Source organism: Stenotrophomonas sp. CFBP8980, from assembly GCF_034046095.1.
Taxonomy (GTDB): Bacteria; Pseudomonadota; Gammaproteobacteria; order Xanthomonadales; family Xanthomonadaceae; genus Stenotrophomonas; species Stenotrophomonas lacuserhaii.
In genome coordinates this window covers 7,501-65,171 of record NZ_JAXCXF010000007.1, presented here as the reverse complement: position 1 = coordinate 65,171, position 57,671 = coordinate 7,501, and the positions used below count along the sequence as shown (strand labels likewise).

At 67.5% G+C, this 57,671-nt stretch carries 46 protein-coding genes (1 of these 46 running past the window's edge); 22 read left to right on the top strand and 24 right to left on the bottom strand.

Translation table 11 applies throughout. The annotated features are described in order from the left end of the window. The 5 genes from SOM47_RS14270 to dnaA form a co-directional block, all read right to left on the bottom strand. Positions 1–478, bottom strand: partial view of a CPBP family intramembrane glutamic endopeptidase gene (locus SOM47_RS14270; RefSeq protein WP_192084918.1) — the 5' portion only. Its footprint begins 371 nt before the window's first position; the window shows 478 of its 849 coding nt (coding positions 1–478); its start codon is at positions 476–478; its stop codon lies off the left edge, out of view. A gap of 69 nt (positions 479–547) precedes the next feature. Further along, positions 548–3,007 carry a DNA topoisomerase (ATP-hydrolyzing) subunit B gene (gyrB, locus tag SOM47_RS14265; RefSeq protein WP_182656596.1) on the bottom strand — a complete coding sequence of 820 codons (2,460 nt, stop codon included), beginning with the start codon at positions 3,005–3,007 and terminating at the stop codon, positions 548–550. Between the two features lie 109 nt (positions 3,008–3,116). Beyond that, complete coding sequence (gene recF, locus SOM47_RS14260; protein WP_320505952.1) at positions 3,117–4,211, bottom strand: DNA replication/repair protein RecF; 1,095 nt, start codon at positions 4,209–4,211, stop codon at positions 3,117–3,119. A gap of 792 nt (positions 4,212–5,003) precedes the next feature. Next, positions 5,004–6,104: a DNA polymerase III subunit beta gene (dnaN, locus tag SOM47_RS14255; protein ID WP_042612143.1), complete on the bottom strand. Its 1,101-nt coding sequence runs from the start codon at positions 6,102–6,104 to the stop codon at positions 5,004–5,006. 275 nt (positions 6,105–6,379) lie between these two features. Next, positions 6,380–7,735: a chromosomal replication initiator protein DnaA gene (gene dnaA / locus SOM47_RS14250; RefSeq protein ID WP_192084921.1), complete on the bottom strand. Its 1,356-nt coding sequence runs from the start codon at positions 7,733–7,735 to the stop codon at positions 6,380–6,382. 254 nt (positions 7,736–7,989) lie between these two features. Between dnaA and rpmH the strand changes: the two genes are divergently transcribed. The 5 genes from rpmH (at position 7,990) to SOM47_RS14225 (ending at position 13,036) form a co-directional block, all read left to right on the top strand. Beyond that, positions 7,990–8,130, top strand: a complete 141-nt coding sequence (gene rpmH, locus SOM47_RS14245; RefSeq protein WP_006404565.1) for a 50S ribosomal protein L34 — start codon at positions 7,990–7,992, stop codon at positions 8,128–8,130. 5 nt (positions 8,131–8,135) lie between these two features. After that, a complete protein-coding gene (rnpA, locus tag SOM47_RS14240; protein WP_083492029.1) occupies positions 8,136–8,630 on the top strand; it encodes a ribonuclease P protein component in 495 nt (164 codons plus the stop codon). Next, complete coding sequence (gene yidC / locus SOM47_RS14235) at positions 8,630–10,327, top strand: membrane protein insertase YidC (protein WP_320505951.1); 1,698 nt, start codon at positions 8,630–8,632, stop codon at positions 10,325–10,327. The genes rnpA and yidC overlap by 1 nt, the downstream gene beginning before the upstream one ends. A gap of 66 nt (positions 10,328–10,393) precedes the next feature. Then, positions 10,394–11,755 carry a tRNA uridine-5-carboxymethylaminomethyl(34) synthesis GTPase MnmE gene (gene mnmE / locus SOM47_RS14230; RefSeq protein ID WP_414715814.1) on the top strand — a complete coding sequence of 454 codons (1,362 nt, stop codon included), beginning with the start codon at positions 10,394–10,396 and terminating at the stop codon, positions 11,753–11,755. Between the two features lie 189 nt (positions 11,756–11,944). Then, positions 11,945–13,036: a glycerophosphodiester phosphodiesterase gene (locus tag SOM47_RS14225; protein WP_320505949.1), complete on the top strand. Its 1,092-nt coding sequence runs from the start codon at positions 11,945–11,947 to the stop codon at positions 13,034–13,036. A 4-nt stretch (positions 13,037–13,040) separates the two neighbouring features. Here the strand turns inward: SOM47_RS14225 and SOM47_RS14220 are convergent, their stop codons facing one another. The 3 genes from SOM47_RS14220 to SOM47_RS14210 all read right to left on the bottom strand — a co-directional run bounded on the left by SOM47_RS14220 (position 13,041) and on the right by SOM47_RS14210 (position 15,357). Then, positions 13,041–13,223 (bottom strand): hypothetical protein, encoded by a 183-nt coding sequence (locus SOM47_RS14220; protein ID WP_042612149.1) that lies wholly within the window; start codon positions 13,221–13,223, stop codon positions 13,041–13,043. A 264-nt stretch (positions 13,224–13,487) separates the two neighbouring features. Continuing rightward, the gene (locus SOM47_RS14215; protein WP_042612150.1) at positions 13,488–14,264 is read right to left on the bottom strand and encodes a rhomboid family intramembrane serine protease; all 777 of its coding nucleotides are present in this window, start codon (positions 14,262–14,264) and stop codon (positions 13,488–13,490) included. A gap of 136 nt (positions 14,265–14,400) precedes the next feature. Continuing rightward, the gene (locus SOM47_RS14210; RefSeq protein WP_042612151.1) at positions 14,401–15,357 is read right to left on the bottom strand and encodes a TerC family protein; all 957 of its coding nucleotides are present in this window, start codon (positions 15,355–15,357) and stop codon (positions 14,401–14,403) included. Positions 15,358–15,709: 352 nt separating this feature from the next. Here SOM47_RS14210 and SOM47_RS14205 point away from each other — a divergent pair, with 352 nt between their 5' ends. Both SOM47_RS14205 and SOM47_RS14200 read left to right on the top strand, forming a co-directional pair. Further along, complete coding sequence (locus SOM47_RS14205; protein WP_320505948.1) at positions 15,710–16,876, top strand: class I SAM-dependent rRNA methyltransferase; 1,167 nt, start codon at positions 15,710–15,712, stop codon at positions 16,874–16,876. 133 nt (positions 16,877–17,009) lie between these two features. Then, positions 17,010–18,239, top strand: a complete 1,230-nt coding sequence (locus tag SOM47_RS14200) for a dipeptidase (protein WP_320505947.1) — start codon at positions 17,010–17,012, stop codon at positions 18,237–18,239. A 69-nt stretch (positions 18,240–18,308) separates the two neighbouring features. Here SOM47_RS14200 and SOM47_RS14195 read toward each other — a convergent pair whose 3' ends face one another. From SOM47_RS14195 to SOM47_RS14185, 3 genes are all read right to left on the bottom strand, one after another. After that, the gene (locus SOM47_RS14195; RefSeq protein WP_192084928.1) at positions 18,309–19,736 is read right to left on the bottom strand and encodes an amino acid permease; all 1,428 of its coding nucleotides are present in this window, start codon (positions 19,734–19,736) and stop codon (positions 18,309–18,311) included. 137 nt (positions 19,737–19,873) lie between these two features. Continuing rightward, the gene (gene leuE, locus SOM47_RS14190; protein WP_042612155.1) at positions 19,874–20,506 is read right to left on the bottom strand and encodes a leucine efflux protein LeuE; all 633 of its coding nucleotides are present in this window, start codon (positions 20,504–20,506) and stop codon (positions 19,874–19,876) included. Between the two features lie 174 nt (positions 20,507–20,680). Then, a complete protein-coding gene (locus SOM47_RS14185; protein ID WP_042612156.1) occupies positions 20,681–21,595 on the bottom strand; it encodes a LysR family transcriptional regulator in 915 nt (304 codons plus the stop codon). A gap of 99 nt (positions 21,596–21,694) precedes the next feature. Between SOM47_RS14185 and SOM47_RS14180 the strand changes: the two genes are divergently transcribed. The 4 genes from SOM47_RS14180 (at position 21,695) to SOM47_RS14165 (ending at position 25,626) form a co-directional block, all read left to right on the top strand. Continuing rightward, entirely contained in the window at positions 21,695–22,702 is a 1,008-nt protein-coding gene (locus tag SOM47_RS14180) for a zinc-binding alcohol dehydrogenase family protein (RefSeq protein WP_320505946.1), read from the top strand. Positions 22,703–23,019: 317 nt separating this feature from the next. Next, entirely contained in the window at positions 23,020–24,582 is a 1,563-nt protein-coding gene (locus SOM47_RS14175; RefSeq protein WP_320505945.1) for a DNA recombination protein RmuC, read from the top strand. Positions 24,583–24,636: 54 nt separating this feature from the next. Next, positions 24,637–25,020 carry a hypothetical protein gene (locus tag SOM47_RS14170; RefSeq protein WP_320505944.1) on the top strand — a complete coding sequence of 128 codons (384 nt, stop codon included), beginning with the start codon at positions 24,637–24,639 and terminating at the stop codon, positions 25,018–25,020. A 63-nt stretch (positions 25,021–25,083) separates the two neighbouring features. After that, a complete protein-coding gene (locus SOM47_RS14165; RefSeq protein WP_320505943.1) occupies positions 25,084–25,626 on the top strand; it encodes a glutathione peroxidase in 543 nt (180 codons plus the stop codon). 459 nt (positions 25,627–26,085) lie between these two features. On the opposite strand, the gene SOM47_RS14160 is transcribed toward SOM47_RS14165, so the two are convergent. The 6 genes from SOM47_RS14160 to SOM47_RS14135 all read right to left on the bottom strand — a co-directional run bounded on the left by SOM47_RS14160 (position 26,086) and on the right by SOM47_RS14135 (position 30,219). Beyond that, the gene (locus tag SOM47_RS14160) at positions 26,086–27,087 is read right to left on the bottom strand and encodes an MlaA family lipoprotein (RefSeq protein ID WP_042612161.1); all 1,002 of its coding nucleotides are present in this window, start codon (positions 27,085–27,087) and stop codon (positions 26,086–26,088) included. 1 nt (position 27,088) lies between these two features. Further along, a complete protein-coding gene (locus tag SOM47_RS14155) occupies positions 27,089–27,403 on the bottom strand; it encodes an STAS domain-containing protein (RefSeq protein WP_042612162.1) in 315 nt (104 codons plus the stop codon). Next, positions 27,393–28,052, bottom strand: coding sequence for an MlaC/ttg2D family ABC transporter substrate-binding protein (locus SOM47_RS14150; protein WP_320505942.1), 660 nt, complete (start codon positions 28,050–28,052; stop codon positions 27,393–27,395). Before SOM47_RS14150 ends, SOM47_RS14155 begins: the two co-directional genes overlap by 11 nt. Continuing rightward, positions 28,049–28,582 (bottom strand): outer membrane lipid asymmetry maintenance protein MlaD, encoded by a 534-nt coding sequence (mlaD, locus tag SOM47_RS14145; RefSeq protein ID WP_320506022.1) that lies wholly within the window; start codon positions 28,580–28,582, stop codon positions 28,049–28,051. The genes SOM47_RS14150 and mlaD overlap by 4 nt, the downstream gene beginning before the upstream one ends. 99 nt (positions 28,583–28,681) lie before the next feature. Continuing rightward, the gene (locus SOM47_RS14140; protein WP_042612164.1) at positions 28,682–29,431 is read right to left on the bottom strand and encodes an MlaE family lipid ABC transporter permease subunit; all 750 of its coding nucleotides are present in this window, start codon (positions 29,429–29,431) and stop codon (positions 28,682–28,684) included. Further along, positions 29,431–30,219: an ABC transporter ATP-binding protein gene (locus SOM47_RS14135; protein WP_320505941.1), complete on the bottom strand. Its 789-nt coding sequence runs from the start codon at positions 30,217–30,219 to the stop codon at positions 29,431–29,433. The genes SOM47_RS14140 and SOM47_RS14135 overlap by 1 nt, the downstream gene beginning before the upstream one ends. A gap of 217 nt (positions 30,220–30,436) precedes the next feature. Between SOM47_RS14135 and recC the strand changes: the two genes are divergently transcribed. Genes recC through recD form a run of 3 tightly spaced genes read left to right on the top strand, consistent with a single transcriptional unit; the run spans position 30,437 to position 39,275 of the window. Beyond that, positions 30,437–33,784 carry an exodeoxyribonuclease V subunit gamma gene (recC, locus tag SOM47_RS14130; RefSeq protein WP_320505940.1) on the top strand — a complete coding sequence of 1,116 codons (3,348 nt, stop codon included), beginning with the start codon at positions 30,437–30,439 and terminating at the stop codon, positions 33,782–33,784. Continuing rightward, complete coding sequence (locus SOM47_RS14125; RefSeq protein ID WP_320505939.1) at positions 33,781–37,431, top strand: UvrD-helicase domain-containing protein; 3,651 nt, start codon at positions 33,781–33,783, stop codon at positions 37,429–37,431. The genes recC and SOM47_RS14125 overlap by 4 nt, the downstream gene beginning before the upstream one ends. Further along, positions 37,428–39,275: an exodeoxyribonuclease V subunit alpha gene (recD, locus tag SOM47_RS14120; protein ID WP_320505938.1), complete on the top strand. Its 1,848-nt coding sequence runs from the start codon at positions 37,428–37,430 to the stop codon at positions 39,273–39,275. The genes SOM47_RS14125 and recD overlap by 4 nt, the downstream gene beginning before the upstream one ends. Positions 39,276–39,322: 47 nt before the next feature. Here the strand turns inward: recD and SOM47_RS14115 are convergent, their stop codons facing one another. The 6 genes from SOM47_RS14115 to SOM47_RS14090 form a co-directional block, all read right to left on the bottom strand. After that, the gene (locus tag SOM47_RS14115; protein WP_042612168.1) at positions 39,323–39,721 is read right to left on the bottom strand and encodes a hypothetical protein; all 399 of its coding nucleotides are present in this window, start codon (positions 39,719–39,721) and stop codon (positions 39,323–39,325) included. A gap of 330 nt (positions 39,722–40,051) precedes the next feature. After that, positions 40,052–42,067 carry an FUSC family protein gene (locus SOM47_RS14110; RefSeq protein WP_320505937.1) on the bottom strand — a complete coding sequence of 672 codons (2,016 nt, stop codon included), beginning with the start codon at positions 42,065–42,067 and terminating at the stop codon, positions 40,052–40,054. Positions 42,068–42,073: 6 nt separating this feature from the next. Then, positions 42,074–43,504 (bottom strand): efflux transporter outer membrane subunit, encoded by a 1,431-nt coding sequence (locus SOM47_RS14105; protein WP_192084938.1) that lies wholly within the window; start codon positions 43,502–43,504, stop codon positions 42,074–42,076. Between the two features lie 41 nt (positions 43,505–43,545). Then, positions 43,546–44,460 (bottom strand): efflux RND transporter periplasmic adaptor subunit, encoded by a 915-nt coding sequence (locus SOM47_RS14100; protein WP_320505936.1) that lies wholly within the window; start codon positions 44,458–44,460, stop codon positions 43,546–43,548. After that, on the bottom strand, positions 44,457–44,666 hold the full coding sequence (locus SOM47_RS14095) for a DUF1656 domain-containing protein (protein ID WP_042612171.1): 210 nt from the start codon (positions 44,664–44,666) through the stop codon (positions 44,457–44,459). The genes SOM47_RS14100 and SOM47_RS14095 overlap by 4 nt, the downstream gene beginning before the upstream one ends. A 97-nt stretch (positions 44,667–44,763) precedes the next feature. Beyond that, positions 44,764–45,219, bottom strand: a complete 456-nt coding sequence (locus SOM47_RS14090) for a MarR family winged helix-turn-helix transcriptional regulator (protein WP_320505935.1) — start codon at positions 45,217–45,219, stop codon at positions 44,764–44,766. 158 nt (positions 45,220–45,377) lie between these two features. On the opposite strand from SOM47_RS14090, the gene folE reads away from it, so the two are divergent. From folE to SOM47_RS14070, 4 genes are all read left to right on the top strand, one after another. Continuing rightward, on the top strand, positions 45,378–45,989 hold the full coding sequence (gene folE / locus SOM47_RS14085; protein WP_101098626.1) for a GTP cyclohydrolase I FolE: 612 nt from the start codon (positions 45,378–45,380) through the stop codon (positions 45,987–45,989). 94 nt (positions 45,990–46,083) lie between these two features. Continuing rightward, a complete protein-coding gene (locus SOM47_RS14080) occupies positions 46,084–47,553 on the top strand; it encodes a DUF3375 domain-containing protein (RefSeq protein ID WP_101098624.1) in 1,470 nt (489 codons plus the stop codon). Continuing rightward, entirely contained in the window at positions 47,540–48,241 is a 702-nt protein-coding gene (locus SOM47_RS14075) for a DUF4194 domain-containing protein (protein WP_414715813.1), read from the top strand. The genes SOM47_RS14080 and SOM47_RS14075 overlap by 14 nt, the downstream gene beginning before the upstream one ends. 16 nt (positions 48,242–48,257) lie before the next feature. Then, the gene (locus tag SOM47_RS14070) at positions 48,258–51,638 is read left to right on the top strand and encodes an ATP-binding protein (RefSeq protein ID WP_320505934.1); all 3,381 of its coding nucleotides are present in this window, start codon (positions 48,258–48,260) and stop codon (positions 51,636–51,638) included. A 166-nt stretch (positions 51,639–51,804) separates the two neighbouring features. Here the strand turns inward: SOM47_RS14070 and SOM47_RS14065 are convergent, their stop codons facing one another. Further along, positions 51,805–52,578, bottom strand: a complete 774-nt coding sequence (locus SOM47_RS14065; RefSeq protein WP_320505933.1) for a sulfite exporter TauE/SafE family protein — start codon at positions 52,576–52,578, stop codon at positions 51,805–51,807. Positions 52,579–52,668: 90 nt separating this feature from the next. Here SOM47_RS14065 and SOM47_RS14060 point away from each other — a divergent pair, with 90 nt between their 5' ends. The 4 genes from SOM47_RS14060 (at position 52,669) to SOM47_RS14045 (ending at position 57,612) form a co-directional block, all read left to right on the top strand. Next, the gene (locus SOM47_RS14060) at positions 52,669–53,058 is read left to right on the top strand and encodes a YchJ family metal-binding protein (RefSeq protein WP_320505932.1); all 390 of its coding nucleotides are present in this window, start codon (positions 52,669–52,671) and stop codon (positions 53,056–53,058) included. Positions 53,059–53,145: 87 nt separating this feature from the next. After that, positions 53,146–54,399 carry an ergothioneine biosynthesis protein EgtB gene (gene egtB / locus SOM47_RS14055; protein WP_320506021.1) on the top strand — a complete coding sequence of 418 codons (1,254 nt, stop codon included), beginning with the start codon at positions 53,146–53,148 and terminating at the stop codon, positions 54,397–54,399. 13 nt (positions 54,400–54,412) lie between these two features. After that, positions 54,413–55,393: an L-histidine N(alpha)-methyltransferase gene (egtD, locus tag SOM47_RS14050; RefSeq protein ID WP_320505931.1), complete on the top strand. Its 981-nt coding sequence runs from the start codon at positions 54,413–54,415 to the stop codon at positions 55,391–55,393. Positions 55,394–55,437: 44 nt separating this feature from the next. Beyond that, the gene (locus SOM47_RS14045; RefSeq protein ID WP_320505930.1) at positions 55,438–57,612 is read left to right on the top strand and encodes a lytic murein transglycosylase; all 2,175 of its coding nucleotides are present in this window, start codon (positions 55,438–55,440) and stop codon (positions 57,610–57,612) included. Positions 57,613–57,671 lie beyond the last annotated feature (59 nt).

The following is a 57,671-nucleotide window of genomic DNA, read 5'->3' as shown; positions in this document are numbered from 1 at the left end:
TGGGGACCGGCTCGATACCGGCCCGCTTGGCCAGAAAGCCGATGCCGTTGCTGCCGATGATGACCAGTGCCGCCACCCACAGGGTCCAACCCCAGGTGGACGGTCGGCCCAGAGCGCGCTTGGAGGTTTCACGTTCGGCAGGCGTGGCGCGACGACGCCAGAAGTACAGGATCAGCGCTGCGCCGCCGGTGGCGAACAAGGCCATCAGGATCTGTGCCAGCGCGCCGGGCTGGCCCAACTGCGTGGCGATCGAATCCGGACTCGGCGCTGGCGCACCGTTGGCGGCCAGTTCTGCACCGACCCGCATGCCCTGCACCGCGCCCCACAGCAGTCCAGCAAGCAGGCTCAGGCCGAACAGGATGAGCGCCGCCAGTCCCAGATCGATCAGGAAACCGGCCACCGGTGAGCCGGCGGCACGCGGTTGGGGCGCGGAGGCGCCGGGAAGCGGTGGCGGTGGTACCGGGGTGACTGTCGACATGCGCATCCTGCAGCAGAAGGAGAAACGCCGGCGCCACGTTGATCCGGGCACCGGCAACCTTCGATTGTGTCAGATATCCAGATTGGCGACTTTCAGCGCGTTGTCTTCGATGAAGTCACGACGCGGTTCAACCACGTCACCCATCAGGGTGCTGAAGATCTGGTCCGCAGCAACCGCATCTTCGATGCGTACCTGCAGCAGGCGACGGGTATCCGGGTTGACCGTGGTGTCCCACAGCTGCTCGGGATTCATTTCGCCCAGGCCCTTGAAGCGCTGGATCTGGCGGCCGCGCTTGGCTTCCTCGAGCAACCACGCCTGTGCCTGGGCAAAGCTGGTCACTTCGATCGATTTGGCACCGCGATTGATGGTGGCGCCTTCGCGGACCAGGCCATGCAGCAGGTTGGCCGCCTGGTAAAGCGCGCGCAGTTCGCCGCCGTCGAACGCGGCAAGCGGCAGCACCTGGATGTGCTCTTCGCCCATGTGGCGACGGGTCACCAGCACGGCTGCCGGACGCTGGTCGTTCGGTTCCTGCAGTTCCAGGCTGAAGCGCGCCGAACCCAGGCTGCCCTGGTTGAGGCGGGCAGCCAGTGCATCCAGGCCTTCACCGGCCGGTGCGTTGCGCAGGTGCTCCAGGTCCATCGGGATGAAATCGACGAGCGATTCCAGCAGCTGGCGATCGTAGCGGTGCGCGTTGCGCGAAATCGCTTCGAGTGCGCCGGCATAGCTCAGCAGCAGTTTTTCCAGATGGACGCCGTCAATCGGCGGTTCGCCGGCAGCCGGCACCAGCGCGGCATTTTCCACCGCGCTGCTGGCCAGGTAACTGTCCAGTGCCGGGTCGTCTTTCAGGTACAGCTCGGTCTTGCCCTGCTTGATCTTGTACAGCGGCGGCAAGCCGATATAGACATAGCCGCGTTCGATCAACTCAGGCATCTGACGATAGAAGAACGTCAACAACAGCGTACGGATGTGCGCGCCGTCGACGTCGGCGTCGGTCATGATGATGATCTTGTGGTAACGGAGCTTGTCCGGGTTGTACTCGTCCCGGCCGATACCCGTGCCCAGCGCAGTGATCAGCGTGCCGACCTGGTCGGAGGCCAGCATGCGGTCGAAGCGCGCGCGTTCCACGTTGAGGATCTTGCCGCGCAGCGGCAGCACGGCCTGGTTCTTGCGGTTGCGACCCTGCTTGGCCGAGCCACCTGCCGAGTCACCCTCGACGATGAACAGTTCGGACAGTGCCGGATCCTTTTCCTGGCAGTCGGCGAGCTTGCCCGGCAGGCCGGCGATGTCCAGCGCGCCCTTGCGGCGGGTCAGGTCGCGGGCCTTGCGGGCGGCTTCGCGCGCACGCGCGGCGTCGACGATCTTGCCGGCGATGGCCTTGGCTTCGTTCGGGTTTTCCTGCAGGAACGCTTCCAGACGCTGGCCGAACGCGTTTTCCACCGCCGGACGGACATCCGAGCTGACCAGCTTTTCCTTGGTCTGGCTGGAGAAGCTGGGATCAGGCACCTTGACCGACAGCACCGCGATCATGCCTTCGCGCATGTCATCGCCGGTCAGGTTGATCTTGGCCTGCTTGGCGATGCCGTTCTGTTCGATGTAGTTGTTGAGCACGCGCGTCAGCGCGCCGCGGAAGCCGGCCAGATGGGTGCCGCCATCCTTCTGCGGAATGTTGTTGGTGAAGCAGTACATCGTTTCCTGGTAGGAATCGGTCCACTGCAGCGCCACTTCCACGGTGATGCCGCTGTGTTCGCCCACGACCGAGATCACGTGCGGATGCAGGGGGGTCTTCAGCTGGGCCAGATGCTCCACGAAGCTGGCGATGCCGCCTTCGTAGTGGAAATCGTCGCGACGACCTTCTCCGCGCTGGTCGATCAGCACGATCTTGACGCCGGAGTTGAGGAACGAGAGCTCGCGCAGGCGACGGGCCAGGATGTCGTAGTGGAACTCGACGTTGTCGTGGAATGCCTTGGTCGACGGCCAGAATCGCAGCGTGGTACCGCGCTTGGTGCTGGCTTCAACCTGCTGCAGCGGCATCACGGCGGCGCCGTCGGCATATTCCTGATGGTAGTGGAAACCACCCTGGTAGATATCCAGGGTCAGCTTCTGCGACAGCGCGTTGACCACGCTGACACCCACGCCGTGCAGGCCGCCGGACACTTTGTAGCTGTTGTCGTCGAACTTGCCGCCGGCGTGCAGGACCGTCATCACGACCTCGGCTGCCGAGACTTCGCGATCCAGCTTCCTGCTCATCTGCTCATGCTTGCCGGTCGGGATACCACGCCCGTTATCCGACACGCCGACCGAGCCGTCTGCATGGATCGTCACCGAAACGTGGTCGGCATGGCCCGCGAGCGCCTCATCGATCGAGTTGTCGACGACTTCGAACACCATGTGGTGCAGGCCGGTGCCGTCGTGGACATCGCCGATGTACATGCCGGGGCGCTTGCGGACGGCCTCCAGGCCTTCCAGCGCCGTAATGCTGTTGGCGTCGTAGGTGCCGCTGTTTGCAGGGGTGTTCTGTTCGTCAGTCATTGCGCTCGCCGTAGGCTCCGCAGGTCGGGCGCCAACGAATGGCGCGCCGAGAAAGAGGGGGTGTTCCAACCTGAATTATACCAGCCGGGCAGGTGTACCCCGGGGACCACTATGGCACACCCGTGACCTGGCCATGTTCCACGTGGAACCGCGCGATATCGGTGCGGTCCAGCAGCGGCACGGGGGTCTCGGTGGCGGTGATGAATATCTGCGCCGGACCTGCCAGCAGGCGATCCAGGACCCGGCCTTGGTGGTTGCGATCCAGCTCCGACCCCAGATCATCCAGCGCTATGACTGGCCAATGCCCGCGCTCCACCGCATAGTCTTCGGCCTGCGCCAACAGGCAGGTGAGGGCGGTAAGCTTTGCTTGCCCCCGAGACAGCGCATCTCGTCCGGGGATACTCCCGAAACCGACGCTCCAGTCCGCGCGGTGCGGCCCAACCGAGGTATAGCCGGCCTGTCGGTCACGTTCGCGTGCGAGCAGCAGCGCATCGGCCAGCGAAAGCTCGTGCCGACGCCACCCGGGGCTGAGCGTCATCGACTGGACGTCCAGCTGGGGGGCGAGCGCGGCGGCAAGTTCCAAGGCCCGCACCTGTAGCCGCTCCAGATAATGGAGACGGCGGCTGGTCAACGGTTCGCCGGCCTCGGCGAGCTCGTGGTCCCAAGTGTCCAGCATCCGCGGCGAGCCGCCTTGCTTGAGCAGGGCATTGCGTTGCTTCAGGGCCCGCGAATAGCGTCGCCACAGGGAAAGGAAGTCCGGTTCCACGTGGAACAAGCCCCAATCCAGGAATCGGCGACGGGGTTCGCCGCCGCCGCTGACCAAGGCGTGGCTGCCGGGTTCAAAGGTCACCACCGCCAAGGCCGCGCACAGATTTCCCAGCTGCGCGACGTCTTCACCGTCCAGACGGCCTTTCCAGTCCTGCCCGGAATGACGAAGACCGGCACGGCGGCGTATTTCGCTGCCCTCGGCGTTCGATTCGTCCCATTCCACGAAGATTTCCAGCGAGTCCTGTCCCTGGCGGATCAAACCGTCGCGAACCCTGCCACGGAAGCTGCGCCCGTAGGCCATCAGGTGCAGTGCTTCCAGGACGCTGGTCTTTCCGGCGCCGTTCTCGCCGGTCAGCAGGTTGATGCCAGGCTGCGGCAACAGTTCTGCCGCGTCGAATCGACGGACCTGGTGGAGGGAAAGACGGCGGATCTGCATGGAGGGACGCGGCCGGAACCGACGGTGCGGGAAGTTGAGCGATCTACCAGCTTACTGCATCGGTCAAGTGCTCCCCTCAGGCGGCGGCGTGAAGCCACGGCGCGCCCTGTGGGGGGCCGGAATCGGCTGCGTTCTACGGCTCTGAGCCCGCGACGCCCACCAGATATCAAAAAATCCAAGGCCGTCCGCCGAGACGGTTCCACGTGGCGGGGCTGAAATCCTTGAATTCTGCCGGACCCCAGCCCACGGCCCGTCTCAGGTTTCAAAGAATCAACACCATCCCTAAGCCGGTCGGGAAAACCTCTGGATGACTTAGACACAACCACTGGGCAATCTGTGGATAAAAAACGTACTTCAAGTCGGCCTGAATTCTATCCACAGGTATTCCCCCAGCCCGACCCCCTATTTGAGGGGGGGTTTCGATGCCAACAAACACTTTTAAATCAATTACATAACCTAGTTATACATGAAATCTGGCCCTACCATCACCACCATGCTTTAGATTTATACCCAGATTTAAAAGCTTGGCATACCCTCCGAAGAAGCCCGGGAGGGGTGTGGATAGCCGTCTACAGTGCAGGGCAACGCAAGCGGCGGCGACGGCGCAGATTCATTGAACATCCCGGATCTTGCCGGCGGCCGATCGGCGTTCAATGACAGCTGCCTTGAACCTGACGGCAGCTATTGAACGTCTAATCCCAGCAACCCGTTCCAACGACGATGCTCCACGTGGAACAACAAAAAAAACGCCCGAACCAGTCGGGCGTTTCCTGTTCCACGTGGAACCGAGCGTCAGAGACGTAGCGGCATCACCACGTGACGCGACTTTTCGCTGCTCGCTTCACGCACCAGCGCAGAGGAGTTCGAATCGCGCAGCTGCACGATAACGTACTCATCGCGCAGTGCCGAAAGCGCATCCAGCACGTAGTTCACGTTGAAGCCGATAGCGAGGTCGCTGACGGTGGTCTCGGCCTCGATCTCTTCCTGGGCTTCTTCCTGCTCCGGGTTGTGCGCGCTGATCTTCAGGTTGCCCGGCGAGACTTCCACGCGGATGCCGCGGTACTTCTCGTTGGACAGGATCGCGGCACGCTGCAGCGAGGCACGCAGGGCTTCACGATCCACCTTGACCTCACGGTCGGCACCGATCGGAATCACGGCCTCGTAGTCCGGGAAACGACCGTCGATCAGCTTAGAGGTGAAGGTCACATCATCGCGCTTGACCCGCACGTGGCTGCGGCCGACTTCCAACTCGATCTCGCGATCTCCGCTTTCCAGCAGACGCTGCAGCTCGGTGACGCCCTTGCGCGGCACGATGATCTGCCGCTTGGAACCGCTGGGCTTGGCCAGATCGGTTTCGCACAGCGCCAGGCGGTGCCCGTCAGTGGCAACGGTGCGCAGCGTATCGCCGCGCAGGTCGAACAGCAGGCCGTTGAGGTAGTAGCGCACGTCCTGCTGGGCCATCGCGAACGCGGTGCGCTCGATCAGTTCCTTCAGGGTGGCTTCGCCGATCGCAACGCGCTCGGTGGCTTCCACTTCGTCCACCGACGGGAAATCGTTGGCGGGCAGGGTTGCCAGGGTGAAACGGCTGCGCCCGGCCTGCACGGTGATCTTGTCACCGGTCTGCGAGACGGTGATCCGGCTGCCATCGGGCAGGGCGCGGATGATCTCGAAGAGCTTGCGGGCGGGAATGGTGGTTTCGCCGTTCTCGGCGTCTTCAACTGCGATCCGCGACACCATTTCCACTTCCAGGTCGGTACCGGTCAGCGAAAGCTGCCCGTCCTGCACCTGTACGAGGAAGTTGGCCAGAACCGGCAAGGTCTGGCGGCGTTCGACCACATTGACGACTTGCGCCAACGGCTTGAGAAAGGCTTCGCGCTGCAGTGTGAAACGCATGTGGTTCCGTGCCCCTATGCTTTAAAAAATATGGGATAAATCAAAAGCTTGGTGGTGATGGTAGAGCCAGAATTCAGGGAAAACACACTCAAGTATTTGAATGCAAAGGGTTTTAATGCCTCGAAACCCTATGGAGTACCGCCCTTCAACAGGGGGGGAAAGCTGTGGATGGAATTCCTTGGATCTGGAACGCCTTTTTTATCCACAACATGCCCCGTGCTTGCCCCCGGATTCTGCACCGTTTTGTGCGATGACGCCTCAACGGCGTACGTGCATCATTCGCTCAGCTTGCGAATGAGCTTGTCCCAGTCTTCCCGCAGCTTGCCGTCGGTTTCCATCAACGTCCGGATCTGGCGGCAGCCGTGCAGCACCGTGGTGTGGTCCCGCCCTGCGAAGGCGTCGCCGATCTCGGGCAGGCTGTGCTCGGTCAGTTCCTTGGTCAGGGCCATCGCGACCTGGCGCGGGCGGGCCAGCGACCGGGTCCGACGCTTGGACAGCAGATCCTTGATCTGCAGGCCGTAATAGTCGGCAACGGTTTTCTGGATGTTGGGAATGCTGATGGCCTGCTGCTGGGCCCGAAGCAGATCGCGCAGAGTTTCCTGGGCGAACTCCGTGGTGATCGCACGGCCAGTGAAATTGGCCCGCGCGGTCAGGGTATTCAGCGCGCCCTCGAGGTCGCGCACGTTGGAGCGCATCTTCTTGGCAATCAGGAACGCCACATCGTCGGGAATCTCAGCGCCACGTTCACGTGCCTTGGCCAGCACGATGGCAGCGCGGGTCTCGAAGTCCGGTGGCTCGATGGCCACCGACAGGCCCCAGGCAAGTCGCGACTTCAGGCGCGCTTCCAGGCCTTCGACTTCGCGCGGATACCGATCACAGGTCAGGATGATCTGCTGCTTGCCGTCGAACAGCGCATTGAAAGTGTGGAAAAACTCTTCCTGGGTGCGGTCCTTGCCGGCGAAGAACTGGATGTCATCGATCAACAGCGCGTCCACCTGCTGGAACTGGCGCTTGAACTGATCCATGGTCTTTTCCTGCAGGGCCCGGATCATCGCGCTGAAGAACTGTTCCGAACGCAGGTAGAGCACCTTGGCGTGCGGGTTGGCTTCGCGCATCGCGTTGCCGGCCGCGAACATCAGGTGGGTCTTGCCCAGCCCGGTGCCGCCGTACAGCAGCAGCGGATTGTGCGCCCGGTCACCCGGACGCTGCGCGGCCTGGAACGCCGCCGCCAGGCCCAGCTGGTTGCTGCGCCCTTCGACGAAGTTGGCGAAGGTGTAGTGCGAATCCATGTTGCCGGCGAACGGCACCACCGGCGCACTGGCTGCCGGCGACAGCGCCGGCGAGGCACCCCCGCTGAACAGGCCCGGATTCGACGCGATCTGCGTCTCCATGGGGCGCGGACGTGAGCCGATTTCAAGAAAAACGTCGCCAAAACCAGCGAAGTGGGTCAGCAGTTCGCGGATCCTCGGCAGGTACAGCGAGCGCACCTGGTCGACGATGAAGGCATTGGGGGCGAAGAGGATCAAGGCGTCAGCGCGCAGATCAGCCTGCAGCGGCTTCAGCCAGGTGTGAACGTCTTCAGGCGGGAACTCCGCTTCAAGGCGTTCCAGACAACGGGACCAGGCATCCATCGGCAATAATCATCTTGGGCCGGTGGTCAGGCGCTTGAAAGCACCGTCCCGACAGGCCGGAAAGGGGGAAAAGGATGACTCAGACTACCATCGCCGGGCGGCCTCTGGAATGGTTGTCCCACAGTTATTCACAAAATCATCCACAGCTATTGCACAGCCCCATGAAATCGCGTAGTCACAAGGACTTGACGCGAGGGGGTATGTACCTCTAGAATTTCCGGTTCTTTCCGTCCATTTCATACGAGAGGCCCAACATGGCCACCAAGCGCACTTTCCAGCCCAGCAACCTCAAGCGTAAGCGCGACCACGGTTTCCGTGCCCGTATGAAGACCGCTGACGGCCGCAAGATCCTGTCGCGTCGCCGCGCCAAGGGCCGCAAAGTCCTGAGCGCCTGATTGCCATGCCGCTCTCCGCGGCAGACGCAATCCTTCCGATAGTGAGTACTGCTGACCCGCGCAAGCGATTCCCTCGCTCTGCGCGGGTTCGCACGCGTGCCGAATATTCTACGGTCTTCAACGGCGCCCGCCGGGTGTCCGAACCGCTGATGACCCTTCACTGGCTGCCAGAAGACCGGCCGGCCAGGATGGGTCTGGCCGTTTCACGCAAGGTGGATCCGCACGCCGTAGGGCGTAACCGGATCAAGCGCGTCCTGCGCGACGCCTTGCGACATTGCCGCGCTGACCTGCTGCCGGGCGACATTGTCGTCGTGGCACGTAGTGCTGCGCGTGCTGCCAGCAACGATGAGATCCGCCAGGCCTTCCTGCGCCTGTTGCGACGCCTTGGAGCATTGCCCGCCCCGGTCGTGGACGGCACAATGCCGCCTTCCGACGGCGTCGCATCGCCTTCTTCGAACGAGCCGGCACCACGCCCCGGCACCGCAGAGCCTGTCCGCTGATGAACCAGACCCGTATTTTCCTTGTTTTTGCCTGGCTGATGGTGGCCGTGCTGTTGTGGATGGAGTGGGGCCGCGAAAAGGCTGCACCGCCGGTCACACAGACCACCACCGCCGTGGCCGCTGCCACCCAGGCCGTCCCTGGCGCCACGCCCGGCGGCGTGCCCGGTGCACAGGTGCCCGGGGCCACTGCCGCGGCGACCACCGCCCAGGCGGCCGCCACCCCGGCCACCCAGCGCGTGACCGTCACCACCGACGTGCTGCGCCTGGTGCTCGATGGCGGCCGTGTGCTGGACGCCGAGTTGCTGCAGTTCCCGCAGACCAAGGCCGACAACAGCCCGCCGGTGCGCCTGCTGACCGAAGACCCCGCGCATCCGTACAGCGCGATCAGCGGCTGGGCCAGCGAAGACAAGAGCGTGCCGGTCCCGGGCGCCGATGGCTTCAAGCTGGTCGGTGACCAGCGCGAGTTCGTACTGGCCGATGGCCAGAAGGAACTGCAGATCCCGTTCGTCTGGAACGGTCCGAACGGCGTGGTGATCGACCGCACCCTGACCCTGTCGCGCAACGAGTACGCGATCAAGGTCAAGGACGTGGTCCGCAACCAGGGCACGGCGCCGTGGAACGGCTTCGTCTACCGCACGCTGGACCGCAGCCCGACCATCCTGTCGCGCAGCATGACCAACCCGGATTCCTTCAGCTTCAACGGCGCCACCTGGTTCAGCACCGAAGGCGGCTACGAGCGTCGTGCCTTCGCTGATTACATGGACGACGGCGCGCTGAACAAGAACATCACCGGCGGCTGGCTGGCGATGCTGCAGCACCACTTCTTCACCGCGTGGATCCCACAGTCCGACCAGGTCGCGCACTACGTGCTGTCGCAGAACAACGGCCGTGACCAGATCGAAGCGCGTGGCCCGGCCTTCAACGTCGCGCCCGGCCAGCAGGTCAGCAGCGAAGCCCGCCTGTGGGTGGGTCCGAAGCTGGTCAACCTGATCGCCAAGGAAGACGTGAAGGGGCTGGACCGCGTGGTCGACTACAGCCGCTTCTCGCTGATGGCGGTGATCGGCCAGGGTCTGTTCTGGGTGTTGAACCAAGTGCACAAGCTGGTCAACAACTGGGGCTGGGCGATCGTCGGCCTGGTGGTGCTGCTGAAGATGGTGCTGTATCCGCTGTCGGCGGTGCAGTACAAGAGCGGGGCGAAGATGCGCCGCTTCCAGCCGCGCATCGCGCAGCTGAAGGAGCGCTACGGCGATGACCGCCAGAAGTTCCAGACCGCGATGATGGAGCTGTACAAGAAGGAAAAGATCAATCCGATGGGCGGCTGCCTGCCGATCCTCATCCAGATGCCGATCTTCTTCGCCCTGTACTGGGTGCTGGTGGAGTCGGTCGAACTGCGCCAGGCGCCGTGGCTGGGCTGGATCCAGGACCTGACCGCGCGTGATCCGTACTTCATCCTGCCGGTGATCAACGTGGCGGTGATGTGGGCCACGCAGAAGCTGACCCCGGCTCCGGGCATGGACCCGATGCAGCAGAAGATGATGCAGATGATGCCGATCGTGTTCGGCGTCATGATGGCCTTCATGCCGTCCGGCCTGGTCCTGTACTGGGTGGTCAACGGCGGCCTGGGCCTGCTGCAGCAGTGGTGGATGACCAAGCGCCATGGCGGCGATCCGGTCCCGGCCATCGCCACCAAGAAGTAAGCCACACAGGAACCCGCCGCAAGGCGGGTTTCCTGCTTCTGGCCGTCTGCAGACCAACGCCGCACAATGATCGCCATGGATACCACCGCTACCGACACCATCGTTGCCATCGCCACTGCCGCCGGCGCCGGCGGGGTGGGCATGCTGCGCCTTTCCGGACCGCGCGCAGCGACCATCGCCCACCTGCTCGGGGCGCCCGTACTGCGCCCGCGCCACGCGCATTACGCGCGGCTGCGCGATGCCGACAACGAGGTGATCGACGACGGCATCGTGCTGTGGTTCCCGGCGCCGAACAGTTTCACCGGCGAAGAAGTGGTGGAACTGCAGGGCCACGGCAGCCCGGTTGTGTTGCAGCAGCTGGTGGCGCGCTGCATCGCGCTCGGCGCGCGCCAGGCGCGGCCGGGTGAGTTCAGCGAGCGCGCATTCCTCAATGGAAAACTGGATCTTGCCCAGGCCGAGGCAATCGCCGACGTGATCGCGGCCGGTGACCATCGCGCCGCACGCGCCGCGCGCCGTTCATTGGACGGGGTGTTCTCGCGCCGCGTGGACGAGGTGGCCGAACAACTGGTCAGGTTGCGCATCCACGTCGAGGCCGCCATCGATTTCGCCGACGAACCGTTGGATACGCTGGGCGGTGATCAGGTGCGGCGTGGCCTGCTGCAGGCACGTGAAACCTTGGCGCTGCTGCGCCGCGATGCCGAACGCGGGCGCCGCCTGCGCGATGGCCTGCATGCGGTGTTGATCGGCCCGCCGAATGCCGGCAAGAGTTCGCTGCTCAACGCGCTGGCCGGCAGCGAGCGGGCGATCGTCACCGACATCGCCGGCACCACCCGCGACACCCTGCGCGAGACCATCCGGCTGGACGGCCTGGAGCTGACCCTGGTGGATACCGCCGGCCTGCGCGATGGCGGCGATGCGATTGAACGCGAAGGCATGCGTCGCGCGCGGGTGGAGATCGAGCGCACGGATCTCGCGCTGATCGTGCTGGATGCGCGCGATCCCGCCGCCGGTGAAGCGGCGATCGGCGCATCGGTGCTGGACGTGCCGCACAAGGTCTACATCCACAACAAATCCGACCTGCTGCCGGCCGGCACGGGGCAGGGCAGCGATGACCCCGACCGGGTGTTCGTATCCGCCGCCACCGGTGCAGGCCTGGACGACCTGCATGCGCGCCTGCGCTCGATCGCCAGCGCCGGTGCCGGCGAACAGGTGGACGGCGAGTTCTCCGCGCGCACCCGCCATGTCGACGCCATCGAGCGCGCGCAGGAACATGCACTGCACGCCGATGGCGAGCTGGCACACGAGCACCTGGAACTGGCCGCCGAAGAGCTGCGGCTGGCGCACGAGGCGCTGGGCGAAATCACCGGCGCGATGAGCGCCGATGACCTGCTCGGCCGGATCTTCTCCAGCTTCTGCATCGGCAAGTAGGGCTGGAGCCGTCTGGTAGAGCCGACTTCAGTCGGCTGCTCTGTTCAATCGCCGCCCACTCCCGCCTCCCGGACATTTGTGCAAGAAGTGCTTGCACAAATGTCCAGGCGCCGCTTACAGACGCGCCTACCTCCCCCTGTCATATTGCGGACGCATACTCGCCGCATTCGTCATCCAAGGGGATAGTCCGTGAAGTCGTGGGGTTGTGCAGTGCTGTTGTCGCTGGCCGTGGCACCATCGTTGGCCATGAGCGCCGAATCTTCATCAGCTGCACCGGGCAAGGCCTCGGTCTATGCCCACCGCGGGGCCAGTGCGCTGCTGCCCGAACACACCCTGGCGGCCTATGCACAGGCCATCACCGACGGCGCCGACTACATCGAGCCGGACCTGGTGATGACCAAGGACGGGCAGCTGGTGGCCCGCCACGAGAACGAGATCAGCGGAACCACCGATGTGGCATCGCGCGAGGAGTTCGCCGATCGCCGCACCACCAGGACCATTGACGGTGAACAGGTCGAGGGCTGGTTCACCGAAGACTTCACCCTGGCCGAACTAAAGACGCTCTACGCGCGCGAGCGCCTGCCGCAGCAGCGCAGCACCGCCTTCGACGGGCAGTTCCGCATTGCCAGCTTCGATGAAATCCTGGCCTTCCTCGTGCAGCAGGCCGGCCGTGCCAACCGGGGCATCGGATTGGTGCCGGAGATCAAGCACCCCAGTTACTTCCAGTCCATCGGACTGCCGATGGAAGACAAGGTGCTGGCAGCGCTGCAGGCCAATCCGTATACCAAGGTGGGCCCGGTGACGCTGCAGTCGTTCGAGACCGCCAACCTGCGCTACCTGCGCGGCAAGATCGGCCGCGGCAGCAACATCCGCCTGCTGCAGCTGACCTGGAAGGGTGACGCCAAGCCGGCCGATGTGGCCAGGGCGGGCGGTGCGCTGACCTATGCGCAGATGCTGACGCCTGCCGGGCTCAAGGAAATTGCGACCTATGCTGACGGCATCGGGCCGGAGCTGCGTTCGATCATTCCGCTGGACGCCAAGGGCGCGCTGGGTGTGCCGACCACGCTGGTGCGCGATGCGCATGCGGCGGGATTGATGGTGGTGCCGTACACCTTCCGCCCGGAGAATCTTTTCATCGCCGCCAACCTGCGCAGCGGTGAACCCAACGCACGCAACCCGGAGGGCTCCATCGCCGAGATGCGCGCCTACCTCGACACCGGTATCGATGCGTTCTTCACCGATGACCCCGCGCTGGGGCGCAAGGCGGTTGACGGTCGCTGAGCGGCTACTTGCCGGCAGACAGGCTGGAGCCGCGGCCGCGGCGCAATGGACAGCGGCCGGGGTCACCGCAGCGGCAGCAGCGACCGGCCGCGGGATCGCGCGAAGCGATATGAAAAACCAGCACGCCCACGACCAGCAGCAGGCCGCCGATCACCAGATACAGCACCATGTCGTTGAGCTGCTCCATTCAAGGCGCACTCGGGGGTGGGAAGGCTCCCATGCGTTTTCTCCTCGCAGCTGGCCACGTGCATGCAGCGCGATGGCGGACGGTGCGGGTTGGCGTGCCGGCGCTCCAGGTCAACAGAAACGGGACGCCAAACCCGGCGGGGCCTGTGGGCTCCAGCCGGTACATCTTGGGCAAGGCGGCCGAGCCGCGTCTATGACGGAAATTTGAAAGCGGAGCAGCGTGACGACCAACGGTCGTCACCCACCAACGGCAGGCACCAGGCGATCAGCGCGGTGCGTCATCCTGGCCTGGACGTCGGAACGGCAGCACTACGTAGTCGTGGCCTTCGCGTGGCTGCCACAGCACCGGCACCTGGCGCGGCGAGGGCGGCTCCAGCTCGTCGTCGGGCAGGGCTTCGATGGAATCCTCTTCGTCTTCCCAGCTGTAGCGCGGGCGGGCGGCCATCGGGTCGCTGTGGCGGAACAGCAGCGCGGCGATGATGCCGGCGAATGCGCCGCCCATGTGCGACTGCCAGGACACCCCCGGGGTATGCGGCAGCACGGTCATCAACATGCCGCCGTAGAACAGCATGCCGATCAGCCCGGTGGCGATGGCGGCACGGTCACGGCGCAGCAGGCCCAGGCTGGCCAGCAGGAACATCAGGCCGTGGGTGACGCCACTGGCGCCGAGGTGACGGCTGCCCGGGTCGCCCAGCAGCCAGGCGCCGATGCCTGAGCCGATCCACAGCAGCGGCAGCGCGCGCAGCGTTGCCTTCGGATAGACGCTGCCGGCGAGCGTGCCGAGGATCAGCAGGGCCACGCTGTTGGCGGCGATGTGTTCCACCGACCCATGCAGCAGCGGTGCGCCGAGCAGGCCCAGCAGCCCGGCCATTTCCAACGGCGCCACGGCCCACGGCCGCCAGTCGAAGTAGTCCTGCAGCGCGAACGCGGCCACCAGCAGCACTACGGCACCGAGGCTCAGGTTGAAGGCACGCAGGATGCGCAGGCGATCGGTAGGCGGGGCCGGGTTGCCGCCGGCGGGCACGGGTGCGTTGGCGTTCATATCCAAGCAATGGCGGTGGCCGGGGCGAAACCAACCCCGGTGGGGTGGGAAAATAAAACGGGCCGGCGGGACAATCCCGGCCGACCCGTTGCTGCAGCGCGCGCTGCCGGCCCCGCAGGGCCGGCGACGCGATCGATCAGGCCTTGTCGTGCTTCGGCGGGATCTTCAGGCTCAGCACCACGGTGATGGCGATGATCAGCGCGACCACGCCCAGCGAGATCGGGGTCGGGATCTTGAACAGGTCGATGATCATCATCTTGATGCCAATGAAGCCCAGCACCAGCGCCAGACCGTACGGCAGCAGGTGGAAGCGATCGGCCATGCCGGCCAGCAGGAAGAACATCGCCCGCAGGCCCAGCACCGCGAACACGTTCGAGGTCAGCACGATGAACGGATCGGTGGTGATGGCGAAGATGGCCGGGATGCTGTCCACCGCGAAGATCACGTCGGTCACCGCGATCAGGATCAGCACCGCGAACAGCGGGGTGTACCAGCGCTTGCCATCGCGCATGACGCTCATCGCATTACCGGCGTAGTCCGGCAACAGGCGCAGGTGCTTGCGCATCCAGCGCAGCGCCGGGTTGGTTTCCAGGTCCGGCTCCTGGCCGGCGGAGAACCACATCTTCCAGCCGGTGAACAGCAGGAAGGCACCGAACACGTAGAGCAGCCAATGGAACTTGGTGATCAGTACACTGCCGGCGAAGATCATGATCGTACGCAGCACGATTGCGCCCAGGATGCCGATGATCAGCACCTTCTGCCGCTGTTCCTCAGGCACTGCGAAGTAGCCCATGATCATCAGGAAGACAAAGATGTTGTCGACCGCCAGGGCCTTTTCGACCAGATAGCCGGTGAGGAACTCCAGGCCGACCTTGTTGGCCACCACCTGTCCGGCGGTCTCGTTCAGGTAGTACCAGAGGCCGCCATTGAAGGCCAGGGCAAGCAGCACCCAGCCGATCGACCACCACAGGGCCTCCTTGAAGGTGACCTTGTGCGGGCCGCCGTGGCGCATCAATACCAGGTCGACCAGCAGCGCGATGATCACCACCGCGCCGAAGCCGAGCCATAACCACAAATTACCGATCGTCTGCATGGGTTTGTCCGTTGGGAAAAAGAAAAAAGCCTCAAGCCGGACGGCGAGGATCTGCAACGGAGGATCGGGAGGGGGATCCAGGGACAGAGCTTCGCCGGTACGGCGAAGGTCTCGCTCGCAGCCCCGATGTGGTGGGACTGCCGTTGCACCGGAGCCTGCGGGCTCGAATTGACGGCGACAACGTTGGGAGCTACTCCCCTTCTGGCGCCGATTCTGCGGGCATCCCGGCGCCGCGTCAATCACCGGGTAGTGACGGCCGCTGGCCGTCAATCGCGCGATTTCCAGTTGACGGCAAGCGGCCCTCACTACCGGGGCCTGCGGCCCGCCCTACCGCAGCGCTTACAATAGGCCGATGAATACCTCTGCCCCCTCAGTCCGTCTCAAGAATGCCTGGCGTTCCAGCCACCCGTGGATCTTCCAGAAACTGGTCGAAAAACCCGCCGTCCGGCCCAAGCCCGGCACCATCGTGGATGTCTTCGGTGTGGAAGGGGACTTCATCGGGCGTGGCTTCTACAACGGGCATTCGCGCATTGCCGTGCGCATCCTGGAAACCGACGAGCGCGTGCCGGTCGACGCCGGCTGGTTCTCGCGCAAGATCGCCCAGGCGGTGGAACTGCGCCGCGACGTGCTGAAGCTGGATGCGGTCAGCGATGCGTGGCGCGTGGTGCACAGCGAAGGCGACGGCCTGTCCGGGCTGGTGGTGGACCGCTATGGCGACCTGGTAGTGGTGGAATTCTTCGCCGCCGGCATGTTCCGCCACCGCGAATGGATCTACGAGGCCCTGAGCGAACAGTTCCCGGGCTGCCGCTTCCACAGCTTCGCCGACGAACACGTGCAGAAGCAGGAAAGCTTCGATTTCCATGGCAACACCACCACCGAAGCTTCGGTGATCACCGAGTACGGCGTGAAGTTCCTCGCCGACCCGGCCGGCGCGCACAAGACCGGCTTCTTCGCCGACCAGCGCGACAACCGCGAGTGGCTGAGCCAGCAGGTCGAAGGCAAGACCGTGCTCGACCTGTGCTGCAACACCGGTGGCTTTGCGGTGTATGCCGCCGCGCGCGGTGCCAGTGAAGTAGTGGGCATCGACATCGACGAAGACGTGATCCAGATCGCCAAGGGCAACGCCAAGCTCAACAACGTGCGGCCGAAGTTCGTGCAGTCCGACATCTTCCCGTGGCTGCGCGATGCGGCCAACCGCGGCGAGCAGTACGACGTGGTGATCCTGGACCCGGCCAAGATGACCCGCGATCGCGACCAGGTGATCAGCGCGCTGAAGAAGTACCTGGACATGAACAAACTGGCCCTCGGCGTGGTCAAGCCGGGTGGCCTGTTCGCCACGTTCTCGTGCACCGGCCTGGTGGCCGAAGACCAGTTCCTGGACATGCTGCGGCGTGCGGCGTTCTACTCCGGCCGCACCATCCAGATCCTCAAGGTATCCGGTGCCGGCCCCGACCATCCGTTCATGGCCCACGTGCAGGAATCGCGCTATCTCAAGGCCGTGTTCTGCCGCGTGCTGTAACCGCAACCCCGGTGGGTGACGACCAAACCCGGTGGTGACGACCGTTGGTCGTCACCGCTTCCGCACCCGCGCACCTACCCAGCCCAGCGCGTCAGCGCTATCGTCAGGTCTCCCCGTCCCCGGTGAGACCTGCATGATCCTGCCTCGCCTGCCGCTGATGCTCGCCCTGGCGCTCAGCACGCCGCTGTCCGTCCATGCCATTGATTTCAGCGCCGCCGAACTGCAGCGCGCCAAGTCCCTGCAGCAGCGCCTGCTGACTCTGGACAGCCATCTGGATACGCCGGCCAACTTCGCCCGCGATGGCTTCGACATCGACAACCGCCACGACCACAACGCGCTGTCCCAGGTGGATTACCCGCGCATGGTGGAAGGGGCGCTGGACGGTGGTTTCTGGGCGATCTACACCGGCCAGGGTGACCGCAGTGCCGCGGCCCATCAGCGCGACCGCGATGCCGGCCTGCAGCGGTTGCTCGATATCCGCACCATGCTGGCCGCCAACGGCGACCGCTTCGCGCTGGCGCTGACCCCGGCCGATGCCGTGCGGATCAAGGCCGACGGCAAGCGCGTGGTGTTCATCAGCATGGAAAACGCCAGTCCGCTGGTGGCCGACCCCAGCCTGCTGGGCTTCTACCACCAGGCCGGGCTGCGCATGCTGAGCACCGTGCACTTCGCCACCAACGAGTTCGCCGATTCGGCCACCAACCCGAAGGGCCCTGAGTGGAACGGACTGAGCCCGGCCGGCCGTGCGTTGGTCAACGAGGCGGTGAAACGGGGCATCGTCATCGACCAGTCGCATGCCTCCGATGCAGTGTTCGACCAGCTCATTGCGATGATGCCGGTACCGTTCGTGCTGTCGCACAGTTCAGCCAAGGCGATCCACGACCACCCGCGAAATCTCGACGATGCGCGCCTGCGCCAGCTGGCCAAGGCCGGCGGGGTGATCCAGGTGAACGCCTATGGCGGCTATCTGGTGGATCCCGGCAAGAGCCCCGAGCGCAAGGACGCCGAAGACGCGCTGAGCAAGCGGCTGGGCGGCTGGGAAGGCATGAGCATGGCGCAGGGCGAGGAACTGCAGCGCGGGGAAGAGGCGCTGGACCGGCAGTACCCGGTGCGCCACGCCAGCCTGGATGACTTCTTCGCGCACATGGGCCACATCCTCGACGTGGTGGGCCCCGAACACGTTGGCATCGGCCTGGACTGGGATGGCGGTGGCGGGCTGACCGACCTGCGCGATGTCAGCCAGCTGCCCAAGATCACCGCCTGGCTGCTGCGCCGCGGTTACGACGAAAAGCAGATCGCCGGCATCTGGGGCGGCAACCTGCTGCGGGTGATGCAGCAGGCGCAGGACCACGCCCGCCCTTGACCACACGGTAGTGACGGCCGCTGGCCGTCACCCCGCATCGCCTGCTTGACGGCCGTCGGCCGTCGGTATTTACCTGCCCAACAGCGCCTTCCGTCGGCTGTACAGGAAGTACACCGCCAGGCCGATCACGTTCCAGATCAGGAAGTACAGCTGGGTGCTCTGCGGCAGGCTGAAGAACAGATAGACACAGCCCAGCGCTGCGGCCGGACCCACTACATAGGCCAGCGGTGTACGGAACCTGCGCTCGCGGTTGGGTTCCCGCCGACGCAGTACCACCAGGCAGATGCCGACGGCCGTGAAGGCCGCCAGCGTGCCGGCATTGGCCAGCGCGGCGATTTCATCCAGCCGCGCCACGCCGGCCAGTGCGGAGACCAGCAGCGCACTGAACAGCGTAGTGGCCACCGGCGTGCCGGTGCGCTTGCTGACGTTGGACAGGCTGCGCGGCAGCAGGCCGTCGCGGCCCATGACGAAGAACACGCGGCTCTGGCCGAACATGAAAGCCAGCAGCACGGTCGGCAACGCCACGATGGCCACCACGCCGATGAGCAGCGCGGCGGTCGGGTGACCCAGCTGGCGCATGATCAGCGCCAGCGGCTCGGCACTGCTGCCGAACACGGCGTAACTCATCGCACCGATGGCAGCCAGCGCCACCAGCATATAGATGATGGTGCAGCCGACCATCGAACCGATGATGCCGATCGACAGATCGCGGCCCGGATTCTTGGTCTCTTCGGCCGCCGTGGCGATGGCATCGAACCCATAGAAGGCGAAGAAGATGATCGCGGCTGCGGCCATGACGCCGCGCTCCAGCCCATCCGGGCCCAGCGATTTGGCGAAGCCATACGGCATGAACGGCTGCAGGTTGGCCGTGTCGAAGGCAGGCAGGGCAACGGCAACGAACACCGCCAGGGCGATGATCTTCAACACCACCAGCACGGCATTGAGGGTGGCACTTTCCTTGGTGCCCAGCATCAGGCCTCCGGCCACCACCCAGGTGATCAGCACGGCGGGCAGGTTGAACATGCCGCCCTCCACGTGCGGGCCGGCCGACAGCGCCAGGGGCAGGCGGATGTCGATGCCCATCTGCGTGTGCACCCATTCCAGGAAGCCGACGAAGTAGCCGGACCAACCGACCGCCACCGTGCTGACCACCAGTGAGTATTCCAGGATCAGGCTCCAGCCGACGACCCAGGCGAAGATCTCACCCAGTGCCGCGTAGCTGTAGGTATAGGCGCTGCCCGAGGCCGGCATCATGGTGGCCAGTTCGGCATAGGCCAATGCCGCGCAGGCACAGACAGCACCGGCGATGGCGAATGAGATCAGCACGGCCGGGCCGGCCAGGTTGGCGCCGACACCGATCAGCGTGTAGATGCCGGTGCCCACGATGGCACCGATGCCCAGCGCGATCAGGTGCGGCCAACTGAGCGTGCGGACCAGCTGCCTTCCGGCCTCATGGACGGTGACGGTATCCAGGGATTTGCGCCGGAGCAAAGACATTCGGACCTCGTGGTGACTGGGAACGACAAGTGCCCGAGTGTGACCGAATGCGGCGCAGCATTACCACTGACGGACGCTCATTGACAAACCGCTTGGCGCTTCATCCGACAACGGATGCCGGAATCGGCACAATGTTTTCAGCCGTTCAAACCGAGCCGGATACCGAACCCCAGCAGGAACACCCCGGCGACGCGCCGCAGCACATCACTGACGCGCGGATGCTGGATCAACCGACGGCGGGCCAGGTTGCCGGCCCCGATCAGCAGCGAGCAGTACGCCACGCTGACCACGAAGATGATCCCGGCCAGCGCGGCGAAGGTGGCCACGCCCTGGTGCTGGCGCGGGTCGATGAACAGCGGCAGGAAGGCCATGTAGAACAGGATGGCTTTGGGGTTGAGCAGGCTGACCAGGATCGCTTGGCGGAAGTAGTGACCCGGTGCCAGCCGCACGCTGCCCGGCAGGTCGCTGCCGTCGGCCTTCGGCGTGCGCAGCAGGCTGATGCCCACCCACACCAGGTACGCAGCGCCCAGGTACTGCACGACGTGGAACACGGTGGGGTTGGCCTTCAGCAGCGCGGCCACGCCGGCCAGCGCCAGCCACATCAGGATCTGGTCGCCCACCAGCAGGCCGGCCAGCGCCGTATAGCCGCCGCGTACGCCTCCACGGCCGGTGGCGGTGAGCAGGGTGAAGGTGCCTGGGCCCGGCAGGGCCAGGAACACCAGCACGGCGACCAGGAAGGTCCACAGATCCTGGATGCCCATCCACGGCATGGCGGCTCACTCGTTCAACGCAGGGGGCTTCATTGTAGAGACGGCCAGCGGCCGTCACTACCGCGGCAACGGGTTCGGTAGCGCCGAGCCATGCTCGGCGAGCGCAGCGGCAGCGCGGTGACGACCAACGGTCGTCACCCCCCAATGCGGAGAGCTGATGGCCAGCGGCCGTCACTACCGGGCGGTGGGCAACCCTTCCAGCAACGGCGTCAGCCGCTCACCCAGAAACCCATGCAGCTGCCGCACCGCCGGCGAAAACTGCTTGCGGTGCGGGCAGACCAGGTTCAACGGCAGGCTCTCGCCCTGGCCGTCCAGCAATACCTGCAGGCGTCCTGCACGCACGTCATCGCCGACATCCAGCCACGATTTGTAGGCGATGCCTTCCCCGGCCACCGCCCAGCGCCGCACCACGTCGGCGTCGTCGCACAGCAGCGCGCCACGCACCGCCACCACGCTGCGGCGGCCGTCCTGTTCGAAACTCCAGCGGTCGTGGGTGCGCCCGCCCAGCTGGTAGAGCAGGCAGGCGTGGTCCTTCAGCGCATCCAGGCTGCCCGGTGCCGGGTGCGCCTGCAGGTAGGCGGGAGACGCCACCAGCACGCGGCGGTTGTCCGCCAGCAGCGGCAGGGCGACATAGCTGGCGTTGTCGAAGCGACCCAGCCGGAAAGCGATATCCACCGGATCGCGGAACACGTCGGCCACCTGGTCGGACAGCTGCAGATGCAGCTGCAGCCGCGGATGCGCGCGACGGAACGCGGTCAGCCAGGGCAGCAGCACATTGCGGCCCAGGTCCGATGGCGCCGCCACCTGCAGGGTGCCGGCCAGTTCGGCGGCTTCGCCCTGTACCCGCGCCTGGCCCTCGCGCAGCGCTGCCAGGCCTTCCTGCGCATACGGCAGGTACTGCGCGCCCTCGGCCGTCAGGCGCAGGCTGCGCGTGGTGCGCACGAACAGCCGCAGGTCGAGCTCGCGCTCCAGCCGCGCGATCGCTGCGGCCACCTGGCCGGGCAGCAGGTCCACCTCGCGCGCTGCGCTGCTGAAACTGCCCAGCGCCGCGGTACGCACGAACAGCTGCAGGTCGTCGAACCGGACCATTTTCACCACAAAAGAGAAAGTGATGCCTGATTCTGCGCCTTTCCAGCGTCACCTGCAGCGTCCATCCTGAGCGCATCCCCCCCGCTGCGGAGTCAACCCATGCGCGCTGTTGCCTATACCCACGCCGGCCTGTCGCCGGACGACGCCAAATCGCTGGTCGATATCGATCTGGACACCCCCACCCCGGGCCCACGCGACCTGCGCGTGGCGGTCAAGGCAGTGGCGGTGAATCCGGTCGACGCCAAGGTGCGCCGCAATGCCGCCACCGAAAGCCCACGCGTGCTCGGCTTCGACGCAGTCGGCGTTGTGGATGCCGTTGGCAGTGATGTCACCCTGTTCCAGACCGGTGACGAGGTCTACTACGCCGGCGCCATCGATCGTGCCGGCAGCAATGCCGAATACCAGCTGGTGGACGAGCGCATCGTCGGCCGCAAGCCGTCCAGCCTGGACGACGCCAGCGCCGCGGCACTGCCGCTGACCGCGATCACCGCATGGGAACTGCTGTTCGACCGCCTGCGCATCGCCGAGGGCACCGGCGAAGGTCAGACCCTGCTGGTGATCGGCGCGGCCGGTGGCGTCGGCTCGATCCTGGTGCAGCTGGCACGCCAGCTGACCAAGCTGACCGTAATCGGCACCGCCTCGCGCCCGGAAACCCAGGACTGGGTGTACGCACTGGGCGCGCACCATGTCATCGACCACAGCCAGCCGCTGTCCGAAGGCCTGGCGCGGCTTGGCATCGCGCATGTCGAACACGTGGCCAGCCTGACCCACACCGACCAGCATTACGCGCAGATCATCGAAGTACTCGCACCGCAGGGCCAGCTCGGCCTGATCGACGACCCCGGCCAGCTGGACGTGATGGCGCTGAAGCGCAAATGCGCCTCGCTGCACTGGGAGTTCATGTTCGCCCGGCCGCTGCACCAGACCGCCGACATGCAGCAGCAGCACGCCCTGCTCAACCGCGTCGCCGGCCTGATCGACGCCGGCGTACTGCGCACCACGCTGGGCGAAAACCTGGGCCGCATCAACGCCGCCAACCTGCGCCGCGCGCACGCACTGATCGAAAGCCAGAAAGCCAAGGGCAAGATCGTGCTGGAAGGCTGGTAAGCCACTCAGGCATCGGGGCCAGCACCGGGGTCAGAGTCCTTTTGCACGCAAAAGGACTCTGACCCCTCTCTCTTTCCTTCAAACGCGGCTGGCAGCGCGCGAAAAACTGTCAGCGGGTGGGGCGGGGAGGTTATGCGGGGCCTTGAGCGGCAGGAGCCGCGAAGAGCTACATGGACGTACTTGCGCGTGCCCCGCATAACCTCCCCGCCCCACGCGACACCAAGACCCTGCTTGAAGGCTGACAGCCGCGAGGGGGTCCAACCCGCTCGATCACCCCCGACGCAGCGCATGAGACGGCACCCGCCTAAACTAGGCGCATGGAAACCCAGACGCTTGCTCTACTGGCCGTGCTGTTGCTGGCCGTCATCCTTGTCCTGCTGGTGGTGGTGCTGCGCCGCTCCGGCGGCGGCACCGACACCCACGAACTGGACGCCCTGCGCCAGGCCCTGGCCGAAGAACGCGACCGCAGCCTGGCCGCGCAGGTCGACGCCGGCCAACTGCGTGGACGCCTGCAGTCGCTGCAGGACGACATCGAAGGCGAACGCCGCCGTGGCCTGGAAGCACAGCAGGCACTCAGCGCGGCACAGGGGCGCATCGAACGCGACGCCGCACTGGCCAGCGAGCGCGACACCCGCCTGGTCGAACGCGGCAACGCCCTGCAGCAGCTGCAGGCACAGCTGCAGGAAGTGCAGCAGCAGCTGCACGCCCAGCGCGAGAGCTACCAGCAGCTGCATGGCGAACACACCCGCCTGCAGGCCAACCTGCAGCACTCCCAGCAGGCCAGCGACGAACTGCGCGCCTACCTGGACAGCGCCAAGGAAAAGCTGAGCGGCGCCTTCGCCGAACTGGCTGGGAAGGTCTTCGAAGAGCGCGGCCAGCAGTTCGAGAAGAACGTACGCCATGCCACCGGGCAGTCGCGGCAGGACATCGAGAACCTGCTGAAACCCTTCACCGAGCGCCTGCAGGAATTCCGCGGCCGGGTCGACGTGTTGTACGCCGAAGAAGCCCGCGAACGCGCCAGCCTGCTCGGTGCGGTGGGCGAACTGAAGACGCTCAACCAGGACATGGCCTCGCAGGCGGCGGCACTGACCAATGCCTTGAAAGGCAATGCGAAGGTGCGCGGCGACTGGGGCGAACTGATGCTGGAAACCGTGCTGCGTGGTTCTGGGCTGGAAGAAGGCGTGCACTACAAGCGCCAGCAGCACGTGGTGGATGACGAAGGCGAGCGACTGCGCCCGGACGTGGTGGTGAACTTCCCGGACCAGCGCAGCATCGTGGTCGACAGCAAGGTCAACCTGGTGGCATGGCAGGAAGCGATGAACGCGGTGACCCCCGAAGCCAGTGGCGAGGCCCTGCTGCGGCATGCCACCGCACTGCGCGCGCACGTGCGCGACCTCGGCGTGCGCAACTATCCCAAGGCGATGGGCGAAGAGCAGACGCTGGATGTGACCATCGCCTTCGTGCCGATCGAAGGGGCCTTGTCGGCGGCGCTGTCGGCCGATCCTTCGCTGCAGACCTATGCCTTCGACAACAAGGTGGTGTTTGCTTCGCCCAACACGCTGATGGCGCTGCTGCGCGTGGCCGAACGGCTGTGGACGCGCGACAAGGTGCAGAAGCAGGCGCTGCAGATCAGCGACGCCGGGGGACTGGTGCTGGACGCGCTGATGGCGTTCCTGACCGATTTCAACAACGTCGGCAAGAAGCTCGAAGACGCCACCGCCGCCTTCTCCAATGCCCGCAACCGCCTGCAGGATTCACGCCATTCGGCGATCAGCCGCGCGCGACGATTGGCCGAGCTGGGCAGCAAGGCCAAGAAGGCATTGCCGCCTGAACTGCAGCCTGACACCGTGCAGCAACTGGTGGCGCCTGACGGGGAGTAGACACATCGCTTCGGTATCCTCGGCGTCTCATTCGCACCCTGATGGATACCGCCGATGCGCCTTTCCCTGCTGGCCAGCCTGTTGCTGGTGACCTCCCTCGCCGGTTGTGCTTTCGGTGGCAGCCGTCCGGATGCCCCCACGACGGCCGCCGACACGGTGCCGGCCGTGGCTGCGCTGGACGCTGCCGCGTGCACCGCGAAGGGCGGTGAGCTGCGTCCGCTGGGTCGCCTGCAGCGCGTGCAGTGCGTGGTGCCGTATGCCGACGCCGGCAAGACCTGCAATGCCAAGGCCGACTGCAGTGGCCAGTGCCTGGCGATCGGTGAAGTGGTTGCCGGTTCGCCGGCCTCCGGTGTGTGCCAGCGCGATGCCAGCGAAAACTTCGGCTGCCGCCAGCGCATCGATGGCGGCGTTGCCCAAGGCACGATCTGCGTGGATTGAGCGCGCGCTGCCGCGCGTCCCCTGCGTGATGCCTCCCTTTCAATCTCTAACCAGGAGTCCGCCGTGACCCAGTCGATCCAGGATATTCCCGTCACCACCATCGAGGGCCAGCCGGCCTCGCTGGCCGATTACCGTGGCAAGGTGCTGCTGGTGGTCAACGTCGCCTCCAAGTGCGGCCTGACTCCGCAGTACGAAGGCCTGCAGACGCTGTACGTGGAAAAGCAGGCGCATGGCCTTGAAGTCCTCGGTTTCCCGGCCAACAACTTCCTCGGCCAGGAGCCAGGCAGCGAAGCGGACATCCAGCAGTTCTGCCAGCTGACCTATGACGTCAGTTTCCCGATGTTCGCCAAGATCAGCGTGGCCGGCGATGACGTGCATCCGTTGTACCAGCAGCTGATCGCCGCGCAGCCGCAGGCGATCGGGGAAGGCCCGATGCGCGAGCGCCTGGCCGCCAAGGACCTGGCCCAGCCGGCACCGGGCATCCTGTGGAATTTCGAGAAGTTCCTGATCGGCCGCGACGGCCAGGTCATCGCCCGTTTCGCCCCGGACGTGACGGCGGACGACGCACGCGTGCGCGAGGCCGTGGACGCCGCACTGGCGGCCTGATCCGGCGAACGGCGGAGCCCCTCGTGGTGGGTCGCACTACAGCCGGGTCACTGGGTTGGGCCGGGCAGGAGGGGCTGGTGGGGGACGGCAAATACCGCATCCATGCGGGCCTCGTGTCGCGCCATCCCTGGCGCTCCACGCCCCCACCAACCCCTCCCGCCCGGCCCTGACCGTCCGCGCCCGCGTCCCGCCACGTAAAGAAAAAGAAAAGCGGTAGCGCCGACCCATGGTCGGCGGAATCCATCAGGCACCGCGATGAAGAGCCGCCGACCATGGGTCGGCGCTACCGATGGCCCCCGTGGCCCCTCTGGTGGAGGGAGCCCCTGAGTCAGGGGCGGCCGCGAAGCGGCTGGGTGTGGATGGTGGTGAGACGGGGCCCACGGTTTGCGCAGCAAAGCGTGGGAGCGACAGCGCGAATGCGATGGCGTGAACCCGCTTGGCCGTTCGCTGCAACGACCGTCAGTTGCCCCACTGCGGCATCGGCATCGCATCCACCGGAATCGGCGAATCCAGGTCGTCGTTGCCGCGCGCATGCTTGCCGCGCAGGTCGTTCTCGATCTGGTAGTTGCGGCGCTGCAGCCACGCATCACGCACCAGGGCGTATTCGTCCACGGCGCTGGAACGGATGTCATCGGCGGCCAGCAGCTGCGAACGCGCGTCCACCAGCTGCAGGCCCTGCAGGCCGATGCGCACCTTGTCTTCTTCGATCTGGCGGATCGGCGACAGCGGAATGTCGCCGGCCAGGCCGAACACATCACGCACGGTACGCGGCCCGAAGAACGGCAGTTCCACATAGCGCGACGGACGCCAGCCCCACGCACCGAGCGTCTGGCCGAAGTCTTCCTTGCGGTTGGCAATCATCGCCTTGCTGGCCGGATCGAACAGCCCGCCGATGCCCAGCGTGCTGTTCATCAGGAAGCGGCCCATGGTGTCCCAGGCATCGTCCGGACGGCCCTGCAGGAACTGGTTGACGATGGTCACCGGCGAGCGGATGTTGCTGAAGAAATTGCTCACACCGGTGCGTGCGAAGCGCGGCACCACGTTGGTGTAGGCGATCGCCAGCGGACGCGCGACGGCGTTGTCCACCACCACGTTGAAGCGATGCACGCGGCGGTTGAGCGGTTCCCACGGATCGTAGGCGGCTGCGGATCCGCCGCTGACCCCATCGCTGCCGTACAGCGCGGCGAAGTCGTCTTCGGATGCATCGGGCGTGCCATCACCATCGGCATCCACGGTGGGCGGCGCCGCGGCGGCGGGCGTTGGCGACCCTGCAACCGGCGTGGCGTCGGCGCTGGCGGACGCATCGTCGACGACCGGGGCGGGAGCTGCATCGGCGACCGGCGCTTCGGTTGCAGGGACCACGGTGCCGGCGCTGGGGGCGCTGTCACGGGCCGGTTTGGCAGCACACGCGCTGAGCGTTGCGACCAGGACGAACAGGGGGAGTATGCGTACGACGTTCATGTCAGCTCGCGGCAGAAGGGGCATTGAAATCAAGGTCTGCAGACAGCCGGTAGGCCGCCTCCAGTTCGGTCAGGCCGGCCGGCGAGCCGTTGATGGCCAGCGTCCGTCCCTGCTGCCGCGCTCGCGCGGCGAGTTCGGCCAGCAAGGCCACGCCGGCGCTGTCCACGCGCGGCACGTCGGTCAGGTCCAGCGCCTGCGCGCCGTTCCCCAGCGACTGCAGCTGCGGCCACAGCGCGATCACCGCGCTGCGGTCCAGCACGCCGGACAGGTGCAGGGTGCCCTGGTCCAGCCGGGCCTGGGCGGTGTTACTTGCCATTGCCCGGGGTTCCGGCCTGCATGCTGCCGCTGCGCAGCTCGGTGGCGACCTGCTTGATGCCCTTCTGGCGCAGCGGGGCGTCGAACTGGTTGCGGAAGGTCTGCACGTAGGAGATGCCTTCGATGTTGACGTCGAAGATCTTCCACTGGCCACCGGTGTTGCGCATCAGGTACTCGACCGGGGTCGGCTGGTCGCCCGAGCGCACCAGTTCGGTGGCCACGCGCACGCCGCGGTTGCCCGGCAACGGGCTCTCGCCCTTCAGGCGGAAGCTCGGCCGGCCCTGGATGTTCAGCAGGGCCGAACCGTAACGCTGCATCAGGTTGTCGGCCATGGCATCGGCGAACAGCTTGATGTCCGCATCGGAGGCACCGCGCGAATGCGCGCCCAGTACCAGGCGTGCCGCGTAATCGCGGTCGAAGGTGCGGTTGAGCTCGCTGTTGATGAAGTTGCGCAGCGCGGTCGGGTCCTTGCTGAACTCGGCTTTGCGCTGCTGCAGGGTGGTCATGATGCGGGTACTGGCATCGATCACGGTCTTGCCGGCCTGGCCCTGGGTGGCGGCGGCAGCGGCAGGCGCCTGTGCCGATGCGATCAGCGGAGCGGCGGCCAGCAGGGTCGAAGCGAGCAGGAGCGGGAGCAGTTTCATTTTCATGGTTGGGTTTCCGTAGCGGGCGCGGGCGCGCCGTCGTGGGATTCGTTGGACGGGGCTGCGTCGCCACCGGCGCCGCCACCACTGAACATGTATTTGCCGACCAGCTGGATCAGGTCTACCGCTGGCTGGGTGAACACGATTTCATCACCGCCCTTCAGCACGTCCGGATCGCCGCCCGGTTGCAGGCCGATATAGCTCTCGCCGAGCAGGCCGCTGGTGAAGATGCCGGCGGAGGTGTCGGCCGGCAGGTCCTTGAACTTGCCGTCCATCTTGATGGTGACGATGGAATCGAACTTGACCGGATCCAGGTCGATGGCCGCCACCTGGCCGACGTTGACCCCGCCGATCTTCACCGGCGCCTGCTTGCGCAGCTGGCCGATCTGCGAGAAACGGGCCTTCAGCTCGTAGCCGCCACCGCCCAGGCCCCAGCGCTGGTTGGTCGAAGCGACCGCCAGTACCAACAGCGAGGCCAGTGCCAGCAGCAGGAAGGCGCCGACGGAAAATTCCAGTCTGGGACCGCGGATGGCCATGTTCATTTCACCATTTTTGACAGGTGCCCCGGCATGTACGGGGCGGGAGGTTCAGGTCGTTCCCGCGCTGGCAAGCGCCGGAACCAGGAAGGAATACAGTTACTGGAACAGCATGGCCGACAGCACGAAGTTGAACATCAGCACCAGCAGCGAGGCGTTGACCACCGCGCGGGTGGTGGCGACGGAGGTGCCTTCGATGGTGGGCTCGGCGTGGAAGCCCACGTACGAGGCCACCAGCGCCGCGGTGCCGCCGAAGATGGCCGATTTCAGCATCGCCACGCCGAAGTCGTTCCAGAAGTCCACGCTGTTGCGCAGCGCCGACCAGAACACGCCGTTGTCCAGTCCCAGCAGGTGCACCGCTTCGAAGTAACTGGCCGAGATCGCCAGCGAGCAGAACACCCCGGTGAGCAGCGGCACGGTCAGCACCGCCGCCCAGAAACGCGGGGCCACGGCCTTGGCGATCGGGTCGATGGCCATCAGCTCCAGCGCCTTGATCTGGTCGGTGGCGCGCATCAGGCCCAGTTCGGCGGCGATCGAGCTGCCAGCGCGGCCGATGAACAACAGCGCGGTCAGCACCGGCGCCAGCTCGCGGTACAGCGACAGGCCCAGCAGCGTGGACAGCGCATCGGCCGCGCCGAAGGTGGTCAGCGTGCGATAGCCCTGCAGGGTCAGCACCAGGCCGACGAACGCCCCGCCGACGGCGATGATCGGCAGCGAGCGTGCGCCGATCTTGTAGATCTCGCGGGTCAGTTCGGCCAGGAAATCGGCGGTCGGCAGCGAGCCGCGCAGCACGGTCAGCGAAAACAGACCGGCGCGGCCCAGTGAGCGGGTGGCGGCAACGAAGGGCATCAGGCAGTCCTCGCGCGGGGCGCGGCGTCGAACGGGATCGGGCCATCCGGGCGGCCGTGCAGGAACTGCTGCAGCAACGGATCCTGGCTGGCTTCCAGCGCGGCCGGGCTGCCCTGGAACACCACGCCACCGTTGGCGATGGCGATCACCTGGTCGCAGATCGGCAGGGTCTCGTGCACGTGGTGGCTGACGATGATGCTGGTCAGGCCCAGGCTGTGGTTGAGGCGCTGGATCAGGCTCATGATGACCCCCGAGGCGATCGGGTCCAGCCCGGTCAGCGGCTCGTCATAGATCATCAGCGGCGGGTCCAGCGCCAGCGCGCGGGCCAGCGCGACGCGCCGTGCCATGCCGCCGGACAGTTCGCGCGGCCAGGCATCGCCGGCCGAAAGCAGGCCCACCGCATGCAGCTTCATCTGCACCAGGCGCTCGCGCACGGCGACCGGCAGCCGGGTATGCGCGCGCAGCGGCAGCGCCACGTTCTCACCTACGGTGAGGTCGGTCAGCAGCCCGTTGCCCTGCAGCAGCACACCGACGCTCTTGCGCATTTCCAGCAGGTCGCGGTTGTCGGTCGGGATCGGCTTGCCGAACAGGGTAACGTCGCCCTGTACCGGACGCAGCTCCCCGGTCAGCGCGGCCAGCAGGGTCGACTTGCCACTGCCGGACGGACCGAGCACGGCGGTGATGCTGCCCTGCGGCACCTGCAGCGACACATCGCGCAGGATCGTGCGTCCGCCGCGCTCGATGCGGACGTTGGTCAACTGCACCAGAGGAGTCGTGGAAGCCTGCATGGGCACCATTTAACAATTTTCCAACGTTGAAGGATCAGGGCGTGGCGCTGAACATAAGCGTACTGGACCGTCCAGTATTGTCGCATGCGTCGTTGCGGCACGGGCGCAGCCGCGCCGGGACAGTCGAGCGGCGCGGCGGAACAATCAACGTGAAGCAATAGGCGGGCCGGATGCGTCCAGCATTCATTTAGCACGCCGCTGCGGCAAACTGTATGCAATGAGCGACCCCTCCAGCGATTTCCGCCTTTACCATTCCAACTCGCTGGACGTGCTTGCCGCGTTGCTGGCGCGGCACGTGCGTGCGCCGTTGCCTGGACAGCCGCTGCTGGACCCGGAAGTGGTGCTGATCCCGCAGGTGGCGATGCGGCGCTGGTTGCAGTCCACCCTGGCGGCCGAGTACGGCGTGGCCGCCAACCTGGAGTTCCTGACCCCGGGTGAGTTCGTGGCGCGCGCCTTGAATGCCAACGTGCCCGGCGAAGCCGAGGACCTGGACGCGGCGGCCCTGCATTGGCGCCTGTATGCCGCGCTCGGTGACGACTTGCTGATGGCGCAGCCGCCGATGCGCGCGCTGCACAGCTACCTGTCCGGCGGCGATCCGCTCAAGCCCTGGGCGCTGGCCGGCGAGCTGGCCAGCGTGTTCGAAAAATACCAGGCCTGGCGCCGCGACTGGCTGCTGCGCTGGGACGCCGGTGCCGATCCCCAGGATCCACAGGCGATCCTGTGGCGTGCCATCGCCCAGGGACGTGGCTACCGCGCGCGCCGCATCCAGGCCTACCTGGAGCAGTTCGAAGGCGCCGGCAAACCGTTGCCGCAGGGCCTGCCGCTGCGCCTTTCCGCGTTCGCCACGCTGAACATTTCGCCCGACGTGCTGCGGGTGATGGCCACCCAGGCGCGCGTAGGCGAGCTGCATTTCTACCTGCCCACCCCGGTGCAGGCCTACTGGGGCGACCTGCAGACGCTGGGCGAAAAGCTGCGCAGCGGCGCGCCGGATCCCTTCGGCGAGGCCGCCGGCGAGAACCGCCTGCTGGAAGCCTGGGGCGCGGCCGGGCGCGATTTCATGGCGGTGCTGGGCAGCTACGAAGTGGTGCATCCGTCCGGCGAGATCGGCGCCTACGACGATCCCGAGGACGACCTACGCCCGCCGATGGACCAGGGCGGCCTGTCCGACAGCCTGCTGCACCGGCTGCAGCGCGACCTCTTCCACCGCCGCGGCCTGCCTTCGGGCCCGCTGTTGCCCGCGTTGCGGCTGGACGATCCCAGCCTGCAGGTACATGCCTGCCATACCCGCCTGCGCGAACTGCAGGTGCTGCATGACCAGCTGCGGGGCCTGCTGCAGGACCCACGCTTCGATCCGCCGCTGCAGGCGCGCGATATCGCCGTGCTGGCCCCGGACATCGATCCCTACGTGCCGTACCTGGAGGCGGTGTTCGGCGGGCGCAGCGGCGGCGAGGACCACATTCCCTACGCGCTGGCCGATACCAGCCCGTTGGCCGGCGAGCCGCTGGCCGATGTCTTCGTGCACCTGCTGGGCCTGCCGGTGTCGCGCTTCGGCTTGAACGAAGTGCTGGACCTGCTGGCCAGTGCGCCGCTGGCCGAAGCGGCCGGACTGGATGCCGCCGCGTTTGATCGCCTGCACGACTGGCTGCAGGCAGCGGGCGCGCGCTGGGGGCTCAGCGCCGACCACCGCCGCCAGCACCAGGCCCCGGCCGACGACGCCTTTACCTGGCAGTTCGCGCTGGACCGGCTGCTGCTCGGCCATGCCAGCGGCAGCGACGGCGACATCGCCGGCGTGGCCCCGTGGCCGGAACTGGAAGGCAGTGCGCTGGAGGCGCTGGACCGCTTGCTACGCCTGCTGCGCGTGTTGGCCGTGTACCAGCAGCGGCTGGGTGAAACGCTGTCACCGACGCAGTGGCGGCAACGCCTGCTGGGCCTGCTCGACGCGCTGCTGCCGACCCCGCCGTCGTCGCCGAACAGCCAGCGTGCGCTGGAACGCCTGCGCCGGCTGATCAACCAGTTCGCCGAAGACGCGGACAAGGCCGGCTTCGAAGGCCGTGTGCCGGCCGAGGTGATCCGCTCGCATTTCGCCGGTGCCCTGGCCGAAGCCGATACGCGTGCACCGCTGTTGACCGGTGGCATCAGCTTCGGCCGCATGGTGCCGATGCGCCTGCTGCCGTTCCGGGTGATCTGCGTGCTGGGCCTCAACGATGGCGACTTCCCGCGCCGTGACCCGGCGGCCGGACTGAACCAGCTCACCGCTGAACTGGACAGCGCGCGGCGCCGCCCGGGCGACCGTTCGCTGCGCGAGGATGACCGCTTCCTGTTCCTGCAGCTGTTCGCCGCCGCGCAGGATGCGTTCTACCTGAGCTACCTCGGCGCGGACCCGCGCGATGGCAGCGTGCGCGAGCCCTCTGTGCTGGTCAGTGAACTGATCGACGCGGCGATGCAGTACCACGCCGAACCGCGCGAGGCCGCCCGGCAGTTCGTGGTGCGGCATGCCTTGCAGCCGTTCTCGCCGGCCGCGTTCGGCGGCGGCGACCCAAGGCGTTTCAGCTATCGCCGCCAATGGCATCCTGCTGCGGCCACCGCCGGCGGCGCCCGTGGCCAGCTGCCAGCCTGGATCAGCTCGCCGTTGCCCGCGCCGGTCGCGACCACCGAACCGGTGGAGTCGCGGCTGTCGCTGGATGAACTGCGCCGCTTCCTGGTCGATCCCGCCGGCCAGTTCCTGTCGATGTCGCTGGGCCTGCGCCTGCCCGGCGACCTGCAGGAAACCGACGACGTGGAGCCGCTGGTGCTGTCCGAACGCAGCGCCGAAGCGCGCAGCGTGCAGCTGGCGGTGGTGCGGGCCACGCTTCAGGAAGATGACACGCCGTTGTATCCGCGATTGCGCGCGCGTGCGCTGCTGCCGTCCGGCGCCCTGGGCGAACGCGGTTTCGATGCGCTGCAGGCGCAGTCGCGCCCGTACGCGCTGGCACTGCGCGAGTGGCTGGGGAATGCACCGCTGGAAAGCCGCCGCTACGAGGTCGACATCGACGGTGTGCGCCTGCACGGCCGGGTCGCTGACCGCCACCCCGCGGGCCTGGTGCGCCTGCGCACCGGCAGCCTGAACGGCAATGCGGCGATCCGCCATGGGCTGGACTGGCTGCTGGCCAACGCCGCCGGCGATGCACTGCCGCTGGTGCAGTTCCACGATGAAGGCGAGAACGGCGTGGGCCCGCACCTGCTGCCCGCGTTGCCGCCCATCCAGGCCCGGGATGCACTGCGCAGCCTGCTGCAGCTGCGCGCGCGCGGCCTGCGTGAGCCGCTGCCGTTCGGCCCGTACACCGGCTGGACACTGCATACCACGCCTGTGGAAAAGCAGTTCAGCGAAGCCGCCAAGCGCTGGCACGGCTCGGACCGCAGCTGGGGCGAAGCGCAGGGCGAGGCGATCCAGCTTGCACTGCGCGGGCAGGATCCGTTCAAGGACGAGGCCAGCTACGCCGACCTGCTGCATATCAGCCGCGTAGTGTTCAGCGCGGTGCGCGAAGGCCGTGCGCTGCGCGATGAAGGCGGCGAGGGCGGCGCATGAACAACGACCTGGACACCCTGCACGATGATCCGTACCTGGCGCTGCCGCTGCACGGGGTGCAGCTGATCGAAGCCAGCGCCGGCACCGGCAAGACGTTTACCCTGGCCACGCTGTTCACCCGGCTGGTGGTGGAACAGGGCCTGCGCATCGGCCAGGTGCTGGCGGTGACCTTCACCGATGCGGCCACCCAGGAGCTGCGCAAGCGCATCCGGGAACGGCTGGCGCTGGCCGCGCAGCTGGTGGATCGCGCCCCGGCCGACGACGATACCCCGGACGTGCTGCTGACCCGCTGGGTGCTGCAGCGGCACCTGGACGCCGGCACTGAAAGCGCCGCAGCGCTGCAGCGCCGCCTGCAGGTCGCCGCCGACGAGATCGACCTCGCCGCGATCTTCACCATCCACGGCTTCTGCACCCGCGTGCTGCGCGAACATGCGCTGGAAAGCGGGCATACCTTCGATCCCCCGGAGCTGCTGGCCAGCGACCGTGCGCTGCTGGAAGAGCTGGCCGCCGACCTGTGGCGCGTGCATGCCAGTGACGCATCAGCGATCGATGCGCTGACCTGGCTGTGGAAGACCCCCGAGGCCCTGGCCGGTGACCTGCCTGATCTGTTGAAGCCGTTGCCGCTGCTGCCCCCGGCGGCCGTGGTCGGTGAGGATCCGACGCCGCGGCTGCAACAGGCCACCGATGCGCTGGGCCAGGCCATCGCCGATCACGGTGACGCGTTCTTCGGCGCGCTGTGCGAAGCGGTGGATGCCAAGTGGCTCAACGGCGCCTCCTACAAACTGACCTGGCTGCAGCCGCTGTGTTCGCAGCTGCGCGACTGGGCGCTGCACGACGGGCCGGCCACGGTGCTCGACAGCGAGCGCCTGCCTGCGCTGCTGCCCGCTGCGCTGGAGGCGAAGACCAACAAAGCGCATGCCGGCCGTACGCCGGGATCGCCGTTGCAGCCTGCACTGCACGATTACCTGCAGGTCCGGCAGGCGCGGCTGGACTGGCTGCGCGGCCGCGCGATCAACTTCCTGCACGGCCTGCGTGCCGAAGCCCGCCAGCGGCTGGATGCGCTCAAGCGCGTACGCCGCGTGCAGACCTATGACGACCTGATCGACGGGGTGGCCAACGCGCTTGCCGGCCCGCACCGCGACACCCTGGTGCGGCAGCTGCGCAGCCAGTACCGCATCGCGCTGGTGGACGAATTCCAGGACACCGATGATCGCCAATGGGGCATCTTCCATACCGTGTTCGGCGACAGCGAAGAAACGCGCGAGGCCGGGCTGCCGCCCGCGTTGTTCCTGATCGGGGACCCCAAGCAGGCGATCTACGGGTTCCGCGGCGGTGACATCCATACCTATCTCAAGGCCAAGCGCGGGGCGCAGGTCGCACCGGCGCTGGACCGCAATTTCCGATCGCGCCCGAGCGTGCTGCGTGCGTTGCAGTCGCTGTACGACAACGCCGGGCCCACCGCGTTCCTGGACGAGGGCATCCCGTTCGAACCGGTGGCCGCCGGTGGCGTGCGCGGTGATGCGGACTACCTGCGCGATGGCCAGCCGGCACCGGGCCTGACCCTGCGCGTGCTGCGCAACGAAGGCGGGCGCCCGTTCAACGCCGATCCCTCGCGCGAGGTGGCCTGCGCCGCCTGCGTGGCCGACATCCACCAGGTGCTGGTGGACGCGCGTGCCGGACGCGCTGAACTGCGCGGTCGCCCGGTACAGCCGGGCGACATCGCGGTGCTGGTGCGTTCGCACCGCGAAGCCACGCTGGTGCAGCGTGGGCTGGCCGCGGCCGGTATTCCCGCCGTCGCCGCAGGCAAGCAGAGCCTGTTCGCCACCAGCGAAGCGCAGGACCTGCGCGCGCTGCTGATGGCGCTGCTGCAGCCGGCCGATGAAGGGCGCCTGCGCGCGGCACTGGCGACGGTGCTGCTGGGCCAGGATGCAGCGGCGATCGCCGGCATGGAACGCGACGGCGACGTGCAGCGCGGCTACCAGGCGCAGCTGTTGCAGTGGCGCGAACGCTGGACCCGAGGCGGACCGTTCGCGGTGATCGCCGATGCCTGCGCCGGCCAGGCCGAACGCCTGCTGGCGCTGCTGGACGGCGAACGCCGCTTGACCAATTACCTGCAGCTGGGCGAGCTGCTGCAGGAGGCTTCGGCCCAGGCGCTGGGCATGCACGGCCTGCTGGACTGGCTGCAGGGCCAGATGGCGCATGCCGACCAGAACGACGAACAGCAGCTGCTGCGGCTGGAATCGGACGCGCGCCGGGTGCAGATCATCACCCTGCACAAGAGCAAGGGCCTGGAATACCCGCTGGTCTACCTGCCGTTCGTCGGCATCGACGGCGGCGCGCCGAACACCGCCAGCAACTGCACCGTGCACGCGCAGGATCGCCGCGAACTGCACTGGAAGCTGGACAAGGACGCGGCCTGGGACGCGGCCACCTCACTGCGCGACCAGGAGCAGCGCGCCGAGGATGCGCGCCTGCTGTACGTGGGGCTGACCCGTGCCGAGCATGCGCTGTGGATCGCCATCGGCGACCTGGCCGGACTGGCTAAGACCCGGCTGGCGCCGATGCTGGGCGACCTGTCGGCGTTGGCGGCGCATGCCGATATCCTGGTCGATGAGCGCGCGCCGGCAACCCGGCCGACGCAGCTGGCGATGGAAGACGAAGGCGAGCTGCCGCCGGTGCGTTTGATCGAACGGCGGGTGCCGCACGACTGGTGGGTGTACAGCTTCACCCAGCTGGCCAACGCCGATGCCGGGCAGGAGATCGATGCGGCCGCCACTGAAGTGCCCGCGCCCGCCGCCGACGAACCGGCCGGTGCCGAACTTCCCCTGGAACCGGCGCTGCCGGCCGGCAGTGAGCCGGACACCATCGCGGTGGATCCGCGCTTCATGGGCAGCCGCTTCGGCAACGTGCTGCACGATGCGCTGGAGAACACGGACTTCGCCGCCTGGGGCGGCTGGCAGCCAGGCCAGCAGGCGCCGGAAGGCCAGTCCGCGGTGCTGCGCAAGGCGCTGCGCGAGGAAGGCTACGCCGATGCCGACCTGGACGACGGTGTCGAGGTACTGGTGCCGCTGGTCGGCCACACCCTGACCGTGCCCTTGCCCGAGGGCGGTGCCCTGCACGACCTGCCCGCGGCCCAGCGCCGCGCGGAAATCGAGTTCCACTTCGCCATGCAGCCCACCGCCGTGCCCGCCCTGCTGCAGCTGCTGCACCGCTTCGGCATCGTGCCGGCGCGCCGTGGTTTCGGCCTGCGCCGCCAGCTGGAAGGGCTGATGACCGGCAAGATCGACCTGACCTACGTGCGCGAGGGCCGCTGGTACGTGCTCGATTACAAATCCAACCGTTTGCCGGGCTATACGCCGGAGCTGCTGCGCGCAGCCATGCGCCACAGCGAATACGACCTGCAGGCATTGATCTACACCGTCGCCCTGCATCGCTGGCTGCGTTTCCGGCTGGGCAGCCGCTACGACTACGCGCGCGACATGGGCGGCATCCGCTACCTGTTCTGCCGCGGGCTGGGCATGGACGGCGAGGGCGTGCATGCAGCGCGTTTCGAGCCCGCACTGGTGGATGCGCTGGATGCCCTGTTCGCCGGCGGTGACGCCGCCCAGGCGGCGCTGGTCGCCCGCGTGGTGGGAGGCGTGGCATGAGCCTGCTGGTCGAACTGAAAGCCGCCGGCCAACTGCGCACGCTGGACCACGCGCTGGCGCTCAGCCTCGGGCGGCTGCGGCCGGAGACCCCGCCTTCGATCCTGGTCGCCGCCGCGCTGGCCTCGCTGGCAGTGTCGCAGGGGCACGCAGGCTTCGATCCGGGGCAGCCGCAGCGACTGGTGGAAGGCAGCTTTGCCTGGCCGAGCGCTGGCCAGTGGCTGCAGGAACTGCACGACTCGCCGTGGGTGGCACGCCCGGAGCAGGCCGATGCGATCAGCGTCGATGCGCCGCTGGTGCTGGAAAACGGCCTGGTCTATCTGCGCCGCTACCGCGAATACGAACGGCAGCTGGCTGAAGGGCTGCAGCGCATCGGCCGGCATCCATTGCCGACGGTGGCGCTGGAGGCGATCGCGCCGCTGTTCGCGCAGTTGTTCCCGCAGGCGGCCGGCCGTGTCGACCACCAGGCGCGCGCGGCGGCGGTGAGCCTGCGCCACCCGCTGGCGCTGGTGACCGGCGGACCGGGTACCGGCAAGACCACCACCATCGCGCGGCTGTTGCTGTTGCTGGTCGCGCACGCCGTGCAGGCGGGCCAACCGGCGCCGCGCGTGGCGCTGGCCGCACCGACCGGGCGCGCCGCCGAACGGATGGCTGAAAGCCTGCGCCTGGCGGTGCAGCGACTGCAGGCCGAAGGCCTGGCGCCGGAGCTGTGCGCCACGCTGCCCAGCAGTGGCACCACCCTGCACCGGCTGCTCGGCGTGATCCCGGATTCCCCGCGCTTCCGCCACCATGCCGACAATCCGTTGCCGTTCGACGTGGTGGTGGTCGACGAAGCGTCGATGATCGACCTGCCGATGATGGCCAAGCTGGTGGAGGCCATCGGCAGCGGGACGCGATTGATCCTGCTCGGCGATCCGGACCAGTTGCCGTCGGTGGAGGCGGGCGATGTGCTCAGCGCCATCCTGCGTGCCAGCGGCGATGGAGAGGGCACGCGCAACGACGATGCACGCGCGCTGCAGCCGCTGATGGCCGCGGCCACGCTGCGGGCGGAGGCGCCGCCGACCCCGTTCGCCGGTCGCCGGGTGCAGTTGCAGCGCGGCTACCGGCAGAGCGATGCGCTGGACCTTGCCCCCTTGGCCACGGCGGTGCGCGCCGGTGACAGTGCTGCGGCACTGACGCTGCTGCGGCAGGGAACGCTGGCCGGGGTCAGCTTCCACGAAGGCCTGCTGGATCCGCTGCAGGAGCAGCGCGAACACCTGCTGGCGCAGTGGCGCGCGCTCACCGACAGCGGTGATCCGGCGATCGCCCTGGCGCAGGCCGGCCGGCTGCGGGTGCTGACCGCGCTGCGCGAAGGACCGCAGGGTGCGCGCGGGCTCAACCACCGCATCGAAACCCTGTTGGCCGGTGCCAACGCCGGCTACTTCCACGGCCGGCTGTTGCTGGTGACCGAGAACAGCTACCGCCACCGCCTGTTCAACGGCGACGTGGGCATCTGCCTGCGCGATGCCGGCGGCGGCATGGCCGCCTGGTTCCCGGGCGATGACATGGCGCATCCGCGTGCATTCCATCCGGCGGCCTTGCCGGCGCACGAAAGCGCGTTCGCGATGACCGTGCACAAGGCGCAGGGTTCGGAATTCGACGAAGTGTGGCTGCAGCTGCCACGGCATGACAGCCGGGTGCTGTCGCGCGAGCTGGTGTACACCGGGCTGACCCGGGCGCGTACGCGGCTGCACCTGGCGGGGCCTGCGGAGGTGCTGGAGAAGGCCCTGCAGCGCCACGCCAGCCGGTTGTCCGGGCTGGCATGGCGGCTGGGCGCACAGGCGGTGCAGGGCGAACTGCCGCTGTAACGCCTTCATGCACGCCGAGCATCGCCCGGCGCTGCCTCAGGCATCGCTTATTCCAGGACCAGCACGGTGCCATCCGGGTACACGATGGCGGCTTCATCGCTGCTGGCATCGAAGAAGCCCAGGCCGTGCTGGAAGGCCAGCACCTGCACCATCTCATGCGCACGCTCGGCCACCTCATCGGCGAACGAACCGTAGATGACATGGGCCGCGATGCTGTAGTCGGTCACTTCGTCGCGGTCGTCTTCATCATCGGACAGCGGGCCGTTCATCGGCGGGAAGTGTTCGGCGATCTCGGCGAACCAGGCCTGCAGGGCCGGCGCGGCGACCTTCGGATCGTCATGGTCGTGATCCTCGTTCCAGTCGGTCTGCTTCTCGTACCAGGCAATGAAGGCGGTCGCTTCGCGCGGCGCCACGCTGGCATCGAAGACCATCATGTCGTAGCTCATCGGGATGTTCCTGTTGAAAGTGCGCAGCAAGCGCGGACGCGCAGGGTAGCGCGCCGCTGCTTGCGGCGGGGTGACTGGCCGGGCGGGGGTGGACACCGCGCGGCCAACGGGCCGGACATTGGACGGGGAAACGGGCCGGATAATGGGCCGGGGATCGGGTGGGACATCGGGCGGGAGAACGTGCCGGAAATGGGCCGGACATTGGACGGGGAAACTGGCGCAGGAACGGTAGCGCCGAGCCATGCTCGGCGAGCGCAGCGGCGCGCTTCCGGCAGGGCGACATGCAACGGATGCATTCCGCCGAGCATGGCTCGGCGCTACCGCCAGCCGTCAACGGTCAACGCTGTCGGCTGCCGCGTCCGGGAACATCCCGAAGCGCAGGCCCACCAGGCCCATCAGCGCTTCGTCGCGGGCCTTGCTGGCGGCCACCCCACCGACCCGCGACAGCGAGGCGTCCAGCCTTTCGCGCAGCGCCTGGGCACCGGGCAGCGGACGCCGCGCGGCCACCTGGCGGCGGTAGTGCGCGGCGATCTCGGCCAGGATCCGCTCTACCGCCTCGCGGCTGCGCTCGGGCAGTTCCAGCCGGGCACGCCGCAGCTGCAGGATGTTCAGCCCCACCCGGGCTTCGGTCAGCATGTCCACCGAGGCGATGTCGCTGCCTTCCGGGGTCGCCGCCAGCCGCGGCGCCAGCAGTCCCAGCAGGTCCAGCATGCGCGCGGCGAAGCGCTTGCGATCCTGCTGGCCGCGCCCTTCGGCCGCTTCGGCCAGCGTGCTCCAGCCCTGTCGTACCAGCCGCCGCGCGGTCCATTCAGCGCCCACCGATCGGAACAGGCGGGTCATCACCACGGCAAAACCAATCCCGATGAACATCGCCACCGCCGAATTGACGAAGCTCTGGATGTTGGCGCTGTAGGTGTTCTGCACGCTCAGCAGCGCTACCAGGTTCACCGTCAGCGGCAGCGCGAACAGCATCGTCTTCGGGTGGTGCAGCAGCACGCCCAGCGGCAGGAACACCACCGCCAGCAGCAGCACCAGCAGGCCGAAATCGTGCACGGCCGGGAAGATCCCGAACAGGTAGATGCCGGCGACCACGCTGGCCACCACCGCCCACAGCAGGAAGGACATCATGCTGGGCGCGGGATCATCCTGCGCGGCGAAGAACGCCGCCGCCACCGCCGCCATCATCGCGCCGTTGCCGCCGCCTTCCCAGCCCAGCCCGATCCACAGCACGCAGTAGCTCATCAGGGCGATGCCTGCACTGAGCGCGGAAAACAGCGCCATGCCGTAATCCACGTGGCGGCTTTCGGACACGCTCGGGGTGTTGATGCGGTAGTGGCCGGCGTGCTGCGGCGCGCTGCCCTGCTCGATGGCGTGGTGCAGCGCGCGGCAGTCCGCCCACAGGTCCACCAGTTCTTCCAGCCGCAGCAGCAGGGAGGCCAGCTGCAGGTGCTGCAGGTCACCGTCCACCTGTGGCTTCAATGCGCTGATGCGGGTGCGCAGCTGGTCATGCGTGGGGCTGTCGGTGGCGGCGTTTAGCCAGTGGCGGATGTCCTCCACCAGGGGTTCCAGGCCTGCGGGCAGGCCGTCGCCGTGGCGGCGCAGCACGCCCAGCCGGTCGGCGATGGAGGACAGCACCGGCAGCAGCAACAGCATGCGTTCGCGCAGCTGCTGCATCGACACCGCCGCGCCGGCATGGCGCGGATCGTCGCGGCGCAGGAACTCGATCAGCGCCTCGAACTGCACCAGGTCGGCCGCCAGGCGGTTGCGCGGTGCATGCGCGCGACCACCCTCCAGGATCTGCCGGCACCATTGCGCCGCATCGCCCATCCAGTTGCCGATGCGGCCGGTCAGCATCGGCCGCACCGATGCCGGGAACACCAGCGCGGCGAACAGCACCGCCACCACCGTGCCGAGGATGATCTCCTCGCTGCGGGCGACCACGGTATCGAAGATCAGTTCCGGCGAGGTCACCGCCGGGAAGCCGATGAAGGCGGTGGTATAGCCGGCCAGCAGGAACGCATAGCCCCGCGGGCCGCGGTTGAGCAGCGCCAGGAACAGGCAGCCGGCCAGCCACAGCGACATCGCCGCGCTGAGCAGCAGCGGCGTTTCCACCAGGTGCGGCAGCATCAGCAGGGTGGCCGCACCGGCCAGCAGGGTGCCGAGGATGCGGTACACGCCCTTGGCCCGGGTCGGGCCCAGCAGCGGCTGGCTGACGATGTAGACCGTGGCCATCGCCCAGTAGGGCCGCGACAGATTGCCGGCCAGGCCGATGTACAGCGCGGTGATCGAGGCCAGGTAGGTCTTGATCGAGAACATCCAGCCTTGCCGGTCCAGCAGCACGTGCATCGCCGTCTACCTCGCCGCCGTGGGAACGGCAGCGGCAGCGGCGGGAGCGTCCCAGCCACCGCCCAGCGCCAGGAACAGATGGATCTGGTCGCGCGACACCTGCGCCTGGGCATCGGCCAGGGTGGCATCGGCGGTGGCCAGGCTGCGGTCGGCATCCAGGCTGGACAGGTACGGCGTGCGGCCGCCCTGGTACAGGCGGCGGTTCTGTTCGGCGGCCAGCGTGGCCTGCTGCTGGGCCACCTGCAGCGACTGCAGGCGGCGCAGGTCCTGTGCATACCGGTCCAGCGCGGTCTGGGTCTCGCGCAGCGCCTGCAGCACGGTCTGGTCGAACTCGGCCAGCGCGGCGTCGGCGCCGGCTTCGGTGGCGCGGATGCGCGAGCGCGTGCCCGACGAAGGCAGCGTCCACGAGATCAGCGGACCGAACGACCACTGCTGGGTCAGCGGCTCACCAAAGTCGGCCAGCAGGCCGGCCGCCCCGACCGAGGCCCCCAGCCGGATATCCGGATACAGCTCGGCGGTGGCCACGCCGATGCGCGCAGTGGCTGCGGCCAGCCTGCGCTCGGCCTGGCGCACGTCCGGGCGACGCGACAGCAGCGCGCGGCCATCGCCGATCGGCAGCGGGTGCTGCAATGTCGGCGCGTGGCTGCAGTCCACGACGCCGGCCGGCAGCTGGCCGGGGGTCTGCCCCAGCAGCGCGGCGAGCGAATAGGCAGCGGCCTGGCGCTTGGCCTGCAGCGGTGGCAGCGCCGCTTCCAGCATCGCCACCTGGGCATTGGCGCGGGCCAGCTCCGGCGCGGTGCCGCGACCGGCGGCGATCAACCGCTGGGTGACCTGGCGGCCACGCTGCTGCAGCTGCAGCGAATGGGTGGCAACGTGCAGTTCGTGGTTGGCGTGGCAGATTTCCAGGTAGTTGTCGGCCACCTCGGCGACCACGGTGATGCGCGCGATATCGCGCGCTGCGGCCACCGACTGCTCATCGGCATGCGCAGCTTCCGCACCGCGCTTGAGCTTGCCGAACAGGTCGAACTGGTAACTCACCGCGAACCTGCCGTCAGCCAGGTTGATCGGCGGCAGTTCGTGTTCCAGCAGGAACGATTCGGCCGAAAGCTGCGCACGGCTGACGCCGGCGTCGGCCTCGTAGTCGAAGCCACCGGCATCCAGGGCCTGTTCGTACAGGGCTGCGGCGCGGCGCAGATGCGCATCGGCCGCCTTCAGTTCCAGGTTGTCGCGCAGCGCCTGTTCGACCAGGCCATCCAGCACCGGATCCTGGTACAGCGACCACCATCGGGCGGGCAGTTCGGCACTGGCCGCGACCTGCGCGTTGCCGGTGTCGATGAAGGCACTGTTGGCGGCCGGGCGCTTGAACGCGGAATCTTCCGGCAGCGCGTAATCCGGGCCGACGGTACGGCAGGCGGCCAGGCCGGCCAGGGTGATCATCAGTGCCAGCCTCGGCAGCCGGTGCAGGGGCGCGCGCAGGTTCACAGGCCCGCCCGTACCGGCGCGACACCGGCCTTGTGTGCGGCCGTCCCGTGGAGGTCCACGGTCACCGTGGCGGTGCGGCCGGAGATCAGCCGTACGCCGGCGGGTACCTCGTCGATGCGGATGCGCACCGGGATCCGCTGCGCCAGCCGGACCCAGTCGAAGGCCGGGGTGACGTTGGGCAGCAGGCTGCTGCCATCGGTGCGGTAGCGGTCTTCGATGCCGGCGGCCATGCTTTCCACGTGGCCGTGCAGCGCCACATCCTCGCCCATCAGGCGGATATCCACCGGCTGGCCGGGGGCCACGCCGCGCAGGCGGGTCTCCTCGAAGTAGCCATCCACGCGGAACGAGGTGGTATCCAGCAGGGCCAGCACGGGCTTGCCGGCGGTCACGTAGTCGCCCACGCGCACGGTGCGGTCATTGATCTGGCCATCGGCCGGGGCACGCACTTCGGTGCGCGCCAGGTTCAGTTCGGCCAGGTCGACCGCCGCCTGCGCGGTGGCCTGTGCGGCCTGCGCGGCCTGCAGTCTGGCCCGGCGCACTTCGGCATCCTCGCCGGCCACCAGGTCCTGCAGGCTGCGGTCACGGGCGATTTCGCGGCGCAGCTGGGCTACCGTGGCCTGCCGTTCGGCCAGCGACGCACGTGCCAGCTCCAGCGCGATCCGGTAGCGCGCGCGGTCCACTACGAACAGCAGCGCGCCTTTCTCCACCGCCTGGTTGTCGCCCACGTCCACCGCTTCGACCAGCCCGGAAACATCGGGCGCGACCTGCACCACGTCGGCGCCGATGTGCGCATCGCGGGTCCAGGGTTCGTCCATGTAATGGACCCACAGCTGGCGCAGCACCAGCAGGGCCACGATCACCGCCAGCACGGTCAGCACCGGTGGCAGGGCTTTGTCGATGATCTTTTTCACGATTGCATCCAACGCAGGAGGTGGAACAACCCACCGAGCACGATGCCGTACAGGGCCAGGTTGAAGAGGGCGGGGTGCCAGACCAGCCGATAGGCGCCACTGCGTTGCAACAGCACGCGCAGGCCGCTGTTGAGCACGTAGGCGAGCAGCATCAGCCCAAGAAGGGTTGGGACGAATACTCCATGGAGACTGAATTCACCGGGCATCGGCAGGGATCTGGCTCAAGACGGGGGAGGGAACGGCAACCGCAACGGGCGAACGCCACCGACGTCTGCACGCCAGCGGCATCCCCGGGAAAACAACTTACGTAATGCGATCGACGGCGGCGGACAGCAGCTGCCACACCTTCAGCACCGCGCGCAGCTCGTCCATGGACAGCTCGCCGAACACCTCCTGGCGCAGCCCGATCAGCTTCTGTTCGAGCTCGCTGACCAGCGCCTGGCCTTCCTCGGTCAGCCACAGCAGGTTGGCGCGGCGGTCGCTGGCATCGCATTCGCGGCGCACCAGCCCACTGGCCGACAGCTTGTCCAGCAGGCGCACCAGCGACGGGCCTTCAAGCCCCAGCTGCTGGGCCAGGGTGACCTGGCGGATGCCGCCGCCGGAGCGGCCGATCATCAGCAGCGGCATGGTGCAGGCGGTGGAAATGCCATGGCTGCCCAGTGCGGTGTCGGCCAGGCGCTGCCATTGCCGGCCTGACTGGAGCAGGCCGGAGCTGAGCTGCATCTGCAGCCGGGTACGTTCGTCGAGTGAGGTGTTCATGGCAGATAGATAGGATACTACTAATTTCATTCCTATCAATAGGGATGCCTGTGTCTTCCCTGAACCCGTGCCACGGTGACCGGCCGCGGAGTGTCGCGGCAGGACGGCTCCCCCTCGGGTCGGCTACCATGCTCGACCCCTTCGGGATGCAGTTCGCAATGAGCAACGACAACAATTCCAAGACGCCGCAGGGCGATGTTTCCCAGACGCAGGCCGAAGAGGCCGTGCGCACCCTGCTGCGCTGGGCCGGTGAAGACCCGACCCGCGAAGGCCTGCTGGATACCCCGCGCCGGGTCGCCGAGGCCTATGGCGACTGGTTCAGCGGCTACCGCGACGATCCGCGTGCCTACATGGAGCGCACCTTCGAAGAGGTTGCCGGCTACGACGAGCTGATCGTGCTGCGCGACATCGAATACGAAAGCCACTGCGAACACCACATGGCGCCGATCATCGGCCGCGTGCACGTCGGCTATCTGCCGGCCGGCAAGGTCGTGGGCATCAGCAAGCTGGCCCGCGTGGTGGAAGCCTATGCGCGCCGCTTCCAGGTGCAGGAAAAGATGACCGCGCAGATCGCCCAGTGCATCCAGGACGTGCTGCAGCCGATCGGCGTGGGCGTAGTGGTCGAAGGTGCCCACGAGTGCATGACCACCCGCGGCATCCACAAGCGCGGCGTCAGCATGGTCACCTCGAAGATGCTCGGCAGCTTCCGCGAAGATGCCCGCACCCGCGCCGAATTCCTGCGTTTCATCGAAGTCGGCGGCAAGCGCTGATCGTGCGGTCTGACCGGTGCCGGCCCGCGTGGCCGGTGCCGTTCCCGCCGCGCGCCCGGCCGCCGCTGCACGCCTATCCGGATTCCCTCGCTGCATGAAGCATCGCGAACGCATCACCCGTTACCGCCACCTGCGCGAACAACCGCAATGGAAGCTGCTCGCCGCCGACCATGCGCCGGAGATCATCGGCCTGTTGCAGGGCCTGCTGATGGACGGCGAACGCACGCTGGCCGCGCCCGTGCTGCACGAGCGCCTGCAGCGCGCGCTGGACCAGCTCAACGGCGAAGAGCTGTCACGTGAGCTGCCGCGCACCGCGCAGGCCTACGTGGCGCATTGGCTGGCCCAGGGCTGGCTGGAACGCCGCCTGCCCGAAGGTGCCGACCAGGAACAGTACGAACTGTCCACCCAGGCGTTGCAGGCGATCCGCTTTGCCGACAGCCTGGAACAAAGCCGGGTTGCCGCCACCGAAAGCCGCCTGGCACTGGTGATCAACCAGCTGTCGCAGCTGGCCGCGCAGACCGAAGCCGATCCGGATGCGCGGCTGTCCGCGCTGCGCGACGAGCGCGACCGCATCGATGCGGAAATCGCCCGCGTCGGCGAAGGCCGCGTCGCGGCGCTGGATGGCAAGCGCGCACTGGAACGCGCCCGCCAGATCATCGGGCTGGCCGATGAACTGACCGAAGACTTCCGCCGCGTGCGTGATGACTTCGAACGCCTGAACCGCGAGTTCCGCGAACGCATCATCGACGATGAAGGCGAGCGTGGCGACGTGCTGTCCAAGCTGTTCGAAGGCGTGGACGTGATCGGCGAGAGCGACGCCGGCCGCAGTTTCCAGGCCTTCTGGCGCCTGCTCAACGATGCCGAACAGAGTGCACAGCTGGACGCCGCGCTGGAATCGGTGCTGGCGCGTGGCTTCGCGCGGCGCCTGGACCGCAACGAGCGCGCATTCCTGCGCGGCTTCACCGGCACCATGCTGGAGCGCGGCGGCCAGGTCCACGATGTGCTGCAGCACTTCGCCCGCAGCCTGCGCGGTTTCGTGCAGAGCCGCGGTTACCTGGAACAGCGCCGGCTCAACCAGCTGCTGAAACAGGCGCAGGCCGAGGCACTGGCCCTGCGCGATGATTTCCCGGCCCAGCGTTCGATCGGCCGCGACCTGCAGCTGACCACCAGCCGCCTGCGTTCGTGGTCCCAGTGGAAACTGCACGATCCACGCAGCGCGCAGGTGGATGGCAGCGTGCAGCGCAACGATGCCGCCGCGATCAGCCTGGAAAGCGTGGGCGACCTGGTGGCATCGTCCGAAATCGACTTCCGTACCCTGCGCCGCGACCTGCATGACCTGCTTGGCATGCAGCCGAAGCTGAGCATTTCCCAGGCCCTGTCGCAGCGCGAAGCGCCGCAGGGGCTGGGCAGCGTGATCGGTTACCTGTCGCTGGGCACGCGCTTCGGCACCGTGGTGGAGGGCGAGCAGGAGCTGGCCCACTGGCGCGGTGGCGATGGCCAATGGCGGCGCGCCCGCATCCCGCTGGTTTGGTTCACCCAGGAGAAACGCCATGAGCTGGAATGAAGATCCGATCGAATCCTCCCGCCTGGGCGAGGGCGAGGATGCCATCGACGCCGAGCCGGTAGTGGTCACCCCGTTGCCCCGCCGCAACAACGACGTGCTGTACCTGGGCGATACCGGCCGGCTGCCGCAGGACGCGCGCCGCGCGCTGTGCCAGCTGCTGATCGGGCCGAGCATCGACCAGCAGCGCCATGCCAAGCTGTGGCCGGCGCTGCTGCGCAACGAAGCCGCCATCCGCACCTCCCTGTCCGACCTGTTCCTGGAACTGGTGCTGGACCGCGAGAGTGGTGTTGCCTTCACCCGCCAGTCCGATACCGAAGATCTGGATTCGCCGGTGCTGCTGCGCACCTCGCCGCTGACCTTCATCGACTCGGTCCTGCTGCTGTACCTTCGCCAGCAACTGGGCGAGGCCGATGCGCGCGGCAACCGCGCGGTGGTCGCCGATGCCGAGATGGCCGAAGCCTTGGCGGTGTACGAGAAAAACCTGTCCACCGATCGCGCCGGCTTCAACCGCCGCGTGGCCAGTGCCGTGCAGAAGATGAAGGACAACCACATCCTGACCCGCCTGGCGGGTCAGGAAGATCGCCACGAAGTCTCTCCCGCATTGAAGCTGCTGTTCTCTGCCGAAGACGTCTCCGCGCTGTCGGCGGTGTACCGCCAGCTGCGCGAAACCCCGGCTGCCGAAGCCTGATCCCAGCGAGCACGCCATGGCCATTTCCAAGCACACTCCCGCCCTGTTCACCGAAGGCCTGCCCGACCCGCGCACGCAGCAGTTCCGCATGCGCCGCCTGCAGGTGCACAACTGGGGCACCTTCAACGGCCTGACCGAAGTGCCGATCGCCGAGCGCGGCTTCCTGTTCGTGGGCCGCTCCGGCTCGGGCAAGTCGACCCTGCTTGATGCGATGTCCGCGCTGCTGGTGCCGCCGGCCATCGTCGACTTCAACGCCGCCGCGCGCGAAGCCGAGCGCAGTGGCCGCGACCGCAACCTGGTGTCCTACGTGCGTGGCGCCTGGGCCGACCAGCAGGACCGCGGCACCGGCGAGATCGCCACCCAGTACCTGCGCAAGGGGGCCACCTGGACCGCGCTGGTGCTGGAATACCGCGCCGGCGATGGCCGGGTGGTCAGCCTGGTACGGCTGTTCTGGATCGCCGGCAACGGCGCCACCGCTGGCGATGTGCGCAAGCACTACCTGGTGGCCGAGCGCCCGTTCGACATCGCCAAGGATCTCGGCGGCTTCGACCTGGACCTGCGCAAGCTGAAGCAGAAGCTGGCAGACGTGCACCACTTCGACAGCTTCGCCGGTTATGCCGAGCGCTTCCGCCACCTGCTCGGCATCGACAACGAAATGGCGCTGCGCCTGCTGCACAAGACCCAGTCGGCCAAGAACCTCGGCGACCTCAACGTCTTCCTGCGCGACTTCATGCTGGATACGCCGAAGACCTTCGATGCCGCCGAGCGGCTGGTCAACGACTTCGCCGAACTGGATGGCGCGCACCAGGCCGTGGTCACCGCACGTCGCCAGGTGGAAACGCTGCTGCCGGCGCGCGAGCATTACAGCGAACTGAAGCAGATCAAGCGCCGTCGCAGCGACGATGAAGTGCTGAAGCTGGGCATCGACAGTTTCCGCGAATCGCGCCGCCAGCAGTTGATCGATGCGCGCCTGCGTGAACTCGACACCCGCGACCGTGGCCTGCTGGGCGAGGAATCCCAGCGCCGCGCCGCCCTCGACAACCATACCGCCAAGCTGGGCGAGCTGGAGCTGCAGCGGCGCCAGCAGGGCGGTGAGCGGATCGAGGAACTGGAACGCGAACAGGGCCGTGCCGAAGCCGAGCGCGACCGTCGCCAGGCCAAGCAGGCCCAGGCCCGCGATGCCGCCGGACAGCTGCAACAGGCGCTTCCCGAGGATGCACATGGCTTCGCCGCGCTGGTGGAGCAGGCGTCGACCGAGCTGCTGGACCGCAAGCGCGCCTCCTCGGCGCTGGATGATGCGATCAGCGAACGGCTGGGTGGCCGGCGCGATGACGAGCGCCGCTTCGGCGACGTGCGTGCCGAGCTGGATGCCATGCAGCGCAATACCTCCAGCATCCCCGCGCCACTGCAGAAACTGCGTGCACGGCTGGTGGAGGAAACCGGCCTGCCCGAGGCGGCGCTGCCATTCGTCGGCGAGCTGATCCAGGTACGCGAGGATGACCTGCCGTGGCAGGGTGCGATCGAGCGCGTGCTGTTCGGGTTCGCGCAGTCGCTGCTGGTCGACGACAAGCATTACAACGAGGTCGCCGATTGGGTGAACCGCACCCACCTCGGCATGCGTTTCACCTATTACCGCGTGCGTCGCAACGACGAGGCGTTCGCGCGTGACCCGTCGCCGCGTTCGCTGCTGCACAAGCTGGAACTGCGCGACCACGTGTTCGAAGGCTGGCTGCGGCGCGAGCTGGGCAAGCGCTTCGACTACGAGTGCGTGGACGCGCGCCAGCTGCGCAACGTCGACCGTGGTATCACCCGCGAAGGCCAGGTCAAGCATCCGGGCGACCGCTTCGAGAAGGATGACCGCAGCGCGGTGACCGACCGCCGCCGCTGGCTGTTGGGCTTCAACAACCGCGACAAGCTGGCCGTGTACGAAAAGGAAGCGCAGGAGCTGGCAAAGCGGATCGCCGGCTGCGACGAAGACGTCGCGCGCCTGCGTGCGCAGCGCGATCTCGACAATGAGCGCCGCCTGGCCTGCCACCAGTTGGCCGGCATCCGCTGGGACGAGATCGACGTCGCCACCCCGCAGCAGCGCCTGGTCGACATCGAAGCAACCCTGCGCGGCCTGCGCGAAGGCAACGCGGACCTGGAAAAGCTGGCCCGGCAGATCGACGCCGCGCGTTCGGACATCGAGCAGGCGCGACGCACCTACGAAGATACCCGGGTCGAGCGCGGCCAGCTGGTGAAGGAGCGTGATCGCCTGGACCGTGCCCGCCAGCAGAGCCGCGCACTGGTGCTGCCGACCCTGGGCGCCACCCAGGAAGCGGGCCTGCAGGAACGCCTGGAAGCGCTCGGTGCGCTCAGCCTGGAAACGCTGGAGGCGCACATGCGCCAGGTCAGCAACGCGCTGAACGAATCACTGTCGTCCTCGCAGCAGGACGTCAACCGGGTCGAGAACCAGCTGCTGGGCTGCTTCCGCCGCTTCGTGCAGGGTTGGCCGGAAGAGTCCGGCGACTTCACCGTGTCGGTGGCATCGGCCGATGATTTCCTGGCCCGCCTGGAACGGCTGGAACGCGACGGCCTGCCACAGCATGAAGAGCGCTTCTTCGACCTGCTGCAGAACCAGAGCAAGAACAACCTGCTGGCCCTGCAGCGGCACAGCGCCGAGGCGCGCAAGTCGATCGGCCAGCGCCTGGACGAGGTCAATGCCAGCCTGGAACAGGTGCCGTTCAACCGCGGCACCCTGCTGACCATCGAGCTCAGCGACCGCCGCCTGCCGGAAGTGCTGGAGTTCCACCAGCACCTGCGCGAGGTGCTGTCCCAGCAGCAGACCGAACAGCGTGAACTGGCCGAAGCCCAGTTCGCCGTGCTGCGCCAGCTGGTCACCCGGCTGGGCTCGGCCGAAGGCGAAGACAAGCGCTGGCGCGAGCTGGTGCTGGACGTGCGCATGCACGTGGAGTTCATCGGTGTGGAACTGGACGCCGCTACCCGCCAGCAGGTGGAGATCTACCGCAGTGGTGCCGGCAAGTCCGGTGGCCAGCGGCAGAAGCTCGCCACCACCTGCCTGGCGGCGGCGCTGCGTTACCAGTTGGGTGGAGCCGATGGCCAGCTGCCCAGCTATGCTGCGGTGGTGCTCGACGAAGCCTTCGACAAGGCCGACAACGAGTTCACCGCGCTGGCGATGAACATCTTCGACAACTTCGGTTTCCAGATGGTGGTCGCCACTCCGCTGAAATCGGTGATGACGCTGGAGCCGTTCATCGGCGGCGCCTGCTTCGTGGAAATCAGCGGTCGCCACGATTCCGGCGTGCTGCTGATCGAATACGATGAAGAAGGCAAGCGCCTCAAGCTGCCCGAACGCAGCCGTCAGCAGGCCAACGAAGCCGAACCCGCCGACGCCTGATCGCCGGGGCGGCCCCCGCTCTCCCCCGGATGCGCACGCACGGTACCGGGGTGCGGGGCGGGCGGGAGCCCTGGTAGCGCCGAGCCATGCTCGGCGTCCTTTGCCTGGCGACCTCTCAGTGCCCGCCGAGCATGGCTCGGCGCTACCAGTGCCGTCCCGCGAAGCATCAAGTAAACGTATCCCAGCCCATCCGCGCGATCAGCACCACCACCAGGCCCACGAAAAGCTTGCGGATGAACGGCGTCCCGCCGCGCAGGGCCAGCCGCGTGCCGACCACCGATCCCACGATGTTGGCCACCGCCATCGGTACGGCGAACAGCAGCAACACGTTGCCGGTGGGCATGAAGAACGACAGCGCAGCGAAGTTGGTCGACAGGTTGACCACCTTCGACGCCGCCGAGGCGCGCAGGAAATCCAGCCCGAAGAAACGCACGAACAGGAAGATCAGGAAGCTGCCGGTGCCCGGCCCGAAGAAGCCGTCGTAGAAGCCGATCGCCGCACCGATCGCCAGCGCGATCACCAGCTCGCGGCGGCCCACCTCGCGCGGGCGGTGCAGCGCGCCGAAATCCTTCTTCCACAGCGTGTAGCCCAGCATCGCCACCAGCAGCACCAGCACCAGTGGGCGCACCGCATCCTTGGGCAGCAGGCTGACCGCCGTCGCGCCCAGGAACGAAAAGACGAAGGCCGTGGCCGCCGCGAACAGCACCGGTCGCCACGGGAAGCGCACGTTGCGCGCATAGCGCCAGGCCGCCGCCCCGGTCCCGAAGGCCGAACTGAACTTGTTGGTGCCGAACAGCAGGGCAGGGGAGTGCTGCGGCAGCACCGTGAACAGGCCCGGCAGCTGCACCAGCCCGCCGCCGCCGACCGCCGCATCGACCAGGCCGGCAATGAAGGCGATGGCCACCAGCCACCAGAGTTCGGGGGGAATCATGTCCAGCACGGTTCAGGCCTGCAGTGGGGGCCGACAGGATACGCCCACGCCGCGGTGGCCCGCCGGTCCGCGGCGCGCCGGCCGTGCAAAAATAGCGGCATGAGCCAGACCGTCCCCGCTACCTGCCCCTGCGACCTCGGCAAGCCCTATGCCGAGTGCTGCGGCCGCTGCCATGCCGGCGAACCGGCGGCCGATGCCGCGCAATTGATGCGCTCGCGCTACAGCGCCTACGTGCTGCAGCGTGCCGACTACCTGCTCTCCAGCTGGCACCCCGACACCCGTCCGGCGGAACTGTCCCTGGACGATGCCCCCGGCCAGCGCACCCAGTGGCTCGGCCTGAGCGTGCATGAGCACCAGCAGGACGGCGACCGCGCGCAGGTGCGCTTCACCGCGCGCTACCGAATCGGCGGCGGCAGTGTGGTCAAGATGACCGAGCACAGCCGCTTCCAGCGCATCGACGGGAACTGGTTCTACCTGGACGCGCTGTAGCAGCCCGGCCGGGGGCGTCGATGACGTGGTCCTCACCGCGGCTGACCCAAGCTTCCTGTCGTGAACAGCCTGCTCGCCACCGCCCCCGTGAACCCTTCCCGCCACGCCGCCCTGGCCGACTTCTACGTCCACGTGCGCCAACGCAGCGTGGCGCTTGCTGCTCCGCTCAGTGCTGAAGACGCGATGGTGCAGAGCATGGCCGACGCCAGCCCCACCAAGTGGCACCTTGCGCACACCACGTGGTTCTTCGAACGCTTCGTGCTGGGTGCGCAGGCGGGCTACCAGCCGCTGCAACCCGACTGGCATTTCCTGTTCAACAGCTACTACGAAACCATCGGCCCGGCACACGCGCGGCCGCAGCGTGGCCTGCTGTCCCGGCCCAGCCTGGAACAGGTGTATGACTACCGCGAACGTATCGACGGACAGGTGCTGCGCCTGTTGCAGGACCGCGCGCTGAGCGATGAAACGCTGGACCACCTGCAACTGGGCCTGCAGCACGAACAACAGCACCAGGAACTGCTGCTGACCGATATCAAGCACGCGCTGTGGAGCAATCCGCTGCAGCCGGCCTACCGCGATGACCTGGCCACCGTGGCCGGCGCCGCCACGCCGCTGCAGTGGATCGACAGCCCGGAGCGCATCGCGTGGATCGGCGCCCATGCCTGGCCCGCCGATGCCGATTTCGCCTACGACAACGAATCCCCGCGCCACCGCGTGCTGGTGCCCGCCCACGCACTCGCCAACCGGCCGGCGAGCAACGCCGAGTTCGCCGCGTTCATCGCCGATGGCGGCTACCAGCAGGTGCAGCTGTGGATGAGCGAGGGCTGGTCGTTGAACCAGGCCCAGCAGTGGCGGCATCCGCTGTACTGGGATGACGCGCTGGAGCGCGAATACACCCTCGGCGGCTGGCGTGCGCTGGATCCGCACGCGCCGGTCTGCCATATCAGCTATTACGAAGCCGATGCCTACGCCCGCTGGGCCGGCGCGCGCCTGCCCACCGAGTTCGAGTGGGAAGCGGCCGCCACCCAGCACGCCCCTGACGGCCATTTCGTCGACGACGATCGCCTGCACCCGTCCGCGCCACGCGGAGCGGATGGCCTGCAGCAGCTGCACGGCGATGTCTGGGAATGGACCAGCAGCGCCTATGGACCCTATCCCGGTTTCGCCACCTTCCCGGGCAGTCTCGGCGAATACAACGGCAAGTTCATGTGTGGCCAGTGGATCCTGCGCGGCGGCAGCTGCGCCACGCCGCGCGGCCACGTGCGTGCCAGCTACCGCAATTTCTTCGACCCCTCCGCGCGCTGGCAGTTCTCCGGCGTGCGCCTGGCAAAGGCACTTTGATGAGTATCGTCCGATGAGTACCGTACACGCGGCGCGGCAGGCGCTGACCGACCTGACCCCCAGCCGCGAACGGGTGCTGTCCGACGCCATCGCCGGCCTGTCCGCCACGCCGCCACGCCTGCCCTCCAAGTATTTCTACGACGCCGCCGGTTCGGCGCTGTTCGAACAGATCACCCGCACCCCCGAGTACTACCCGACCCGCACCGAGCTGGCCCTGCTGGAACAGTCGCTGCCCGAGATCGCCCAGCGCGTCGGATCGCGCGTGCACGTGGTCGAACTGGGCAGCGGCAGCGGGCGCAAGACCGCGCTGCTGCTGGAGGCGCTCGATGCGCCGGTGGCCTATACCCCGATCGAGATCTCGCGCGCCGCCCTGCTGTCGAGCATCGACCACCTGGCACCGGCCCATCCGGACATCGAGATGCTGCCGGTCTGTGCCGATTTCACCCAGCCGGTAGACTTGCCCGAGCCCGAAGAAGAAGCCGCGCGGCGCCTGCTGTTCTTCCCCGGTTCGACCCTGGGCAACTTCGAGCACGATGAAGCGGTGTTCCTGCTGCGCGCCATGCGCCAGACCATGGGCGAAGACGGACTGGCGCTGATCGGCGTGGACCTGCACAAGGACACCGCGACGCTGGAAGCGGCCTACAACGATGCGGCCGGAGTCACAGCCGCGTTCACCCTCAACCTGCTCAAGCGCCTCAACCAGCAGGTCGGCAGCGATTTCGACCTGCAGGCCTTCCACCACCGTGCGCGCTACAGCGTGCCGCGGCTGCGCATCGAAACCCAGCTGGTCAGTGACCGCGACCAGGAGGTGACCCTTGATGGCCACCGGTTCCGGTTCGCCGCAGGCGACGCCATCCAGGTGGAATACAGCCACAAGTACACTGATGAAAGCCTGCAGCAGCTGCTTGATGCGGCCGGGCTGGAAGTGGTCGGACGCTGGGACACCGTCGCGCCACAACCGGCCTTCGGCCTGCGCCTGCTGCGTCGCCGCTGATTCATCACTGCCGTTATGATGCAGGGGCCATGGCGGCACGAAGGATGACCATGACCACCCGCTCGCTGATCCTGCTCGCCACGTTGCTGGCCAGCCCGCTGGCGACCGCGCAGCAGCCCGATCCCGCGTTTGCTTCCTGCCTGTCGACCCTGCAGGCCAGCGCGGCCGGGCAGGGCATCCCGGCCGAGCGCTTCAGCGCGCTGATGGCCGGCGTGCAGCCGGATCCTTCCGTGCTGGAGCTGCTGGATGCCCAGCCCGAGTTCACCACGCCGATCTGGGATTACCTGGCCGCGCTGGTCGACGAACAGCGGGTGGACGACGGCCGCGCCATGCTGGCCCAGCATCGCGCACTGCTGCAGCAGGTGTCGGCCGAGTACGGCGTGGACCCGGCCACCATCGTGGCGGTGTGGGGCGTGGAAAGTGATTACGGCCGCGTGTTCGGCAAGCGCCCGTTGCTGCAGTCGTTGTCCACGCTGTCCTGCGCGGGCCGGCGCCAGTCGTTCTTCCGCGGTGAACTGCTGTCACTGCTCAAGCTGATCGATCGGGGCGACCTGCGCGGCGAGGGCCTGGTGGGCTCCTGGGCCGGTGCCTTCGGGCATACCCAGTTCATGCCAAGTACCTATGCGCGTATCGCGGTGGACGGTGATGGCGATGGCCGCCGCGACCTGGTGGGCAGCATCCCGGACGCGCTGGCCTCCACGGCGAATTATCTCAAGCGTGCCGGCTGGCGCAGCGGGGAGGCGTGGGGCATGGAAGTCCGCGTACCCGCTGGCTTCAACGTCGCGCAGGCCGGACGCACCCAGCGCCGGTCGCTACCGGCGTGGAAAGCGCTGGGCGTGACCACCCTGCAGGGCGACGTCATCACAGCCCCCGGGCTGCCCGCTGATGCCCGCGCGGCGCTGCTGCTGCCGGCCGGAAACACCGGACCGGCGCTGCTGGTGTTCCGCAACTACGACGCGATCTACAGTTACAACGCGGCAGAGAGCTACGCGCTGGCCATCGCCACGCTGGCTGACCGGCTGCGTGGCGGGGCCGGCCTGGCAACCGCCTGGCCCACCGATGACCCGGGCCTGGGACGCCGCGAACGCCGCCAGCTGCAGGCGCTGCTGGCCGCGCGCGGGCATGACATCGGCCAGGTCGACGGCATGATCGGCACCGCCAGCCGCCGCGCCATCCAGGCCGAGCAGCAACGCCTGGGATGGACGCCGCTGGATGGACGCGCCGGCCGCCGCATCCTGCAGGCATTGCAGGCCGAGCCAGCCACTGTCGCCGCGCCGGCCGCCAGCCGCTTCATCCTTCCTTCCAACTACAACACGCTGGTGCAGTCGCCAGCGGTGCGGAGTGCATCCAAGGTGCAACAGATCCAAGGTGTGACCAGTGGCCGGTACCAGGGGCTCGATGCGTGGCTCATCCAGACCTCACAGGGCAGCGCGGCGATCAGTGTTTTTGGTGGCCAGCTGCTGTCCTTCGTGCCCAACGGCGGCCAGGACGTGATGTGGCTGTCGCCCCGGCGCGCTGAACTGCCGACGCCGATCCGTGGTGGCAGCCCGGTGTGCTGGCCGTACTTCGGCCGCCAGGGTCAGTCCAATGACGTGCCCGCGCATGGTTTCGTGCGGACCCTGCCGTGGGAGTTGAAGCAGGCGCGCGCGCTGGCCGACGGCAGCATCGAGCTCACCCTGGCACCACCGGTGCTGGAAAGCCTGTCACTGCGCCTGCAGATGGTGGTGACCGTCGGCGCGACCCTGACCCAGCGGCTGATCACCGACAACACCGGCACCGTGCCGGCGACGATCAGCCAGGCGCTGCACAACTACTTCCGCGTCGGTGATGCCGGCCGCGTGGACGTGGAGGGCGTAGACGGCCTGGACTATCTGGACAAGTACGAGAACTACGCCCAGGCGCGCCGCCAGCAGGGGCCGTGGAACCTGCGCGATGCGCGCGATCCCGGCCGCAGCGACCGCATCTACACGCAGGCCGGGGGCCGCTACGTACTGCACGATCCGGTGTTGAAGCGCCGCATCATCCTGGAAACCCAGGGCAGCCGTTCGCTGGTGGCCTGGAACCCGGGGGCCGAAGCGGCCGCCAGGATGGCCGACGTCGGTGATGGCTGGCGCGACTACGTCTGCCTGGAAGCGGCCAACGCAGGCCCGGACGTGGTGACGATCCCGGCCGGCGGCCGCCACGTGCTGCAGCAGACCCTGTCGGTGCAGCCGCTGTAACAAACCAGCGCGTTCGATCCGCGGCGCCGTCATGCCTGGCAGCCCGGTAGCGCCGAAGG

Coding starts and splice junctions, on each gene's coding strand:
- gyrB (WP_182656596.1), bottom strand. CDS start 3,007: ATGACTGACGAACAGAACACCCCTGCAAACAGCGGCACCTACGACGCC.
- recF (WP_320505952.1), bottom strand. CDS start 4,211: ATGCAGATCCGCCGTCTTTCCCTCCACCAGGTCCGTCGATTCGACGCG.
- dnaN (WP_042612143.1), bottom strand. CDS start 6,104: ATGCGTTTCACACTGCAGCGCGAAGCCTTTCTCAAGCCGTTGGCGCAA.
- dnaA (WP_192084921.1), bottom strand. CDS start 7,735: ATGGATGCCTGGTCCCGTTGTCTGGAACGCCTTGAAGCGGAGTTCCCG.
- rpmH (WP_006404565.1), top strand. CDS start 7,990: ATGGCCACCAAGCGCACTTTCCAGCCCAGCAACCTCAAGCGTAAGCGC.
- rnpA (WP_083492029.1), top strand. CDS start 8,136: ATGCCGCTCTCCGCGGCAGACGCAATCCTTCCGATAGTGAGTACTGCT.
- yidC (WP_320505951.1), top strand. CDS start 8,630: ATGAACCAGACCCGTATTTTCCTTGTTTTTGCCTGGCTGATGGTGGCC.
- mnmE (WP_414715814.1), top strand. CDS start 10,394: ATGATCGCCATGGATACCACCGCTACCGACACCATCGTTGCCATCGCC.
- SOM47_RS14220 (WP_042612149.1), bottom strand. CDS start 13,223: ATGGAGCAGCTCAACGACATGGTGCTGTATCTGGTGATCGGCGGCCTG.
- SOM47_RS14215 (WP_042612150.1), bottom strand. CDS start 14,264: ATGAACGCCAACGCACCCGTGCCCGCCGGCGGCAACCCGGCCCCGCCT.
- SOM47_RS14210 (WP_042612151.1), bottom strand. CDS start 15,357: ATGCAGACGATCGGTAATTTGTGGTTATGGCTCGGCTTCGGCGCGGTG.
- SOM47_RS14205 (WP_320505948.1), top strand. CDS start 15,710: ATGAATACCTCTGCCCCCTCAGTCCGTCTCAAGAATGCCTGGCGTTCC.
- SOM47_RS14200 (WP_320505947.1), top strand. CDS start 17,010: ATGATCCTGCCTCGCCTGCCGCTGATGCTCGCCCTGGCGCTCAGCACG.
- SOM47_RS14195 (WP_192084928.1), bottom strand. CDS start 19,736: ATGTCTTTGCTCCGGCGCAAATCCCTGGATACCGTCACCGTCCATGAG.
- leuE (WP_042612155.1), bottom strand. CDS start 20,506: ATGCCGTGGATGGGCATCCAGGATCTGTGGACCTTCCTGGTCGCCGTG.
- SOM47_RS14185 (WP_042612156.1), bottom strand. CDS start 21,595: ATGGTCCGGTTCGACGACCTGCAGCTGTTCGTGCGTACCGCGGCGCTG.
- SOM47_RS14180 (WP_320505946.1), top strand. CDS start 21,695: ATGCGCGCTGTTGCCTATACCCACGCCGGCCTGTCGCCGGACGACGCC.
- SOM47_RS14175 (WP_320505945.1), top strand. CDS start 23,020: ATGGAAACCCAGACGCTTGCTCTACTGGCCGTGCTGTTGCTGGCCGTC.
- SOM47_RS14170 (WP_320505944.1), top strand. CDS start 24,637: ATGCGCCTTTCCCTGCTGGCCAGCCTGTTGCTGGTGACCTCCCTCGCC.
- SOM47_RS14160 (WP_042612161.1), bottom strand. CDS start 27,087: ATGAACGTCGTACGCATACTCCCCCTGTTCGTCCTGGTCGCAACGCTC.
- SOM47_RS14155 (WP_042612162.1), bottom strand. CDS start 27,403: ATGGCAAGTAACACCGCCCAGGCCCGGCTGGACCAGGGCACCCTGCAC.
- SOM47_RS14150 (WP_320505942.1), bottom strand. CDS start 28,052: ATGAAAATGAAACTGCTCCCGCTCCTGCTCGCTTCGACCCTGCTGGCC.
- mlaD (WP_320506022.1), bottom strand. CDS start 28,582: ATGGCCATCCGCGGTCCCAGACTGGAATTTTCCGTCGGCGCCTTCCTG.
- SOM47_RS14140 (WP_042612164.1), bottom strand. CDS start 29,431: ATGCCCTTCGTTGCCGCCACCCGCTCACTGGGCCGCGCCGGTCTGTTT.
- SOM47_RS14135 (WP_320505941.1), bottom strand. CDS start 30,219: ATGCAGGCTTCCACGACTCCTCTGGTGCAGTTGACCAACGTCCGCATC.
- recC (WP_320505940.1), top strand. CDS start 30,437: ATGAGCGACCCCTCCAGCGATTTCCGCCTTTACCATTCCAACTCGCTG.
- SOM47_RS14125 (WP_320505939.1), top strand. CDS start 33,781: ATGAACAACGACCTGGACACCCTGCACGATGATCCGTACCTGGCGCTG.
- recD (WP_320505938.1), top strand. CDS start 37,428: ATGAGCCTGCTGGTCGAACTGAAAGCCGCCGGCCAACTGCGCACGCTG.
- SOM47_RS14115 (WP_042612168.1), bottom strand. CDS start 39,721: ATGAGCTACGACATGATGGTCTTCGATGCCAGCGTGGCGCCGCGCGAA.
- SOM47_RS14110 (WP_320505937.1), bottom strand. CDS start 42,067: ATGCACGTGCTGCTGGACCGGCAAGGCTGGATGTTCTCGATCAAGACC.
- SOM47_RS14105 (WP_192084938.1), bottom strand. CDS start 43,504: ATGATCACCCTGGCCGGCCTGGCCGCCTGCCGTACCGTCGGCCCGGAT.
- SOM47_RS14095 (WP_042612171.1), bottom strand. CDS start 44,666: ATGCCCGGTGAATTCAGTCTCCATGGAGTATTCGTCCCAACCCTTCTT.
- SOM47_RS14090 (WP_320505935.1), bottom strand. CDS start 45,219: ATGAACACCTCACTCGACGAACGTACCCGGCTGCAGATGCAGCTCAGC.
- folE (WP_101098626.1), top strand. CDS start 45,378: ATGAGCAACGACAACAATTCCAAGACGCCGCAGGGCGATGTTTCCCAG.
- SOM47_RS14080 (WP_101098624.1), top strand. CDS start 46,084: ATGAAGCATCGCGAACGCATCACCCGTTACCGCCACCTGCGCGAACAA.
- SOM47_RS14075 (WP_414715813.1), top strand. CDS start 47,540: ATGAGCTGGAATGAAGATCCGATCGAATCCTCCCGCCTGGGCGAGGGC.
- SOM47_RS14070 (WP_320505934.1), top strand. CDS start 48,258: ATGGCCATTTCCAAGCACACTCCCGCCCTGTTCACCGAAGGCCTGCCC.
- SOM47_RS14060 (WP_320505932.1), top strand. CDS start 52,669: ATGAGCCAGACCGTCCCCGCTACCTGCCCCTGCGACCTCGGCAAGCCC.
- egtD (WP_320505931.1), top strand. CDS start 54,413: ATGAGTACCGTACACGCGGCGCGGCAGGCGCTGACCGACCTGACCCCC.
- SOM47_RS14045 (WP_320505930.1), top strand. CDS start 55,438: ATGACCATGACCACCCGCTCGCTGATCCTGCTCGCCACGTTGCTGGCC.